Below are 57671 nucleotides of genomic sequence, written 5' to 3'. Positions count from 1 at the left end.
ATACTTAAGTTTCAATTCATTCGGTGTACCTTCAAGCCCTTTTGTGTAAGCTGGAGAAACTGTAGGATCTGCAAGTTCCCAAATCTTTCCAATTGGATCCTTAAACGCACCATCTCCATAAACCATAACTTCCACATGCTTTGAAGTTGCTTCAAGCATACGTTTTTGAATATCTTCAACTAAATCTGTGCACTCTCTTGGGAAAAGTTTTACAGAATCTTCAGTAGATTTATTTGAGCCAAGGAGACCATAGCGTTCATTATAACCACTACCATCAACACTTTCATTTAAAATATCGTCGAGACCACAAACAATTTTCGCTCCATTATCGCGTAAAATTCGTTTCGTACGTGGATTGGTATGAATATCACACGCTAAAACTTTATCTGTATAATCTAAGATTGTGCGTGGGTTGTTTGAGAAAATAATTTCAACTTCCGCACCTGCTTCTTCAATAATGCTTGCGTAATAAGCAACGTAATCAATTCCAGTGAAAGGGTGTTTGTTCTCACCAAACAAACCACGATATTGCTCAAGATTTAGAACATCACTATATGGGTTAATACCTGATGCATCAAGCTGATCAAGACTCACAAGTTCATTACCTACTTCATCTGAAGGGTAACTTAACATGAGCACTACCTTATCAACACCTTTAGCGATTCCACGTAAGCAAATTGAAAAACGGTTCCGTGAAAGGATTGGGAAAATCACACCCACAGTTCCACCTTCCATTTTCTTATTTACATCTTTTGCAATGGCATCAACAGAAACATAATTTCCTTGAGCACGAGCAACAATGGACTCCGTTAATGCGATAATATCACGATCACGTACATCAAAATTTTCACTCTTTCCAGCTTCCAAAATGCTTTCTGTAACGATTTGAGCTAAATCATCACCTTCACGAATGATCGGACAACGAACACCTCTTGAAACAGTACCAATTTTTCTTTCCATATATAACATCCTTTTTCTTTATAAAACACTGAAAGCCTCGTATAGAGGCAATCCATTAATGATTCTAACACATTTAAGCATAAATTTAAATAAAAAATATAAAACAGTATCACTTTAGGATACGTTTATGCTATGATATCACTAAAACAATTTTAGAGGTTAACCAATGAAGTCAATTCGTTATTATATTTATTATATGAAAGTCAAAAATAAGAAAGCAAAAGATCGAGGGATGCAATTTGAGCTCGATGCCTTTAAACAATTATCACAAATTCCAAAGTCGTATACGTATCATGGCACATATATTCCGATCCATCGAAATAATGGCATTACAGAAATTGATCTCATTGTCGTAAATTGTCACGGTATCTTTTGTTTTGAGGTTAAATACACAAAGCACCCGTTCATAGGATCACAAGATGCTCAGTTTTGGTATAAAAAAGGTACTCATCAACGTATACGTAATCCTTTTATCCAAAATCGCTATCACGTCGAAGCACTGGCCACCTATTTAGGTATGGATGCTGCCTTGATTAAAAATTGTGTTCTTGTTAATCAAATCGATCAGCCTTTACCCGATCTATTCACCCTTAAATCTGCGATGACTCAAACACGTTCGACCTCAAATCGTCTGTCTCAATCCGAGATCCGAAGCATTAATCGATTATTACTCAAACGACAGCGGTGGATGCTCTTTAAAAAATGGAAACATCGTCGTTATCGTAAAAAAATGTCCAAAAAAAATAGAACGCTCAATTAAGCCGTTCTATTTTTTTAAGGCACCACTCAAATCAAAATGATATTGCGTTGTATTAATGGTTAGGGTACCTACAGCCATTCGACCACTTTTTTTAAGATAATACCATTGATTCTTATAGTGTTTCCAACCGGTTTTCATGGATCCTGATGATTCTAAATAATACCAATCTCTACGAACCTTTTTCCATCCTGTTGCCATGGCCCCTGACGATTCGAAATAATACCATTTTTGATTGATTTGCTTCCAGCCTGTCACCATGGATCCCGATGGTTCCAAATAGTACCATTTCTGATTAATTCGCTTCCAACCCGTAGCCATCATTCCGGATGGTTCAAGATAATACCATTTATTCTTATCTTTTTTCCAACCAGTCGCCATAGCGCCTGATTTTTCAAAAAAATACCACTTATTTTCAATTTTACGCCAACCACGAATCATGGTAGCATTCTCATCAAAATAATACCATTTTCCCTGAATCTTTGACCACTGTTGACTCAAAGCACCGTGTGGTGTTAGATAATACCACTTATTCGAAATCTTTTTCCAACCTGTAATCATGCCTTTATGAGGATCAATCACAAATCTTTTATTCATAAGCGTAATCATCCCGGTTTTTGGATTACCCTTCTCATCAAAATAGTATTTAGAACCCGAAATTGTTTTCCATTGTCCTTTTACTAACTTAAGATTCTCGTCGCGATAGGACGATCGACCTTCTAAGCCTTGCCAACCCGAGTAGAGTAACGGTTCCTTTAGTTTAACCTTGGTCTTTATTTTCTTCTTATCTCCCTGATTTATAGCAGGATTTTTCTTTTGACCCTTTAATTCGAGCGTTTCAATTTCCTTAAGAATCTGAGCCAACTCAATAGAGTCACTGCGTTCTTGTGCATTTTGAAGTTTTTGCCTTAAAATCGCTTTATCTTTTTCCGAGATTTTATGACTTTGAGTTATTTTGAAACTAACATGTTCCACGCTTGTGATAAATAAACGATGCTCCTCATTTAATTGACTTGCTTGTTTACGAACCTTATCAAGTTGATGCTCATCTTTACTCGACTCAATTTCCCCCACCAGCTTTTCAAAATCTTCAACGGTCAGAAATTGAAATGTTTCGTGCAACGTTTGTTTTAACTCATTTTTTTTATTTTGAAGATTAACACGCTTTTCCTCGTCTGTGATCATCTTTTTAATTGCTTCAATTTTGCGACGTTTCGTTTCTCCTTCAAGTGCTTTTATTTGATTGAGGTAATCGTTGCGTCTTGAATTTGTAAGCATCGCCTTACCTTCAAGATATCTTTGAAATTCGATGTCATCCGGATTACTTGATTCATCCAACACAGGATTTTTTTGCTCATCCTTATCTTCTTGATCCAGGCGTTTCCATGGCTTGCCACCTTTTTTTATATGTTCTAATTCAATCTTCTCAAAAAAGGGTATCACTTGTCCCTCAAAGTCTTTTGAATTCATCCAAATGCTCGCGAGCTGCTCCGCATAGTAACTGCGACTATTTTGATCGAGACGATCAAAGGACTGAATCGCTTTAAGATACGACGCTATGAGATTGCCATCTCGCTCTATTTTTTCTTCTAAAGCTTGAATTTCCGCTCTTAACTGATTGAGCTGCATGTCATCGATGGTTTCTTTTGAGCGATCAATAAAGTGTCTTATTTGATAACCGGATAAAAATCTATTTTGGCTCAATTCACGTTCAAAACGTTCAAGATTGCGTAATCGTTTTTTCTGTGCAACACTTTTTTCAACGATTGATTTAATTTGATTTATTTTTTCTTGTCGTTGATGAATTGGTGTTCGTTCAATCATACGAATATACTTTTCGATATGATCAACATGACGTCCAATATCTACTTGATCATCATCCATATCTTCAAGTGAAACCAAATAAGCTTTTAAAGCAACCAAATCACGGGCACGCGGCACGCTTTCATCAGCGTAAATCGACGCATCAAATCCTATAACACTTGCAGTACACAATACAGTACATGCCAATGATAACAGTCTTATTTTCATGTACAAAATCTCCTTAAACTGTAGAATGCCCTTAGGATAATTGAGAACGTTTCAAATGTAAAGACTAAAAATTAAATACGCCAAAGGGTAGTTAAAGTGAATTTAAAATGAGATAAAGAAATCAAAAGCAAGATAGTCACAACACGTAAAATTTATACGACATCTAAAAATCATCAATGAAGGCTTTACGGTCCCCTATCCGCAATCCATAACGATTTCGAAGATCATGTCATAAGAGCATGATAAATCATGTAGGAACGCAAGCCGATTTGGTATAATAAAAAGGTAAGAAGGAGGCATAATATGAAACTAAATATTGACTGTGTAAGAGATATTCTACTCCATCTCGATCACCCCGAACCAACCATCACCTTTGAAGCACTGTCACTGGGTGATTTGCAAAATGTTTATCAACAGCATGAGTGTCTTGATCATCTCCGTAAAATGCATCATGCACATATTGTAACCTTGTCACAATCGGATTCGGAGAATCCTTCAATTCAATTAACTCCAAACGGACGGAATCTTATCGATGCTGTTAAAGATGATCGCCTTTATCAGGAATTCAAAAAAGAAATCAATGAAAAGTATCCAATCTATACAGTCGAAATTTTTGCTTATGGACTGTTTGCATACCGTTCTACACGATATGGACTCTAAGAATGCACTGTCGTTGCATTCTTTTTTTTGTCTTTAAAGGAATGATTCATTTGAATTAGGACGAAAGAAATTACTGCCGGAACTACCCAAGCCAAACCCTGTCCATTTAGCGGGACTCCTTTCAAAAGCGATCCATTCGTAAACACATACACATCAATGATTGAAACCATCGACATTAAGGTCGTGACACCAATTGTTGCTTTATATACTGAATGCTTGAGTTCCGCAAACAATTCTAGAAAGCTCAATACAATAAGAACCATGGCAATTGGATAGATTGCTTCCAATAAAGGAACTGATATCTTTAAAATCTTACTTAACCCTAAATTTGAGGTAATAAAACTCCATATTGAAATCGCAATAACCCAATTTTTATATGAATACCTTGTTTTCGATGAAAAATACTGGCTGCACGACGTAATTAACCCCACCGAAGTTGTAAGACATGCTAAGGTAAAAATGATTGCTAATAAAAGAACCCCAACTGGTCCAAAAATATGCGTGATGATATGCGCAAGGGTTTGTGCGCCGTGTTCTGAATAACCGTATGCATGACCACTAAGCGCACCTAAATAGGCAAGAGATCCGTAAACAATCATCAACAAGACCCCTGCAAATAAACCGGATCGAACGGTATTTTTTACGACATCTGATTCTTCCGTTATTCCAAGACTTTGAATGATTTGCGCAATGACAAGTCCAAAGTTTAAAGCAGCAATGGTGTCCATCGTAAGATAACCATCAAGAAAGCCTTGAACAAAAGGTGTGGTTTGATAATTTCCAATTGGTGTCGTAAAACCATCAAACGGTTTTATAAAACTTCCTACAAACACAATAATCATAAGCACAAGTAAAAGGGGTGTTAGGACTTTCCCCATTCGATCTACCAATTTCGTCGGATTTTTAGAAATAAAATACGCAATCGTAAAAAAAACAAATGTAAATAAAAATAAACCAATTTGCTGATATCTTGCCAAAGAACCCAAGAAGGGTGCTACCGCCATTTCAAAAGGCAGACTTCCCGCTCTTGGAATTCCTAAAAGCGGTCCAATAGAAAGATAAATTAAAAACGTAAAAACCAATGCAAATTTAGGATGAACTTTTGATGCAAGAGGAAAGAGGCCTCGATGCTTTGATATGGCAATCACCGCAAAGATGGGAAAACAAACCGCAGTAATATAAAATCCTGCTAAAGACAACATTGTGTGGGATCCGGAAGATTCTCCGAGAAACGGTGGAAAGATTAAGTTTCCCGCACCAAAAAACAATGAAAACAGTGTTAATGAAACAAATAATGTATTTTTTCGAGATAATTTCTGCATATACTTCTCCTTAATTCATAAAATAATCGACAAAAAAACCTCATCCACAAGGGACGAGGTTATCGCGTTACCACCCAAATTCCATACAAAGTATGGCTCTCAACGTACATAATAATACGCGTTTCGGGTAACGGGGAACAGCCGGTATCACTTACTTATTTCAGCAATACATCTAAGTGATGATTTTCAGATACTCTTGAATCATTGACTCTCAGCTAATGTCAACTCTCTGTGCACGCAACAAGTATCGTACTCCTTCACTATCGTAGATTTATTTTCATAATAATAATCAATCTACGGTGGCTTGTCAATACATAATCTCTCAAAAATATTTATTGATGTTTACGACGAGAATCCAAGAACATCAAGAATCCCATTACAATCATCACAAATACAAACCCTGGAAGATCAGACGCACGACCTGTTGAAGGTAAATGACTTTCATCGTTTACACCATTGTCATCTGAATTTGATGTTTCATCGCCTGCACTTTCATTTGTGCCAGGCTTTTCATTCGGCGTTTCTCCAGGTTTTTCTTCCGGTTTTTCAGGTGTGATACCACCATTACCATTTTGATCTTCTTTTATCAATTCTATGGTTTGAGTACGTGTTTGACCATTTTGGGGATTTAGATCAAATGACAGTGTTTTTATATTTGATGCTGAGCGCATCAACATGTTTTGATCATTTAATGAAATTTCAACGTCAATCGTATCAACAGATTGCGATGGATCACTAACACTTACAGTTAGCTTTCCATTTTCATAACGGAAAAGATAAGAACCAGGTTGAAGGTTTAATGAACGAATTGGTAAGTCTTCAATATCAAGATTTAGGTGATCTTCCTTAAAGACATTCACCGCAATAATCTGTTGTTGTTCATCATATGCTGCGTGCATTGACGCATCATTTCTTAAAATATGAATTGGATTTGCTTGACTCAATGATGCTGTTTCAGCTTGGTTGTACTGCGGTAAGATCATGACAGCGTAGGATGCATTATCTGCATGAGCTGAATGATTTTGTCGAATGGATACGAAATCATTTTCATACTCTTTATCATTACCAAACAAGGTATTAATTGATTGGTAGGTTCCTTTACGCGTTTCATATTCAAATGTAATAGGTGCCTCTTCTAAGAATACATAGCCAACAGCATCATGATAATGACTGGATTCATAATGAGCCCACATATTTGGTGTGACGGTCATTTCATGTTGTGAATCGGTCAAGACTTTACCATTAATTGAGAATTGATCTCCAAGACGTGTATCGATGATGCGATTTTCAAAAATCGTTTCAATCGTGTCTGGTGAAGTTCCATGAATGTTACTTCCCATTAAAATTACTTTATCGTCTAAGAAAAGATAGGATTTCTGTGCAGTAAGATCTTGTTGATTGAAGTTAGATTTATCGAGCTTCATTACTGCAGCACCATTAGCACCTTGTTCAACCCCACCAACAAAACTTTGGGGTGATAGCAATCGTTCTCCACTGCTTAAGGCGAGTTCACGCGTATCCAATGTTACACCTGGTAAACGATATGGATTCACAGTTGGCCAATAACTGACTCCGAACTGGCGATCATCATGGGTATAGAGGTAATACATACCATCTCCGGTATACCACCCTTGCCCATTTTCACCACTGAAGGACTCAAAATTAGCAATACGATTGGAGTACATACTCAATCCGAGTGTATAACGATCATGATGTACGGCAACACGATCCATCGCAGAGAAAATTGACACTTTCTTTTCAAGTTCAACAGGATCACGATCTGCACTTAATGCTTTTGTGATCTGTTCTGCATGTTTCATATCACGCACATGATCGAGTGGATTAATGGCTTTTTCGATTTTCGGATACCAAAGCGCTGTGACACTTTCCACCTTATCTCTAAATAAGTCAGGGGCAATCTCACTGACAAACAGAAGGTTACCGAGCATGCTGAAGCCACCACCATATGCACTGGAGGACTTCATAAGTTCAGGAGCACGCGACATTCCGCGTCCTTGAACCATTGCCATAAGTTGTCCTTCATGGAGCATACTGATAAATCCACGTTCTAATACAGGGAATAACGTTTGGTATGTTGATTCATCCAAATGCCATGGACTTGGTTGTAATAGCGTTAAAAGGCTTGATACCCCTTCTAAATAAACGGAACCGTATCCGCCTGTATAGGGAATTGTTTTATGTTGAACCATTGATCCATCTTCATAGATACCATCTTCCGATGTCGCAAGTTCAAATAAAGGAACTAAATCGTTTTGAAGGCGCTCTAGCTTGGAAACATCTTCACTTAATAAAGCGGTTCCTAACAAACTCATTGCTAAATCCGTACGGTTTGCTCCAGTCGCAATATCGCCTTTTTTACTCATCTGGTCAACTGCATTCGGTACATAACTTGCCACAACCGCTTCTAACGCCTCAAGGCGTTGATGAGGAAGATAGTCTGCAAGTAAGATTAAACTATCGGTAATTGCTTTGGCACTACCAATTTGATAATCCCACCAATTTCCTTCAAAGACCGATTGATTTCCGTTATAATTAAAGACTTTATAAAGGTGTTCCATACCCGAAACAATTTCTTCATAAACATCTCGTTGTTGATAAAGAGCCGATTCTGGCATTTGATATGCAAGTACGACTGCTTTAAGATTACGGAATTGTTTTGTCATATTCGAAGATTTTGTAGCACTGGTGTTCTCCCAAAGATCTTCACGATAATCATTTGTTTTTTTCATACTACGATAGAGTGATTCGCCTTCACGAATAACTTTATCTTTAAATGAATCTTTAAGAGGACTTGAGATACTGCTATCACCAGTATAGCGCGCTTGCCACTGATGAATCATCGATTGCATCGCTTCATTTTTTTCAGTCGCTATAACTTCTACATGAATCGTTTTTAAAAGTCTTGTTCCTGAGAAAATTTGAATCTCGGTTACCCCTTGTTTTTGTGGTAACAGTAATCCTTCTTCCGTTACATTCACGATTTTTTGATCTTTAGAAATAAATGTCAAATCACGATAGTTAGCATGACGGGGTGTTAATTCAAACTCAATGAAATACCGTTGATTTTCATCAATTTTAAGATTGTCTGATGCAACTGAAAGAGACTGAATCGGTAATGAGGTCGAATTCAAAACCGTCACGGTTACTTCATCATAAACACTTGGATCAAATGCAGATCGAACTTGAACTTTTGCGATTCCCGGTTTTAAACCAACAATCGATCCTTGATCAACAGATACAACGGATGGATCACTGGATGACCACTCTAAAGTTTTTTGATTGATTGTCTTAGGCTCTGTGGAAACCGGTAAGAATATTTTTTGATTTAATGCCATTTCAAGAGCATTCGTATCCAATTGAATGGATGTCGCTCCAATTGGCTTTTCATAAAGCATTAAGTCATCAAGGAGGTAAGATCCTTTCGTATTATGCATCCGGAACACCGGTAAAATCTGTGTCGTTTTATCATCAGTTGTGAATTCCACTTTAAAACGAACCCATTGATCGGAAGCATTAATGGTATCCGCATGGACTACACCTGATAATTTGTTGGCAGCATAACCATCAACTTGTAAATTAATACGAGCTTGAGCTGCATTCAACGTTTCAAGGTTTTCAGATTTAAACCATCCCTCATACACATACGTTGTCTCAGGTTTCACATCATAACGTTTTTGAGGTTTAAAGAAACTTAAAGCACTTTGATCATTACGCTCAAGATTTATCTTCACAGCATACGATCCATCTTTAACATCCGATTTAACCATTTCCGCACTGTAGTACGATGCATCGAGGTTTGAAGATTTATAGCGTTCAAAAACCCATGATTCAGGTTTTAAATCTTGATCCCAGAAACCAACATCCTGATGCCAATTGATTTGACTTGTGTTGCCTTTATTTGGAGCCTTAACGAGTTTTTCAAAACTACCATTTTCTAAAATATTTACGGCAAATAAGTTTGTATCTTTCGGTGCACGTACACTTACATGAATCGTTTTACTCAAACCACTTTTAGAGTCGAATACTGTAATCACACTGTTTCCCTCTGAAACTGCAGTCACAATCCCTTGAGCATCAATGGTTGCGATACCGAGATCACTGGATGACCACTCCAAACGATCTACAGGATAATCACTGGGTTCCACAATCGGTTTAATGCTGGCTTGATCTTGAGGTGCTAAAGTCATTGCATCTTGCACCACATCAAGACTTGTAAGCTTAATATCCGAAGCAATTTCTTTTTCTTGCAATGAAATATTTTTAATTGAATACGATCCTTTTATAAATGAAAATTTAAATACGGGTAAAAAGTCTGTTGCGGATTCAATTTTAAATTCATGCTCGAAGTTAGTCCACGTGGACGCTTCAGGAAGTTCAAATTCTATTGAAGGTTTGATGATCGTATTTTGATTGTATTGATCAATGGTTAAATTGACGGAAGTGGGTTTTCCGTTTGCAACGATACTAAAATCAGTTTTATACGATCCTTTCACAATATAGGTTGTATTCGGTTTTGCCTTGATTTTTTTCTCGGGTTTGAAAAAAGACATTGGGGTTTGGTATTGACTGTTTGAAGAAACAGTCACCACACCTTGATTTAAATCTGCCTTATATTGAGAACGATCAAGGGATGAACCACTATAACGTTCAAACATCCACCCAAGTGGCTTTAGATCATTGGTCCAAAAGCCAATGTCTTTATTGTTTGTTTTATTACTTTCATCCATGGGCACAACATTTTCGGTCAATGAAAAATCAGAATTGACAAAATACTCATCTGCTGAAGCGGGTTGCCCAACATCCAACGCTTCGATACGTTGTTGAGTTGGGAACAACGTAATCGTAAGAAGCAGCGTGAGTAAAAACATAACGGTTTTTCTCATAAATGTAACCTCTTTCTTTTCAAGGTGATTATAAGGTAAACCGGTTAGGTTGTCAATTACTTTTAACATTAATCATTAAAAAACAGATTCTTATCGAATCTGTTCGTTTATTTTATTTTTAGGTATGTTCGAAATCCACGTGCTGCATAATAGGAATCTGCACCATTATGATAAATGAAGACTGTCCCATAACGATAATCTCCAAATATTGCGCCTCCACGATCACGAATGTTTTTTGGGGTCTTAAGCCATGATGATGTTTTCTTATCGACCACATCATAGGTTTGTAGAAATTGGTACAAGTTCTCATCCAACAATGCAACCCCTGCTTCATGCGCAATTTGAACTGCACTACCGCTTGGTTTGTTCTTTTTACGTTGTTCTAATGCTAAAGCATCATAACACAAGCTACGACGCCCAGAAGGACTCTCTGAGGCACTATCCATATAGAGCCATGAATGCTCTTCTACAACGAATAAATCTGGTTCTCCCTTCGTTTCTTCCATCCACATTAATGAATCCACAAATTGCGAATTGGATGAGATCACATCCAAAACATCATCCCAAACAATTGTTGGATGACGGTGTTCATTCATTTCAAAACGTTCTTGTAACGTTACAAACAATTCTTGTTGGTTCATGCCATACTCCCTCTATCCTTGTTTCATATCTTGATAATACATTAAAACCGATTTACGCGTAATAATTCCCATAAACTTATTACGGTCATCCACAACAGGAACAAAGTTTTGATCTAAGATCCGTTCTAAAACATAACTCAGATCGACATCAATGGTCACGGGTGGATTCCAAGAATGACGCATAATATCTTTTAAATACACTTCTTCAACATCTTTCATATCGGTAATTTTTTCATGAATTAAATACCAAAGAAAATCCCCTTCATTAATGGTTCCGTAAAATTGACCATCTTCTGTAATGACTGGCATTGCGGTATAACCATGAAATTTCATCTTTTCCAATGCTTGCCGCACACTAGCGGTATTGGTAATATAGCCAATCAACCCTTTGGGTTTTAATAAAAATGCAATACTTGTATAAGGTGCTTCATTTAAATGTTTTGAATTAATATTATTTAATGTTGTCATAGTCCCATCCTTTTACATGCTTATTTTACCATGACTTCCAAAGACGTCTGTCAAATCACATAACATTACACATTCCGCTTCAAGACTGCATCCATCCAAAGGGGTGCATACGCTGACGTACACCCCTTAGAAACTTTCATCTCTTTATAGACACCACATGCTTCACCAATCGCATACGCGCGATCCACAAATTCAGGATAGCCAAAGCCGATTTCACACAACGCACGATTCATCATCCATTGCGTTAAAGGTTGTGCCTGCTCTAATTGCATTTCAATTTCATCAAGAACATGTATGAGCTCATCCTTGGATTTTTGCTTACGTTTAATGGCATCCACGACAAAGGTCCAATACGCCCGACCAAGTCGATCTTCCGACTCACTCCTTAAGCGTTCAATCCATCCATCTTTATCCTTTGAAAAAATAAGACAGCGAAAAATTAAATCTTCTTGAAGCGTCATGACGCGCACCTCATTTAAGAATTGAAACACCGTCGGTTCATCCAGTTTGTTGGGATCAAAAAGAAGCACAGCGAGCAATTGATAATCAATAATCCCTGACTTCCATAGGCATCGTGCCAACTCGTGTTCAAGCCCGATTTCTTTTGCCAGTTTACGGATAACGCCTAAAGGAATTCCCACCGTATTATCATCAGCGCCTTGTTTGATTAAAGTTTTACGACGACTCTCATTTTGAAAACGCTCCAAATCCAATACCACCGATTCATATGTCCATGATTTCATGCCATCACCTCTCTTCTCATTATAACGATGTATTCAACATTTGACGCGTCAAACGACCTTCACACCTTTCACTTGATTTATCTTTACAAAGACGTATGCTTATTAAAAAAGGAGTTTTTATGTCAAAAAATATGAAACGCATTCTAGTTGGTATCCTTTGTGTATGCTTGGGTTACCTTTACGTTCATGCACAAGCACCTTCCCTTACTAACTATACAGTGAAACATCAACCAGGGATGACACCCCATGAAACCATGAATGCATGGCTCACAGGCTATTTACAAGCGCATCAGTCACGATGGAATCAAAACGATCCGTTGATTGATTTTACGATTGAATCGTTGGAACCTGTTGAACCCATCGGCGAAGAAGAAGGTTGGTTGATTTTTGACGTCACGTTTACCGTTGAAGCAGGAAGACGTCCGGACAAACTCTTTCAAACACTACCCCTTCAAAATAATAACCACTACACATACCACCTAATTCTATATATGAATGTTGAACACAATGTACTTAAATACCAAAATGATATGACAGAAAAAACGTATCGAAAACAACACTTCCCTACGACACCCAGTTATGAATCCGATACGCAAGCATCGTTTTACGATGATCAAAATATGTTTCTCCGTATCCGTGAAAACGAAAACAAGCCTTGGATCGAAACACCCATCGCGTCTGCAGACTTCACAACATCCTCTCAAGGTCATTTCAAAAATGACAAACGAATATTCAGTTTTAAAAACCATCATGAAGTTTTATATCAAAAAGACGGGAATGTTATTGTGGGTGGAACGGTGGATGGTGGAACAACGTGGTCCTCAACAACAATCTTTGATGAGCCGCCTTTATCCATCATTACGGCAGGCTATCTTGATTTTGTGGGCGAGACCGGGATACTCGCATTATCCAGTCATGTTGCATTAAACGCAGAAATTGTAAGTTATCATTATACCTTGGACAATGGACAAACATGGACTTCACAACCCATACCAAACTATACCCATAAGATTACGGATGCATCCCTAAGTGACTCTAAAACACTATGGGTAACCCAACCCAATTCACCACACCTTTATCGAAGTCTTGATTATGGTGAAACATTTACTGAGGTTGCCTTACCCGCTCAAACGCTCAACGATACATCAATTCGCTGGAATGATATCTTCATTCAAGCAACAGCACCACAACGCGTGGATCATCAACTCAAAGTCCGCATCACCCAAAATAACGGAGACTACCGTCAGAATGCCGATGCAATCTTTATCAGTAACGATAACGGTAATACCTGGAACTTTAGTGAATACATCATTCCTCAAAAAGTATTTTTCAAATAAAAAAGACACCCGGTATTCAAATACCGAGTGTCTTTTTAAAACATTATCCAAAGAATGTGAGGAGTAATCCTGCAGCAACTGCAGAACCAATTACACCTGCAACATTCGGACCCATTGCATGCATGAGTAAGAAGTTTGAAGGATCTGCTTTTTGCCCTTCAACTTGAACAACACGTGCTGCCATTGGAACCGCAGAAACCCCTGCAGCCCCAATCATTGGGTTAATCTTATCTTTTATAAAGAGATTCATTATTTTAGCAACAATAACCCCTGAAGCGGTTCCTACTGCAAAGGCTACAAGTCCTAAAGCAATGATCCCTAAAGTTTGTGTATTAAGGAAGGTTTCAGCATTCGCTGTCGCACCAACTGTCATTCCTAAGAAAATTGTGATGGTATACATCAATGGATTCTTAGCCGTTTCAACAAGATTTGGAACAACACCGACTTCTTTTATTAAGTTTCCAAACATCAACATCCCTACAAGAGGTGCTGCACTTGGAACAATTAAAGACACTAAGATCGTTACAACAATCGGGAAGAGAATTTTTTCTTTTTTAGACACTTCACGAAGTTGAACCATTTTAATTTCGCGCTCTTCTTTTGATGTTAGCGCACGAATAATAGGCGGTTGTATGACGGGTACAAGCGCCATATAGGAGTAAGCAGCAACAGCAATTGGACCTAATAGATGCGGTGCCAATTGGCTTGTTAAGTAGAGCGCTGTAGGTCCATCAGCGCCCCCAATAATTCCAATACTGGATGCTTCCATCACATTAAATCCAAGTGCAATCGCACCTAAAAACGCAAAGAAAATACCAAACTGTGCCGCAGCACCCAGGATTAAACTTTTAGGGTTTGATAGGAGTGGACCAAAATCAGTAGCCGCTCCAACCCCCATAAAAATCAGTGGTGGAAATAGACCAAGGTGAACCCCTTGATAAAGAAGGTTTAAGACACCACCTTCTTCCATAACCCCTGATAACGGTAAGTTTGCAAGCAACATACCAAATGCAATAGGAATCAATAAATAAGGCTCATAGCCTTTTTTAATCGCAAGAAATAACAGTGTGCACGCGATTAGAATCATAATAAATTGTCCCAAAGTCATGGCCGCAAAACCCGTTTGATTAAGAAAATCAAATAGTATGTTTAACATATCTTAACCTCGGTAGGTCAACAAGTCTTGACCATTATCGACGACTTGTTTCTCAGAAACAAGCACTTGATCAATCACACCATCCTGATCGGCTACAATTTCATTTTCAAGTTTCATAGCTTCAATAACCATAACAGGTTGTCCTTTTGAAACGGATTGTCCTGGTTTCACAAGAACACTCAGTACTGAACCTTGAATGGGTGCTTTCAATGCAGAACCAGAACCGCTTGATGCGATGGGTGTTGGGGCTGTTGGCTCAAAATCTCCAACTTTTTCAATTTCAACCTCATAAACTTTTCCATCTACAGATACTTTATATTTTTCCATTCATATCTCCCTTCTACTTAACTCTCTTAATTGATTTAATACGAATATTTTGAGCTTCATTTCCTTGAGCTAAACAACTTACGACCAGTTTCGCAACCAGACGGTGTTCTTCATCGTTCTCGTCGACGCCATGTTGTATTGGCGCTTCCGGTTTATCAAATTTTGATAAAACTGCCGTAAAGCCTTGAAGTACAAGCGCTAAGAGTAAAAGAATTACAAATACGACAAGCATCGAAAATAAACTCACGGTTAATCCATCTAAAAATGTAAAGGTTGGAATCATATTGTTTCCCCTCCATCAAACATCTTAAACTCGATAACATCAGGACGTGCTATCGGTTCTTCACCTTCTAAAATAGCATTTTGCGGGAAAAGAATATAGGATAATACTTCCTCTTCCAATGCTTCCCGTCCTAATTTCGCTTCAAGTTCGACTTTATTTGCTTCAAAGACACTTGGCATGGATTCCACAGGTTGCTTTTCAACACGTTTTTCATCCTTCAAAATAAGATTGATTACATCTTCATTAACTGGTCCTGGGAATGTGCCATAAAGTCCCATTGCATAGTCTTTAATCTCCTTAGGTACCATTTTATAACGTGTTCCTGTTAATACATTTAATACCGCTTGTGTCCCTACCATTTGTGAAAGTGGTGTTACTAACGGTGGGTAGCCCAAATCTTCACGAACCTTTGGAATTTCTTTAAGAACCTCTTCGTAACGATCGGATGCTCCTTGATCTTTTAACTGACTCATCAAATTACTGAGCATTCCGCCCGGTACTTGATAGGTTAAAATATTGGGATTAATCATTAATGCTTTCGCAGGATATTGACCACTTGCAATGTATTTAGTTGCAAGTTCATTTGCTTCTTCGTATGCGCCTTGTAAGGCTGTGTGTGTAATTGTTGTTTCACGATTTGTAACATGTGCTGTTTCAAGCAATGTTTCCAATGCGATATGGGATGTCCCATTTGAAAACGGTGAGATACAACCATCCACAATATCGACACCTGCCTTCATCGCTTGTTCAAAAACAAGACTTGATAGACCGGTGGTTGCATGTGAATGAAGGTTAATTGGAACATTAAGTTCATCTTTTAAACGTTTTACAAGTTCAAAGGTAACGTCCGGTAATAAAATCCCTGCCATATCTTTGATACAAATAGAATCAGCTCCAGCATCTACCAATTGTTTTGCATACGTAACATAATAATCAATATTATGAACGGGACTTACCGTATAAGAAATTGCACCTTGACAGTGCCCACCATGTTTTTTTATAAAGTAAATTGCATTCTTAACATTTTCGATATCATTCAAAGCATCAAATACACGAATGATATCAATACCATTTTCAAGACTTAAACGAATAAAGCGTTCTAAAGTATCGTTATCATAATGGTGATATCCTACAATGTTTTGACCTCGTAACAACATTGAAAACGGTGTATTGGGTGCAACACGTTTCATATCTCTTAAATTTTGCCATGGACTGCGTTTAAAGAAACGAAGCGCACCATCAAATGTGGCCCCACCCCAAACTTCAAGTGCATTCAAACCAACTTTGTCCATCTCGGCTAAAATTTTAAGGATGTCTTCATGTTCCATACGGGTTGCAAGTAACGATTGATTTCCATCACGTACCGTTACATCATTAATTTTAATTGTTTGCATAGATCTCCTTTCTGAACTATTGCATTACGGAATGAAAGAGAGACTTTATAGCCTCTCTCTTTCCATCATTCATTACATAAAGATTGAGAATAATATGGATCCAATGATGAGCACGATCGCCCCACCCAGACGGGAGGATAATTGTGCGTAAGCCATAAGACCCATACGGTCTCCAGCTCCAAGAACAGCAAGGTCACCAGAACCTCCACGGTTTGCCATACATAAACCAGCTGTAATCGCTGCATCAATTGGGTAGAATCCTACAAACCAACCAACGATTGCGGAACCAAGTGTTGCACCTACAACAATTGCAAGAGCAAGAATGACATTACTGAATGATAATGCAGCTGCAAGTTCTCCAAGGTCTAAATCAACACCAACTCCAACCATGATAATTAATACAAGGTATTTTGAGAAGAATGATTGAAGACGTTTTGCACCTTCACGAATATTTTGAGGAACAACACCTGTTGCAGCTAAGATAACCACAAAGATAATCATGTAAGCAAGGTTATGAATCTTAACCCCAAAGATACTTGGTAAGATTAGTTTACTCATTAAGAATCCAAAACCAAAGCAAGCAAGACCTAATACAAGTCCAGCAGCAACATCTTGAAGTGTTGGATCATATTTTTCATCTTCTTTAACAAGTTCTTCAGATTCATTACGTAAGATTGTATTCTTGTTTCCGGTTAAATTAGGACGTAATTCACCAAGACGGTCAAGTAATGATGCCATCATGATTGCAAAGATATTTGCGACTGTAAGAATAATGATTGCGAATTGGTAGTAGTTTTCACTTGGAAGACCCGTAACATCCGCATACATTTGTGATAGTGGAACTGCTCCACCACCATTACCACCACCCATTACAGGTAGAACGTAGTTTAAGATAATATCTTGTGGTGCTTTACCAAATAGAAGTCCCACAACAGCTGCAAGTAAGAATGCGCCTAACAGCCCTCCAAGGATTGCAGGAATGTACCCTACAAAACTCTTAAGTAAAACTTTACGATCAAGTGATAAAACACTACCAGTAATTAATACAATAATAAATAAGTTTAAGAAGTTTACTTTTTCTGTAAAGTTTCCAATTGATTCGACATATACTTCTGGAAGAATGTTGAAGTATACCATTGCGGATGTTCCCAAGAACGCAAGAACAATTCCTCCCCCAACATATTTATTCCAAATTGGGATACGTTTTCCAATTTCATAAAGTGGAATACCGATTGTAAACATAACTAATAGTGTTGCTGGCATATCGGTTCCGAAGGTTTCTGTAAAAATTCCAAGTGCACCGATTGCAAGGATTGCTAGCATAATTGGCCATTGAATCCCGTAAAACTTAAGTTGTTTTTTCTCTGACATAATGTCCCCCTAGATGTTTTTTACTTGACGAATCACGTCAATAAGTGTTCCATCGCGATATTCTACTAATGCTACGACTTTATCCTCAAACTCAATGTCTGCAGGTTCCCCTACAATGTCGTAAGCCATATCACGCAACGCTTCAATTGTAACTAATGGTAAATCTGTTTTCTTTAGTGCTTCAAGAATATCAGGTCTTGCTGGATTAACCGCAACCCCATAATCGGTAACAAGAATATCAACACTTTCTCCTGGTGTTGTTACGGATGTTACAGATGTACGTACAGTCGCCAAACGACCACGAACTAATGGTGAAACAATAATACAGCACTTCGCACCTGCTGATGTATCAACATGGCCACCTGGTGCTCCTTGAATGGTTCCATCGGAACCAACAACAACGTTAACATTGAAATCAACGTCAATTTCAAGTGCTCCTAGAATTACATAATCTAATTTATTAACATATGCACCTTTATTTAAAGGGTTTGCATATTCTGAAGTTGAAATTTCAAAATGATTTGGTGTTTCATGCACTGATTCAACACTTGCGATATCAAAATCTTGTGTATCTGCAATTGCATGAATATAACCTTCTTTAAGCATATCAACCATTGGTTTAACGATACCACCTAAAGCAAAACTCATTTTAATATCTTGTTCTTGCATCGGTTGTTTTAAGAATTGTGTTACCGCTAAACTTGCACCACCAGCTCCAGTTTGGAAGGAGAAGCCGTCTTTAAACCATGGCGTGTTTACAACACATTTGGTTGCATATTCTGCAATCATTAATTCACGTGGATCTTGTGTCATACGAATTGCATTTCCTGCAATTTTTGATGAGTCTCCAACTTTATCAACCTCAACAACATAATCTACATCAATTCCTTTAATTGAATATGGATTATTTGGGTAAGGTACAAGCGTATCTGTAATCACGACAACTTTATCAGCATAACGTGCATCCACATCAGAGTAGCTAAGAACACCACAATCTGCTTTTCCACCTTTACCCGAAGCGTTTCCGTATACATCACTTGTTGGTGCCCCAATAAAGGCAACATCAATTTTAACTTGTCCGGTTTCAATAGCGCGAACGCGACCACCATGTGAACGAATTAATGCTGGATTTTTAAGTTTTCCGGCAGAAATTGCATCCCCAATTTCATCACGAACACCTGAAGATGAAATGGTTGTAATCGTACCATCTTCAATTAATGGAACAATTGAAGCATGTGCTTTCCCTAAAGAAGAAGCGCAAAGATAGAGATCCTTAATTCCCATATCTTTAATTACTTCAAAGACCATTGCCGCAATGTAATCACCATTTCTAAAGTGGTGATGGAATGAAATACACATACCATCTTTAAGCCCTACTTTTTCAATGGCTTCACGAATGGAAGCTAAAACTTTTGAATCATGTGGGTTTACTTGAGCTTTAATGGTTGGTGCAGCTTTTGTATACTCATAATTATCACGATAATATTGACCTTGGAAGGCTTCAACACCATCTACTAGAAATTCATCAGGAATTATACGATTTACTTTGTTTTTCATATTAAATCCCCCTTATATACGCCTGCTGCTTGTGCGAGTTCAAGGGTACGTTTCGCCCCTTCAACATGGGCAACGTCAACCATTTGTCCATCAACAATAAGAACTCCAATACCTTTGGCAGCACTTTCCTTAACACCTTCTACAATATGTAGAGCATGTTCAATTTCTTTTTGTGTTGGTGTAAAGACTTTATGGATTGTTGCAATTTGTCTTGGTGAGATAATTGACTTCCCATCAAATCCCATGTCTTTAACCAATCGTGTTTCTTTCTCAAGACTCTCAAAATCACTTAAATCTGTATGAACCGTGTCAAATGCCATGATTCCCGCTGCACGTGCCGCAATCACAAGCATTGATCGAGCCATGAAAAGCTCTTCCCCAGTTTTTGTACGTGTAGCGCGCATTGTACGGGTAAAGTCTCCAGCACTTAATGCAACCCCCATCATACGTGGACTCGCTGTACAAATTTCATAAGCGTTGATCACTCCAAGTGGTGATTCAATGGCTGCCATTAACATTGTTGATCCCACTTCACGACCAAATTCTTTTTCTGCTTCCGCCATTAAGCGTTCCACATCATAGATTTCTTCTTTCGTTTCGGTCATCGGTAAACGAATCCCTTCACATCCTCCAGCAATTGCTGCACGAATATCTTCATGATAATACGGCGTTGTTGCGGGATTAATACGAACCCAACGTTCCACGCCATGATAATCTACTGATTTTAATGTATGGTAAAGTTGAACACGTGCTGAATCTTTTTCACTTTCCGATACCGCATCTTCTAAGTCTAAAATGACACAATCTGGCTTGTAAACATAAACATCCTTCACAAGTGAAGCACGTTGTGCATTTAAGAACATCATCGTACGTCTAATTCTATTTTTCATAATTTAGACCCCCAAGGTAGGTTCTCTACTGTATCGCTTGCACGAAGAACAGCAGTTTGTACGCGTGCTTTGATTGTACAATCTAAAGCACCTTGATCTTGAACGACAATTTTCGCATCCTTGACTTCCAATGTGTCTAAGACTTCATGAACCGTTTCAAGAATCTGAGCGCCATATTGTTTAATGACACTACTGTTTAATTCTACAGAGACTCCATCTGTAGAAGGTTCCACCATAACTTGTACATCACTTGATTCCAATGTACCAGCTATTGCGCTGTGTTTTATTTCCATCTCTTCTCCTTCCTCCTATATCACAAACATCACACTTGTAACATAGGTTCCTGTACTTAATTAATACCATATGGCAAACGCTTACATCAAGGGTTCAGGTCCTTAAAGAACATTCAAAAAACACTTATGAAACAATTCTTTGGTATGCTATTATTGAATTGTGAAGAAAAGGAGATTATTATGATTAAAAAACTCTATATTAAATCCAATCCACGGGTAAAGGAAGAATGGTTAAACCTTTTAATGCAAGAGGGCATCCGAGAAGAGTCTACATTAGAAGAGACATACGGATATTATAATGATGCGGATGAATTGATTGCGACCGCATCACGTTATCAAAATGTCATTAAATGTGTTGCTGTTGACGCCACCCATCAAGGGGGTTCCTTGTTTAATGAAATTATTTCTCATGTCATGAACCAAAATGTTCAGGAAGGTTATTTTAAACATTATGTTTACACAAAACCTGGGTGTAAGAAAGGGTTTGAGTATTTGGGATTCCATGAAATTGAATCGGTAGATCATACCTTAGTTTTTATGGAAAAAGCCATCACCGGATTTGATGCTTTTATTAAAAATCTTGAATCAATAAACCAAAACAAACCCAACACGGCTGCGATCGTGATGAATGCAAACCCATTCACTCTGGGCCATCAATTTCTCGTAGAAAAAGCTGCTTCAGAAAGTTCCTTTGTTTATGTATTTGTTTTAAGTGAAGAAATGAGTGCTTTTAAAGCAGCCCAACGCATTGAACTTGTACGTCAAGGAACATCTCACCTTGATAATGTAAAAGTGCTGCCTACTGAGAATTATATGGTTTCCAGTGCAACCTTCCCCTCTTATTTCTTGAAGGAAGATGATGATGTAACCTTTGTGCAAGCACGCCTTGATGCACGTGTATTTGCCCATCACATTGCTCCAGCCCTAAACATTACAAAGCGCTATGTTGGCTCCGAGCCCTTCTCAAATGCCACAAACCTCTATAATGAAGCGTTGCAAGCAGAGTTTAAGGGAAAACTTGATTTAGAGATCATCGATCGCATCGGAAATGATGAGAGTATTATTTCCGCAACCAAAGTACGATCACTGCTTGCAGAAGGAAACCTTGAAGCGGTTCAAAAATTTGTACCTAAAACAACTTACGCCTTCTTTGAAAGCGACGAAGGAAAACAGGTAATCGCCTCCTTAAAAGGAGCACTGTGAATGAATGAGGTTTCGTTAGAAGCAATGCTGACAGCGCGCGAAAAACGCGCTCAAACCATCCAAGCGTTGAAACAACAATTCCCAAATCAAACCATAATTAGTTTTAAACTCAATATTCCTGGTCCCATAAAATCAACGCCCGATTACCAATGGGCATTCAAACAAGGTCTCATTGAACTCGACCAGATTGCAACGTGTTATGAGTGCCAACTTAATAATCATACCGGACCTGAAGCGTATTATATGAGTCATCTTGGACCCGATTCAGTCAAGAGAAGCATGGTTATGATTGAGGATACACATCCTCTTGGTCGTCTTTTTGATCTTGATGTTGATGGTAAAAGTCGTAAAGATCTTGGACTTCAACCGCGAAAATGTCTTATTTGCGATGATGACGCGCATGCTTGCAGTCGCAGTCGCAAACATACGTTAGAAACGGTAGTCGAAACGATAAACTTGCGCATTAAACATGCAATGAAGAACCAATAAACACTGAAAAAACACCCTATTGTAAACTCTTGGTCTTTTAAAGTTTACAATAGGGTGTTTTTATGTTAATCTTCAATCGCAAAGGAGGATTCTATGAAAACCAAAACAGTCCTTGATTTACTCATTGAAAACCAACATTCATTTATAAGCGGTGAACAGATTGGTGACATGCTGCATATGACGCGTGCTAACGTATGGAAAGAAGTAGATAAGTTACGAAAAAAAGGCTATACCATTCATTCAGTTCGTAATAAAGGGTATCAATATGTTCATAATGCCAACAATTTATCCAGCGCTGCAATCCGTACACATTTAAATCACAGTTTTATTGGAGACATTCACTGTTACGACAGTACCCCTTCCACAAATGCACTTGCAAAAGAAATGATTCCCGAAGGTTTTAAAGAACCGTTTCTAATTGCAACCGACCATCAAAGCGAAGGACGGGGACGTCGGGGACGCTCTTTTTATTCTCCATCCAAAAACGGTATCTACATGAGTCTGGCTTTTGTACCGACATTGACCCTTGAAGATACTCAACTAATCACGATAATTGCAGCACTTGCGGTTAAAGAAGCATTAAGTACGCTTTACCATCTTCACGTTGATATTAAATGGCTTAACGATATCTACGTGCATGGAAAAAAACTTGCAGGAATACTCACCGAGGGTGAAATCATCCTCGAAAGCAATCAATACCGTTATTTAATTCTTGGCATTGGTCTGAATGTATTCCATGACCCAAACCTTCCTGCGGACCTTAATGAGATTTATACATCACTCGATCAATACGTCAACACAGACATTGATCGCAATAAACTCATTGCAACCATCACGGACTGTTTTTTTAGCCTCTACGCTGATTTCCCTCAAAATCGTCAAACCATCATCGACGACTATCGTGCATCATGTTTTATCATCAATCATTATATTTATATCAATCAAGACCTCTCTGAGCGTTTTTGGGTCAAGGATATTGATGAAAAAGGCCAACTTATTGTTTGTGACGAATCCCAAAATATCCGCACCTTAAACTCAGGAGAAGTAAGTATTCAAGGAGAAACATATTATGAACGTTAAAGATCTTGCACTCTCATCCCTATTTTCTGTATTTATTATCATTGGATCGATGATTAAAGTTCCAATTCCATATGTACCCTTTACATTGCAAGTCCTTGCGATTTGCCTAAGCGCCTTGTTATTAACACGTAAACAAGCCGTCATGGCGGTTTTAATTTATATTATGATGGGGCTCATTGGATTACCCGTATTTGCAGGGGGAATGTCTGGCCCAAATATCGTGATGTCACCAACATTTGGGTTTATTCTAGGATTTATTCCAATGGTCTATGTGATTAACACCCTCTACCATAAATTGCCTAAGAATCGTCGTTTTATCGCCTTCGTATCTGGAGAAATCATTCTTTATACTTTGGCTCTTCCAATTCTTTATTTTAATCTTAAAACGTATCACGGTATTACACTACCCATATCAAAATTATTTATTTCATATTGTTTAATGTTTGTTCCTACCGATGTTTTATCCATGACACTCAGTGTATTCATTACATCCCGTATGCCTGAACACATAAAAAACAAAAAGGATGCCTAATCAGCATCCTTTAATCTTTGGTCTCGATACATTTGAATAAAAATACTTAGTGCAAGCAAATCAGCCGTTCCACCCGGGCTTAAATTCCGTTCGATAAATGCATGATTCATCTGTATTAGGTGCGCATCCAAATCGTTATAATCGCAATGTGCCAAGAATTTACCATACTCCAACCCTTCAATCCCCCCACGCTTTACCATATTCGTATCATTATTGGATCGCATTAAGGCCAGGAGGGCTTTCTTTCGAGCAACCTCTTGATCATCTTCAGAATCTAAAATTGGTAGTGCAACTTCAAACACATGCGGAATGCCCATCTCTACCTCGCCACGAATGCCGGTAAAGCCATAATCTCGAAACATCCGTTCTCCATGCGTCCTAAATGATGTAAGCGAGGATAATTCAGCTTCCACAAGACCTGCCGTCATGGCTTGAATTCCTTCACGAAGTGTCTTTAAATCAGGTGTTTTGAGATAAGCAATGGCAGCAATGACCACGCCATAGAGGAAATTAGCGCCTTTGTGCGTATTGACATTTGAGGTTGCATCAAACATTGCTCTCTCATTTTCAATACCAACCTTTCGAATCACATTGAACAGTTCTGGTAGCGAACCTTGATGCTGCAATCCTGCATCAAAATACGCTTCAAAGCCAGGAACGAGTGCAAAACAACTCTCTATAAACATATTATAATCCATATCGTCATGTGATCCTGAATCTAGAGGATCCACCAACCCTGGTTTCGGATACAAACTGACTTCTAAAATTAATGACTTTAACGCAAGTAAGACAATTTTATTTTTTTTCATATTGTAATTGACGGTCCATTTCTAAGAGAATAAAATCTCGAGATTCTAAGAGATGTTCCGTAATCACCATTTGAACTTGTTCAACATCATTGTTTTTTAAACATCTAAAAATAAGGCGGTGCTCATGCAGCGCTTTAGCACGGCGACTATCTGCTTTTAATGAAATATCTCGGAAACGAATGATATAATCTCGAAGACGATTTTGAATCGTCTCCAATCGAGGCATTTCCGCAAATCGGTAAATCATCGTGTTAAACTCTTTCGACATCTCAATAACCTTTTCCACGTCACCAACCGCTTGTGCAGCTTCTGTTTCAGTCAGCAATGCTTCCATAACCGCTTCACGTTCTGGTGTCATAAGACGCATCGCATTTGTGGTTGCTAAGATATCTAAAGCAGTACGTATCTGGTAAATCTCGTAAACATCCTCATGGGTAAAGGTTGTAACCACAATACCGTAATTTGGCACATATTGAACAATTTCTTCATTTTGAATGCGGTGCAGCGCTTCCCGAATTGGTGTACGACTTACATTCAACGCTTGTGCGTAATGCTTCTCATTAATCCGTTCCCCCATTGGAATCACTCCATGAATGATTGCAGATCGCAATCCTTCATAAATGATCTGATTTAAGGGAAGATTCTGATTTAAATCAATCATACCAATGACATCACTCATATAATCTCTCATCATTACCTCCTTCTATTCAAATCGCTATTTAAGTCCATTATATGAAGAAAGAACTCAAATGTATACATTATAAACACTTAAAAAACACTATGAAAACCGTGTGCAATTCGTGTGTCTTATGACCGAAGATTCCATTCATTTTTATTATACCCTAAGATTTTAGACCAAAAAGTGAAAAATTCGTATATATTCATGATATCTTTAGGATTTAGATGTATATTGATCTCTAACAAACAAAAAAAACACCTAAGATTCAGGTGTTTTTTTGTTTATCTAAGTAATAATATATAAAATTTTTAGTTAACACGGTTTGCAGTTGTGCCTGTTTCGAGAATTTCAAGCACAGATGTTAAAGCAAATTCCATAATATTACGCACAGAAACATCTGTATAGTGAGCAATATGTGGTGTGAATAAGATTTTTTCGTGATTCAAGACTTCTAAGAATAGTTCATCTTCGATTGTTTGATTTGAGAAATCTTTCGGAATAAATGGACTTTCATTTTCGTAAGTGTCCAATGCAGCACCTGCAAGGTGTCCTTGGTCAAGCGCTTCAATAAGTGCTTTGGTATCTACAACTGATCCGCGAGCAGCATTAATGAAGTATGCATTTGGTTTAAATTTACGGAACATTTCCGCATTAAATTGATGATGGTTGTCTTTTGTTGCAGGAACATGAAGGCTCACAACATCTGACATTGAAACAAGTTCTTCTACTGAATCAACATAAGTAACAAATTGTTTTGCTTCATCATTTTGATATACATCAAAAGCAACAACACGTGCACCAAAAGCGCTGAATAATTCTGCTGATTTACGGCCAATATGACCTGTACCAACAACCCCTACCGTCATTTCTTTTAGAAGACCAGCACGGATTTGTGGTTGCCAACGGAAATCGTGTTGACGTGTTTTTTCCTCAATCACGCGAAGTTTACGAATTAAGCTTAATGCTGAAGTCACACTAAATTCCGCAATGGACTCTGGTGAATAACTCGGAACGTTTGTAATGATTAAGCCATTCTCTGTCGCTAAATCAAGATCATAGTAATCAAAACCTGCACTACGTTGTGCAATTTGTTTAATTCCGTATCCTTTAAGAATTGAATACATTTCTGGCTCTAATGCAGTATTTTGGCTTGTTGAGAGACCATCAAACCCTTCAACCATATGGATGTTATCCATTGATAATTGACCTTCTGCCATGGTTACTTCAACGTTGTTACGTTTAGCCCAATCAAGTGTGAGTTCGCGTTCTTCTTCACGAACATTAAAGACGATAAATTTATACATTATGTTTACTCCTTCTCTTAACTATTTGCTTGAATTAAATGTAAAGATTTCATTTTTGTAAAGATCCATTTTTGTAAAGATCGTATGGGTAACCATAGCAATCCCTAATGGAACAACAAGATATTGCACAAGTAAGATAACAATACGTACAACAGGTGTTGCTGTCATAAAGCTATAAGCATTAATTGGACCCGCAAGTCCTGTAATACCAAAGCCAGCGGATGCTGTTGTACCTTGAATTTGGAAAATATAAGCAACAACACCGGTTACTGCCGCATTAATAGCAATTGGTAAAGACATAATCGGATTTTTTAAATAGTTAGGCATAAGCATCTTTGGACCTGCAAAGAAGAGTGCAAATGTTGTCCCTTTGTTATTTACTTTTGATGAACCATAAGCAAGTGTAAATACTGTTGCTGCGATTCCTACGTTTGCTGCACCGGAACCAAGACCAGCTAGTGAAATTGCATATGCAATTGCAACTGTTGAGAGTGGTGTCACAATAATTAACGCGAAACATACTGCAATTAAGATCATCATTAAGAGTGGTTGTAACGTTGTAAAGTTTGCAATTAATGATCCTAATAAACCTGTGATCTTACCCACGTAAGGTAATGTTAATAAACCGATAAATCCAGGAATCACCCCACCAAGAATTGGTGTAATAACGATTGCAAGATTTGGAATACGGTTGTTATACCAACGAATGATCATGATTGCAACTGCAACTGTAATCATCGTATTGATTAAATCACCCGTACCTTTTAATACCCATGCACCTTCAACAAGACGTGCAGCACCACTACCAATAAATGCAGCTCCAATAACTGAAGCCATTTGTAGACCATTTAGTTTAAATTCAAGAGATGAGAACATCCCTACTAAAACAGGAACTGTAAATTGGATTGCAAATACAATCCCCGCAAGTGTTGCAAATACTGCAAAGTGGCTTCCGAGAGCCTTAAAGATTTCTCCAAAAATTGCATTTGGAATCAATCCAACAACGATCCCCATCGCTGCTCCTTGTAAAATCTTATTCATAAAATCTTTGGAATTCATTTTCTCCATAATTTCCCCTTCTAAGTTGTGAATCAACTAACAACTAGTGTAAAGTGATATTATCATGCAGTAAAATGACTGTCAATCGGCTCTCTACACATTCTTAATTTTATATATTCTAATCAAAATTCGTCATTTTTAAACAAAAGGACCAAAAAGCCACTCTTTAGTTAATCAAACGATTACTTTTTCGATTCTGCGGTTATATTTCCCCGTTTTTCTTTGCTTTGAACCGACGTCGTTTGTGAATTAATTCGTTTAATGTACAACTTTTATCGTTAAATCGTTAACTTTAGATTTGCAGAGGATATAAAAAAAACTCATCGTAAGACGACGAGTTCTAAATATATTCATGAATGCATTCTAAGAATTGCGTTCCATAAAGTTCCAATTTTTTCTTCCCAACACCTTTTACAGATAGAAATTGTTCTGGATTTCGCGGCATTAAACTGCACATATCAATTAACGAAACATCTGAAAAAATAACAAACGGTGGTACGCCGCGTTGATCTGCCAATTTTTTACGAATTGATTTAAGTGCTTGAAGCAATTCGGTATCCACTTCATGAATTGTTGACCGCGCCTCAATGTGTTGATTATCTTTCGGTAGACGAATGCTTAAGACGTTTCGTTCCATTAAAAACAACTTTCCTTTGGCCGTAATTTTTAGGATGTTATATTGATCCGTAAGTCGTTGGACATAACCGACATCAATTAATCCTTGAATGATCATTTCAAGCTGTGCTTTTGAATGCGCCCGCATAATTCCATAAGTGCTGAGTTTGTCCAATTCTAAATCCATGATCCGTTTTATTTTTGATCCTCTTAAGACATCAATGACTAAGCCTGAGCCATAACGTTCATCCATCCGTAGAATACACGACATAATTTTCTGCGCCTCAATGGTCACATCAACTTGCTTATAATGGTTTAAGCAGTTAAAGCATTGGTTACATTCCATGGGTGCTGGTTCATCAAAATAGGTCATGAGTTTATAGCGAAGACATTGGGTTGTTTTACTGTAGTCGACCATTTGTGACAAGCGTTCATTGGCACGTTTTTTGATTACTGTAAGATATTCGAGATCTTCGTGACTTTCATCGAGTTGTTCGATAAAAAATTGATTTGTACGAATATCTTTACCATTATAAAGCAAAATACATGTGGCAGGTTGCCCATCCCGTCCTGCACGGCCGGCTTCCTGGTAATAGCCTTCCAATTCTTTCGGCATATTATGATGAATCACAAAACGAACATTAGACTTATCAATACCCATACCAAAAGCATTAGTTGCGACCATCACTTGAATATTTTCTTGAATAAACGCATCTTGGTTTTGAATACGGATTGCACTGTCCATCCCTCCATGATATCCGAGTGCCGAAATATCATGACTTGTTAAAAGTTGCGTAACAGTTTCAACTTCATTGCGCGTTTGACAGTAAACAATCCCAGAATCCGTGGTTTTTTTACATATATCGAGAATAAACTTCTTTTTATCCGCATCGCTTAATTCTCGTGTTTGAAAGAATAAATTTGGGCGATCAAAAGACTGAATGGTTTCAAGGGGTTTTGAGAGTTTGAGGTTAATCTTGATTTCTTCACGTACGCGTTCGGTTGCAGTTGCGGTAAAAGCCGTGACAACAGGCCGTGGATGGATCATTTCGATAAATTTTGGAATATCGAGATATTGCGGTCTAAAATCATTGCCCCATTGTGAAACACAGTGTGCCTCATCAATCGAAACTTGAGAAATTGTAATCTTTTGAGCTAATGCACGAAATCGTTGTGTTAATAATTGTTCCGGTGCGACGTAAATGAGTTTGTAATGATGTGCCCATGCACGTTCATAAACCAATTGTTTTTGATGGTCATTTAAAGAACTGTTAATGTAGGCAGATGGAATCCCCATCAGATTTAGAGCATTCACTTGATCTTTCATCAGTGAAATTAATGGTGATACAACAATGGTAATTCCTTCCAACATTACTGCCGGCACTTGATAACACAAAGACTTGCCGCCACCAGTAGGCATTAATGCTAATACATCTTGACCACTTAAAATAGCCTCAATAATGGCTTCTTGGCCACTTCGGAAAGCATCAAACCCAAAATAATCTTTTAAAACATGGTATGTGTTCATGATGCCTCCTCTTTACCTTAAACTGAAAGCAGTACCTCACGATGTTCTTTTTCAAATGCATCTAAGATTACACGTGCCTCATCTGTCGTTTTGGTATCCATTAATGCAGTTCTTAAATCATTTGCCCCCTTAAATTCTCGAATATAGATCTTAAAGAAGCGGTGTAAGGGTTTTGATAAACCAGGTTCTTGTGCTGAATACAGATCGTATTGATCAAGATGATAACGGAAAAGATCAAGAAGTTCTTTCGCACTATGATCTTGTGGTTCTTTTTCAAAAGCAAATGGATTATGAAAAATACCCCGTCCAATCATCACGCCATCGACACCGTACTGATCTGCAAGGTCTTTACCCATTTGATAATCCATAATATCACCATTAATTGTAATTAAGGTGTCCGGAGCAATCGCATCACGTAGTTTTAAAATTTCAGGAATCAGCTCCCAGTGAGCATCAACCTTGCTCATTTCCGTCTTTGTTCGAAGATGAATCGACAAATTCGCAATATCTTGACGTAAGACATGTGCAATCCATGTTTTATACTCTTGAACATCGCGATGTCCTAATCGTGTTTTCACACTTACTGGAAGACCGCCTGCCTTTGCGGCTTGGATAATTTCAGAGGCTACATCCGGTCGTAAAATCAAACCCGAACCTCGACCATGTTTAAAAACATTGGGTGCAGGACAGCCCATATTGATGTCGATCCCTTGAAATCCCATTTCTGCCAATCCAAAACTCATATCACGAAAATAATCAGGGTTATCACCCCAAATATGTGCAACAATTGGCTGTTCATCCTCAGTGAAAAGCAAACGACCGCGTAGACTTTCACGGCCTTTCGCATGGAAATAACTCTCACTATTCGTAAATTCCGTGAAATAAACATCGGGTTGTGCTGCTTTTGCTACAACATGACGAAATACCACATCCGTAACATCTTCCATCGGTGCTAGTATAAAAAAAGGTTTTGGTAATGTCTTCCAAAAATTATGTGTCATGATTTTTCCTCGCTTCATATCTTACTCATTTTTTTAGAGCCTTTGTGACTTATTGTCCCATTTTTTTATCATTTTTTCAACACATATAAATCGTCGCTTCCCATAAAAAAAGACCTAAGCGTCGCTTAGGTCTTAAAATAATTCAATTGATTTATTTTCGTTTGCGTTTTAGAACCATTAATACCGTTCCTGCAACCATGAGTCCCAAACTGATTCCCCGTAATGGTAACGCAGATACTCCAGTACTAGGGAGTAATGGTTTATGTGGTTTACCCGGTTCTGGCGGATTTATCGGTGTAATAGGAATGGTTGGTTCATCAGGTATTTTAACGGGAACTTTCACGGACGTTTCAATTTCCTCAAACGGATTTGAAACCGTTGCAGTATTCACAAATTCCTCGACACCTTCAAGATTGGACATTGCAGTAACCTCAAAGGTTAACGTTAATTCATCAAAACCACCAAGATTTACAATTATACCCTCGACTAAGTCCGAAACGCATAAGGAGGTATCCCCTACAAGCGTTGAGGTGACCGGTTCATCATTTAGATTTTTAAACGAATAATTCAAGACAACTTGATCTAGATGATCCTTTTCTTGAATGATATTTATGATATCTTTTAAATTATCACGAATAATTGTTTTATATGACATGACATTCGACTGATTTCGAACGTGAATTGTATACGTCAAGCCCTCATTCTCTTCCACAAAATCATCCCCGTTATTTTCCGTAACAAGCTTTTCAAGATCAAGTTTTGGAAGATCTACAGGAACCTCAATTTCAGTAGTAGGAACATCATTTACAGTCGCAATATTTGGAATCATCGGGAACCCGGATTCATTCACATTAGGTATGGTGCTGACATCTAGTGTTGGTTTTAATGTCACGGTAAACACCAATTCCACAAGTTCTTGATCATCAAGATTCGCAAGAACAATTCCTTGAATTAAATCCGCAAGTGTATAGGTATTGCCTTGTGTCGATACGACACTTACCGCTTCAGGTTTTTCTTCAATGACATCAAGAAGCGCAGTCATCGGATCAATAACATAAACATTCTTAGCAGCCATCGGACCTTTATTTAAAATTCCTATTGTATACGTTACCGTATCGCCAGGTTCAGCAAGATGTTTGTCATCTTCAATTTCTGCTTTTTTATAAATGCTTAATCCTGTATTCCCCGCAAAGATAATGGCCGTCGCATCAACTGTTTCATAGATATTTTTAGCAGTCACTTTATTCACAAGTGATCCTGAAGCTAATGCGCTGAGATCATCCAATGCTGTTACACTAAAGGTTAGTGTTATGGATTCTTGTGAGCCAAGATGGGCTTTAAATCCATCTACGAGGTTTTGGAGCGTTAAGTCTGTTCCGTCATCAAGCGTTGAAACAATGGATTTTCCTTCTAAATGATTAAATACATAACTTACCGCAACATTAGAAAGCGCAGTTTTTTCTTTAATCGAATCCAGTACATCTGTAAAAGGATCTTGAATGGTTACACCATGGGCATAACCGAGTCCTATATTGGTAACTTCAATCGTATACGTGAAGGTTTCATTTTGAGTCACCCAACCGTTTTCATCTGCATCCAGTACACTTTTTTCTATTTTAAGTTTTGGTAATTCAACTGGAATTTCCACTTCAGGAGATGGATCAAAATCTGCATAGGCAACATTATAAAGTACAGGATTTCCCGCATCATTATGATGGGTGATCGTTGAAAGATCTAAGGTCGCTTTTAAAGATACCGTAAAATTGAGTTCCGCGGTTTTACCGGGATCAAGGCGTACAAGATAAATCCCGCTCATCAGTTCCGCTAAAGAATGGGACGATGTTACGCCATCGTGGATCATCGTGACAACCACATCTTCCGGACGTTCCGCAATGAAGGGTGCTACCCCATCAAAATCGTCCATGATTTCAACATTATAAGCGGGTGCATTTCCGTCATTTTTTACTACAATCTCATAAGTAAAGGCTTCACCTTGACTTACAGCACCGCTTAGATCATCATCTGTAACTTTTTTATGGATGATTAAGACACTGGATCCAATTGGAATGGATGTGGATGAATCTTTAAGTTCTTCCTCATGTTTTGCGAAGGCTTTGTTTCTGAGCAGTTCGCCTTCCAATTCATCGATCGTTGTTACTTTAAAGCGAAGGGTAACCCGATCCCCCGCACTGAGTTTAACCTCAACGCCTTTATTTTTATCTGTTAATGTTTCAAGGGTTAATGGTTCTGTCGTAATGAGACTTGATGTCGCTGTATTCCCATCGGCTCGATCAAAAGCAGCTTCAACTGTTACACTTCCTAAGCTCTCTTTTTCTTTAATACTATTTAGAATTTCTTGGAGTTCATCATAAATAACGACAGAATCAAGCACAGTTTGTTTCGTATTCTCAACTTCAATTTCATACTCAATTGCTTCACCAGGACTTACAATCCCATTCACTTCATGACCACGATCAATCGGTAATCCTAAGTCTTTTACTCGCTTCACAATTTCAAATCCCGACTCACCCGTGAGAATAAATGCACTGTCGTCATTTTCATATTCCGTGGTAACGATTTGCCCTTGTTCATTTAACTCATCAACATCCCAATAAACATGAGCGGTATTGTCAAGATGATGGGGTGCTGGAATGGAATTGATGTTCGCATTTGCGGTAAAGGTTAAGGTAATCTCAACCTCATCTTGGATTGCGCCCGAACTATTTAGAGGCAGCATGCCTGTAAATTCTAGACCGCCTCCCATTAACGATGCAATCGTATGACCTGGAACCGCCACATTGTTTCGCTTAACCTCAATGGTACCATCACCAACTGTTACGTAGTTTTGAACTTCAGTTAGAAGATCCTTTATTTTCATATCACTCATAACACTGCCTTCATTATGAGCTTTAATGGTATAGGTAAACACTTCTCCCGGTGTCAAAATTAAATCACCGGTATCATCAACGACCTCTTTAGTGATTTGAAAGTATGGATTGAGACCTGGAATTTCACGATCAATTTCTACCGGTGAAAGCAATTTTTCGTACGTCCACTCATGAATGTATGCGATATCCCCAAAGGATTTTCCTTGTCCACTGTTTGCGCCAAAGAAAGGTCCATTTCCTTCAAGTTGACCATCAACACTACGATAAATACAGTCATTACCATAGCGCCATTTAAAACTACCATTAGACTCTGTCCCTGCAGTCGCGTCCATTTGACCTTCAAATGGACCACAACCACTAACGATACGATCTTTTACAGGACGATGATCCCAATAAACTACATCTGCATTCGTTATCGGACGCATTAAACCATTAATACGTTCAATTGTAATACCCGAACGCAAGTCTTCAATATCATACCCTACAAAATGGATCTCACCACTTCGATCTATATCTGAGAAAATATGGACCGTTTGAGTAATTGGAACAGGAACACCCAGTCCATTCAAACCATCCCAACTCAGTGTAACAGGTTGACCACTTCGGTAAATCGTACTTAAAGTCACATCGACATCATCATCGTAGGATCCATTATTGTTGGTATCTACCTTTACTTCCACAAGTCCTTCATAGTTATTAATATCAACACGCACATCAACAGCTTGTGTATCATGAGATGTACGACTGTAGGTCATACTTACAAATTCAGGAAGCTTGATTTCTTGAGTTAGCCATGTCGATTCACCATCTGCATAGGTTGCGGTTTCGGGCATATCGTCATCCGGAACACTTGCAAAGAGTTTATAATTTGTTACTCGACTTGAACAATCCGAATCATCGGCTGCTAAGATATAATTGGGAATCCCAAATGCCTCATCCTTAAAAGCAATACCACCTTTTTTTAAGGCACTTTCATAGATTGGAGCACAAGCACTATCGGACTCCTCAACCAAACCTGCAGCATCACTTGTAATGAGAGAATCTTGACCGTTAAATCCATACAGCGATTGTTTGTAAATATAGCCGTCAATCATCATATGATAAAACACAAAATCTTCAAAAATATTTGCATTTTGAGTCAATTCAATCTGTTCAGACCATGTTCGCCCTAAAGCACGCGTTCCATCTGCTTTTAGAATATGGAAACGATAGCGTGCTGTTATGTTTTTTGTCTTCGGTATAGTAAAACGATAAATCCCCGAAGCGGGAGCTTTCAGCCAGTGATTTTCATTGGTTGCATCAAATTTATTGACCTCAGGATTTCCAGCTAAGGCATCCTCAGTCACTTCACGAGCATCACCAACATCAAACATCGTTTGATTTGACCCTGCATTTGCCGGTGTATTATTAATCGCTACAAATTTCAACGATTTTGAAACGCCCGGTCCCTCAAGGGTATAGTCCAAGTTATGTTTATTATTAATCCCTGACTTACGAATAAAGGTCCATTCGATTGCAAGGCTTTCACCCGCATTTAAATAGACATCAAATTTTGTATTGAATGCATTTGAAAAAGTATCAAAAACACTCACATCGCCTGGATTCATGCGCGTAATCGAATCCGAAGGCGTATCTTTTTGGACTGCATCTTCTTTAGACTTTGTTTCGCGTTCCGGTTTAACTTCCGGTGAATGCGCATCCTCATCATTTTCATGAGAAACTCCATCGTCGATGTGTTCCGTTTCAATCACATCATCGTCCAAAAGTTCATCATTTGAATCTTCATCACTTGGTGTTTCAGTTGGAACGACGACCTCTTCTTGAATTTCATTTATAAGTTGATCATCTTCCTTAATACCTTCTGTCACTGCGTTCACACCTATGCTGGATAATACCATCATTCCAACAAGTGTGAATAACATCAAACGACGTTTTCCATTTTTAATTTTATTCATGACATCCTCCTACCCCATAATCGGTTTTAGACACAAATTTTTATAGAATTCGTTGAAAGCGGATCTTCACAAAGATGTCCGATAAAATACATGAAATACTTATACAAAGTATAGCATACCGCCATTGTTTAAGAAGCGCTTACACCTCTTTTCATCTCCTTTTCATCTACCGCTACGAAAGTATAAAAAAAACACTTCTAAACGAAGTGTTTCCTTATTATTTATAGCATCGCACCATTTTGGTTAAATCGATACCATTTCCCTTGGATTTTGTGTCGTCCGGTTATCATGGCTCCTGAATCATTGAGATAGTACCATTTTTGATTTATTTTCTTCCATCCGATTGCCATCGCACCCGAATTTTCGAGGTAATACCATTTGTTGTTTACCTTCTTCCATCCAGTTGCCATCGCTCCAGCGTTTTCAAGGTAGTACCATTTGTTGTTTACCTTCTTCCATCCGGTTGCCATCGCGCCCGAATTTTCGAGGTAATACCATTTGTTGTTTATTTTTTTCCAACCAGTTGCCATCGCACCAGATTCCTCAAGATAATACCACTTGTTCGAAACTTTTTTCCAACCCGAAGCCATTTCACCTGAGTTCTCAAGATAATACCACTGATTCTTAACCTTTTTCCATCCCGTGGCTACGGAACCATCGTGTTCTGTTAAGTACCACTTTTTATGAACTTTATGCCACCCTGATGTCGTTCCTTTTTCAGCCGTTGCATAATAACGTTTTTGATTTACATTAAAAAACCCAGTTAAAGGCAGTCCATCTTTACTAAAGTAGTAGTTGTTTTGACCGATTTTTTTCCATGTATTTTTAACACGATTCCCGTGTTCATCAAAGTATGCTGATTTTCCCGCTGTTTTTTCCCAGCGATTCTTAAGGATAACCTCTTTTGGTTTTTCTGGCGCAATCGGCTTGATTGGCTGTTTCTTATATTCTTGGATGGCATCTTCAATCCGTTGAAGTCGTTTATCTGCTACAAACGATAATCCTGATAAATCGCCTTGAGGCCATGTTTTAAATATATCTTCCGCAAGATAAGTTTGAACGGATGACAGATTTGGATAGCGTTGAGCTAAACTTAACGCTTTTCGTGCGGAATACTCCAATGAGACAAAATCCATGTGGTGCATTACCTTTTGAGAAACATACGCTTCAACATCTTCCACGCGATTTTTATTTTCCAATTCCGCTAACATCGCTGCTTTTGGAATCCGCATCGCTTGATATTGTTTCCAAAATGGTTTATATCCTTGGTAAAATGCTATATCCGGTAATGCCTTAAATTCATGATCGATTGATGCTTCCATGCTGTACAAACGATTTATTTGACTTCTTGCTTTTACTTTAGCGTTTTCAAGAAGTGTCTCGGGTGCTTTTAAACGTGCTTTTTCGTTTGCCTCTTGTGCTCGCTTAAAGACACTTTGCATCATATATTCATTTTTATCATTGTACGCAGACTCCATCTCATTATCATAATGATTCTTTTCACTTTGAGTTAGAAACTTCATCTTAAAAAGATCGTCTCGAAGTTTTAAATAAATATCTGCCATCAAGGAATTCTTTTTATCCAAGGCAAGAAGTTCTTCGCGATACGTAGCCAGTGCTTCAAGGGGGGCACTTTGTATAAGCTCGATATAATTTTCTTTCACCCCAGATGGAATATAAAAGAATCGTCCGCGAATCTCTTCGGTTAGTGCTTCAATTGCCTTAAGTCGCGTTTCTCGAATTTTACGTTCTTCAAACGGTTTCTTGAGCGCCACAATTTTTGCTGCTTGTTGATCTACCGGTAGTTTTTTTACCTGATTAATATAATGATTGACCCGTTCTTCAGTCATGCCTTCAAATGAGTATAAATATGCTTTAAACATTATCAATGCTCGGTCAGGTGTCAACTCTGAATAATATTTTAAGTCCTGTTCGGCTTGTGTTAGTTCTTGCGCATTAATCAGTGTTGTTTTATGCATCAAAACCGTAAAACCAATACAAGCACATAAGACACATTTTAAAAAACGTGTTTTGTGTTTTGTTCTGTATGTCATAACGTTTATCCCCTCTGTTCTTTTTTGAAACATTCTGTTGCATTTTGATATGTTTCTGAAATTAAAATAAAATATTTCGAACGTCATGTAAAGATTTTTTTTCGTTTAGCGGCTATTTAAGGTCTCTATTAAGATTTCTTAAGATTTAGGCGCCTAAAAACCTTAAAAAATAGACCTTTAACGCAATCCATTGTGAAATTAATGATACCGGTATCATTTTTATCGATAACCTCTTGACAACACAGTTGTTCTCATGTATTTTGGTAATGTAAATGAATGTTCACATGTTACTATTTAATTAGGCAGGGTGATTACAAAACGTCGTTTTTGTAATTGTCCTGTCTTTTTCTATGGAAGGAGGTTAAGGTAACGTGAACCGAAACTATAAGGAGGAAACAATGAAATACTTGAAGAAGCAATTCGTAATCTTAGCATTAAGTTTTGGATTAGCACTCGCTGGTTTTGGAAATAAGGTCTATGCGGACGAACCCGCCAACGTCCCTTTAAGCATTCTTTCGATTGATGCCGGTCGAAAATACTTTTCTGAAGATCAATTAATGGACATCATCAATCACGCGCATCAAAATGGTTATACTGGAGTACAGATACTTCTTGGAAATGATGGTCTACGCTTTGTTTTGGATGATATGTCCATGAATGTACAGGGGAAAACATTTGAAAGCGATGCAGTTAAGAACGCAATCACAGCCGGAAACAAAAGCTATTATGATGATCCTCACGGTGATGTTTTAACTGAAGTGGAAATGACGCGCATTTTAAAACACGCTAAATCAATTGGAATCGATATAATTCCTGTTATCAATAGCCCAGGACATATGGATGCTATTCTTGTAGCTATGGAAGAACTTGGATTAACAGACGTTCGTTACCAAAACAACGGTAAGACTTCGAAGCGAACTGTAAATATTGAGAACAAAGAAGCGATTGCCTTTGTTCAGGCCTTAACTAAAAAGTATGTCGATTTCTTCGGCGATTCAGGTGCATCATCCATCTTCAACTTTGGTGCTGATGAATATGCAAACGACGTCTTCACATCACCAGGATGGGGTGAACTTCAGAAAAAAGGCCTCTATGATGACTTTATAGAGTATGCTAATACTTTAGCTAAGATTATCAAAGATGCCGGGATGAAACCCATGAGTTTTAATGACGGAATCTACTACAACAGCAACGACCAATATGGAACCTTTGATCAAGACATCATTATTTCTTATTGGACCTCAGGATGGTGGGGATTTAATGTCGCAAAACCGCAATACTTTGCATCAAAGGGTCACCCAATTCTTAATACAAATGATGGTTGGTACTGGGTTTTAGGTCGCATCGATAAAGATGGTTATAACCTCAATGACGCGCTTAAACGAACACAAGCGAACGATTTCAATGTATTAGCTGGCGGCAGTACGATTCCATCAATTGGAAGCATGCAAGCCATTTGGGCTGATGATCCTTCACAAGATCATGGTATGAATCATATTATGGAACTCATGGATGCTTTTGCGACACGACACGCAGATCACATGGTGAAACCTGCAGACTATTCAGAGCTTGATCATACACTCGGTGCAATTCCTCAAGATCTTGATCTTTATACTGATGAATCTGTTGCGAAACTTCAAGAACTTGTGGATTCTATTGTTCGCTCCTACCGCATTCCCGAACAAACTAAAGTAGATGAAACAAACAAACACCTTGAAGCAGCTATCAAAAATCTTCAATTAAAAAAGGCCGATTACTCGCGACTTAATGCATTAAAAGATCGTGTCGCAAAATTAAACGCAGATGACTACGAAAACTTTGAAGTGATTACAGATGCATTAGCTTCCATTGAAGAACATCGTAACATCACACAACAACATGATGTCGATGCGTGGGTTACAGCTTTAGAGAATGCTATGAGTTCCTTAAAATTCCGTAACAGTGAACCCAGCATGCCATCACCTAAAGATGATGACACCAAAATCATTGACACGATAACAGATAAGAAGCCCACACCTTCAACCACAACTCAAACAACAGTTCAAACAACAGCAGAAACACTACCTCAAACAGGCGTGCAAAGCAATGTTTCAGCCAAAGTTATGGGAAGTCTAGTATTGGTCGCTGGTGCTTGGTTCTTAAAACGAAAATCTTAACCATTGAATTTATATAAGCAAAAGACACACAAGAATCGTGTGTCTTTTTTACTTTATGTTTTTTCTAAGGTTTATACGTCAAAATGTCGTTTTTGATTTTTTCCATAAACATTTGTTTCTACTTTTATGGCTATATCTACACCGTAGTTACTCGACGTGGTGGTATATGGTAAATCCTCAGATGTTTTTTTAATCCTTCACGGGATCACTTAGAATCGTAATATGTCGAATAACATCCCAACTGACAATGTTGTTTCCAACATAAAGATACATGTAATCTGAGTAACCCGTAAAGGAACCCGTAATCGTATCGATGAGACGATTGTTTCCATCCCGTATGTTGACTTGAATGCTGATGCGACAGGACTTGGTAAAAGCATGTTGGAGCACTGAGTCCATTTCTTCTCGAGTCATTTGTGGAAGTTCAATGACTTCCTTTGTCGCATGAGTTTGTCCTTCATTAATTGTTTTTGTAAGTTCTGATAAAGCAAAGGCAGTTCCCCATTTCAAACCAAAAGGACGATCATGATAGTCGTTATAATTTGTAAATGTTTTTTTTGTTCTTCTCCGTGTCATCATCACAACCTCGACTTTCAATCCCTTCCATGCCCCCTGCATGCCCTCCTACTAAGGAACTTCGAGCAATGGCACGCCCACCTTGTGTCAAACTGCTCGCGTAAACAAGTTTTGTAAAGCCAAACTTCGTGCGTACATCATCAACCACTTGATCCAATTTGCGATCGCGATCCACAATTTCAATCGGCTCAAAAAGATTAAGTTGATCTTGGGTTGGACTTTCCAGTTGAGTGCAATTAATACCGAGATTTCGTACAACTTGAATATCGTAATACTGATCAAAAATTTTGAGTAACGCTTCCGCAATCCGTGCACTGTTATTGGTTGCCTCAATTTTCACTTGCTTACTAAATCCCGTTTTTCCAGTATCGTCAATATAGCTCAGTGAATAGCCAATCCATAACCCAATGCATTTGGTGTATTTATTTTCCTTACGAAGCCGTGTTGCGACTTGGTCGGCCATTTCACGAATGACCACGATAATTTCCTGTTTGTTAGTATAATCGCGATTTAAAACCTGGGAGTTTCCAATTGATTTTGATTTTGGCGTATACACTTCACCTAAAAACGTACGGTCGATACCCCATGCATGGGCATAAAGTTGCAAACCAATTACGCCCATCTCTTTTTTTAGATGATTGTAGTTGGCGTGTGCGAGTTGCTCAATGGTCTCAATCCCCATACGTTTAAGACGCAAAGCAGTACGATTTCCAATCCCCCAAAAATCGGTAATGCTTTCAATCTTCCAAAGTTTTGTTGCGACATCTTCATAGCGCCATTCCGCTTTCATATCGCGGGTGTGCTTCGCTTCATTATCAAGTGCAAGTTTCGCAAGCAATGGATTATCACCAATACCAACCGTCGTATAAATTCCCGTATCATTGTAAACATGCGTTTGAATCATCTTCGCCAGTTCGTAGGCACTCTTACAATTAAAGTATGTTAGTGAATCCGTAACATCTAAAAATGTCTCATCGACCGAATATGTTGAAACATTTTGATCATCAACATAACATCGGAAAATTTCATTAATCTGTCGGTGAATGGCCATGTAAAGATTCATTCTGGGGGGTGCAATCACGAGGTCTTCAGGATATGGAAACGGTAAATCACGTGCACGACTTACATTGCTGATTCCAAATGCTTTCTTAGCCATCGGACTTGAAGCAAGTATCAGTCCACTGCCACGTTCACGAACGCTCTCACTGGGATAACTCATCACCACTAATTTCGTTTTTAATGGATTTAAACCCCGGGCAACGGCCTCACACGATGCGTAAAAACTTTTACAATCAATGCATAATATATCGCGTGATGGCTCTTTCTCATAATCAAAGACCAGATTCATGCAAACCACCTCCTGTCTAAAATTATAACGAAAATAGACGACACTTAATGACGTCTATTTTAAGTTTCTAAATAAATAACATGATCTGCGAGCGCGATTAAATCTTGATCATGCGTTACAACAACAACCGTTTTCCCACGCGCCTGTAAATCTTTTAGAAGATCAAAAATAAGATATTTATTCGCTGCGTCTAAACTACCCGTAGGTTCATCCGCAAGAATCAGATCACAAGGTTTAAGGAGTAATCGGGCAATCGCAATTCGTTGTTGTTCTCCCCCCGAACATTGATAAACATGTTGATCTAAAATATTGGGTAGTCCTACCTGATTCAAGGCATCAAGCATCGTATCTTGAGAAGTCTTTAACCCTTCCATCGCAATTTTTAAATTATAGGCTACGGTCTTTTCTGGAACCAATGCGAAGTTTTGAAATAAATAGCCAATATGATTGCGTAACATGGTGGTTGCCCTCCGTGAAAAGGGTTTAAGATTTCGCTGGGTTAAAATTGTGACATCCCCGCTATCCGGAACATCCAAAAGCCCCATGATATTTAAAAGCGTACTTTTTCCAGATCCCGAAGGACCGGCAATAATCGTAAAACTGTTTTGAGGAATCGTAAGCGAATAATCTTTAAGAATTACACGATTTCCAAATGTTTTGGTAATGTTTTCAAGTTGAATCATCCTAAATCTCCTTTCAAGAAATTCAACACATGTTCATTTTCAAATTTTCGAATTTGGTAAATCATCCAGATAAAATCCGTTAAGAGTACAAGAAATGATAGAAATGTTAGACTTTGAATCGAAATCTTTGGACTCCCTTCTGAAGCCATCCTCGTTGAATACATAATCACAATCACATAGCCAACCACAACAGACATCATATTCCACACAATCACGCCGCCATAACGTTCCATGTGATGTTTCCCCTGGAGATACTGTACTGAAACTTCCATACCTTTTTGGTCGATAAACATCTCAAAAATCAAGCTTGAAAACAAGACCATGAGCGATAAGGTTGCACCGAACATCACATAAAATTTAAATTGATTTTCTTTATACATTGTCATCGTTGTTTCAAAGACGTCTTCTAATCTTGTGATTTCAGGCATATCGCTCCACTTTGAAATCTCTTGAACAACGTGATTAAAAGAAGCTTCCTTCGATTGTGAAGCAAAGACTGAATTCGTACTAATCCACTCCACAAATTGTGCGTCTGGCGTCACTACTATTAAGATGGGGACGTTCCTACGAATGCTATTGCGGATATTTTGGTATGTTGTTGAGGCGACGTTTGGTGTTTGACGGACTGGGATGGTATCCACTTCAAAATGTGGTATTGGCATATCCTCACTGCCTTCAGGTACAAGCATCGTGTTCCTTTCAAGTCTCCTTAAATCAAGAACATGACCCTCTCTTGTGAGAATTGACTCACCGTTAAGTGCATTCCGATTTGTAATAATGTATCCCCGGTCTCCATGACGATCTATCATTGAATCACTATTGATATACGATAAACCATAATGTTCTACCAATTCAAAGACCTTCATATTAAACGCATCCGATTCACTCGATGTCGTGTCATAACCATAGTTAATTGAACTGATCATTAATCCTGATTGCAATGCTGGGGTCTTCGAAACAACATGTTTATATTGTCGAATGTTTTGATAGGAATCATAGATTCCTACCAAGGGAATCGCTAAGATTACTACCGCAACGATTTTAAACCATGGAATAACAATCTGGATAATCCTAGATTTTGTACGTCTCTTTAGAAACATGCTTTTTACAGTAAAAGTTTGAAATAAGAAAAACAGGATTATTGTAACCATGACAAACCCAAAATAGATTGCTGTAAGTATGCCTAAATTACGAAGATATCGTAGTGAGATCGTGTGAATGAAACCAATGTTTATCACACTCATCACGATGAATGTGCTTATGAAAACAGCGAGATATCCTAAAACGGGTCTTAGAAAGATTTTCTTAAAGATAAGAATCGGTCGGTTGCCATGGAGGTGTCGAATGGTGATTTCACGATTTTCTTCCAAATTAATCATGACAAGAATGGTAAATAACGTCCCAATCGTTAAAATTAAGAGTGAATTGGGAAATTCAAACGGATTGGTGAAAGCGTTCAGCTGCATGAGTTGATCAAGTACTTCAACTTCTCTAGAATCATCTGAAATCACCATACCACAGTAGGCGTGATCACTTACATCCGCACAGGGAATCAGTGGTTGCAGAAAATCGTTATAAAATGCATCTTTAAACGTTCCCATCTTTTCCGGTTGCACAAATACTTGAAGACCAACAATGAGATGCTCCGACTGATTGTCTCTATTTTCCAAAAAGTGAAGCGGATAGTAGTTGATTTCTGGATTGTAGGAATCACTTTTTGGCGCGTTTTCATTACGATTAAACGGTAATACGTACGCAGTCGCATCTTTTTGAAGCGGATTGTTTGAAATAAAGCGCTGTTCTTCTTGAGATTTAAAATTGAAATCATCGATACGGTCACTCAGTTTTAAGTGGTTCAAAACTTGACTTTGATCCGTATATACATAGAAATTATTGGTATAACGATCTTGAATATTAATCACACCATCATAATTATATTTTTGAAAAAACGCAATCAGTTCGCCAAGAAACGATGATTGGCTTCCTTGATACCGTTCCATACTCAAACTCATAGTTACTGTCTTCATTGACCCATTAAGCTGTTCTTGTTTAAAAAGCAAATTTTGACTTGCTTTATAGCCTCGATCAAATTGTGTAAACGTAATATTAAACAAAAGCAATGCCGTTAAAATCGTAAAAATGTAACCAAGTTTACGCATCAAATCCCCCCTTATTTTACGAAAAAACACAGAATTTTTACTGTGTTTTTCAATTAAAACATTTATTTCAGGCTTACCGTGGATGAATCATGGATTCGGGTTTTAAAGCCTCATCCACCTCAGCCTCACTCATCAAGCCTTGTTCAAGGACTAAAGTCTTAAGTGATTTATTTTCTTTAAGGGCTTGTTTGGTAATTTCAGAAACTTTCTCATAACCCAAATATTTCACCAATGCTGTTGCCATCGCAAGTGAGTGTTCCACGTAATCTTGAATGCGATGTTCATTAACTTTAATATCCTGAATTGCATGAATGCGTAACGTTGCACATGCATGACGTAAGATCTCCAAGGATTCAAACAAGTTATCGAATAAAACGGGTTCAAACACATTCAACTCCATTTGTCCGGCTTCGGCGGCAAGAGTAACCGTCGCATCATTACCAATCACTTGAAAACAAACTTGATTCACAACCTCAGGTATCACTGGATTAACTTTACCCGGCATAATTGAACTTCCTGGTTGTTTTTCAGGAAGAAATATTTCATTAAACCCTACCTTGGGTCCTGATGCCATCATCCGGATGTCATTACAAATTCGCGATAAGCCTACCGCAAAGGTTTTTAATGAACTATGAACATTCGCAAAGCCATCGACGTGCTTGGTTGCATCGACGAGGTCTTCTGCACTTACAAAAGATTTTCCTGTAATTCGACTTAAGTGCGAAACAGCTTGTTCGCGATACCCTTCAACTGAATTAATGCCCGTCCCTACTGCGGTTGCCCCTAAATTAATAACTTGCATTTCACTCAGAGACTGTTTTAACCGTTGGATATCACGGCGTATTACAGACTCATAACTATGAAAGACTTGCCCCATTGAAATCAAAACGGCATCTTGAAGATGGGTCCGTCCGACTTTGATGATCTTACTAAATTCCAGGGCTTTCGCATGAAATGTATCTGCGAGAAAGGTCATCTCTTCAACCAACAACATTCCAAGATTTAAAACCGTTAGTTTTCCAGCTGTTGGAATGATGTCGTTTGTAGACTGTGCCCGATTCACATGATCATTGGGATGGATGTAGTCATAAACACCAATCGGCCGGTTTAATATTTGGGCTGCCCGATTAGCGATAATTTCATTTACATTCATATTCATGGACGTCCCCGCACCTCCTTGAATCGCATCTGTGATAAATGCATCTTTATACTTACCACTTATAATCTCATCACATGCAAAAACAATTGCATCACAGCGAGGTCCATCCAACTCACCCACTGATTTATTGGCAAGGGCACACGCCTTTTTAACCTGAGCCAATGCTAGGTACATCATATCATTGACACGTCTTCCTGTTATCTGAAAATTTTGAAGTGCACGGACTGTTTGTGCACCATACAAAGCATCCTTAGGAACCTTAACGCTCCCTAAAGAATCATATTCAATACGAACATTTTGGTTTTTCATACCGTTCTCCATTTTGTCTTTAAGTTCATTTAAATATTACTGGGCTTCGTCAGGTTTAATCATTTTTTGATAATCAAAAAATGCATCAAATTCATCGGGACGCATTGCCCCAAGTTCTACTACGACCGTTTTTATGCTTTTACCCTCTTGATGAGCTTGATTCACAATTTTCGCGGTCTGATCGTAACCAAACTTACGATTTAAAAATGTGGCAGTCATTAAAGATTGATGCAGATTATCGGACATTTGGTGTGTATCAACATCAAGCCCTTTTAAACATCGAAGGTTAAAAGAATTCAAAGCATCCGAAAGTAAGCAAATTGACCGACTGGTGTTATGGATAATTAATGGCATAAAGGTATTTAATTGGAAATTCCCCAATGCCGCACCAATGGTAATGGCAGTTTGATTTCCCATAACTTGTGCACACACCATCATTAAGGCTTCACACTGTGTTGGATTCACCTTTCCAGGCATGATCGAGCTCCCCGCTTCATTTTCAGGCAATACGATTTCTCCCAAACCACAACGCGGTCCACTGGCTAAAAAACGGATATCATTTGCCATCTTCATACTGTTTGAAGCAATAGCGGCTAGGGCGCCTTGTAAGAAAACAAAACTGTCTTTAGAACTGATGGCATGGAATTTATTGGGAGTCGGTCTAAACGATTCGTGATACATTTGATTCAAAGCATCACATACCGCTTGGTCAAACCCTTCGTAAGCATTTAAACCCGTACCGACCGCTGTGGCACCAATTGCAAGAGATCGCAAAGACTCTAAGCACATATGTAATTGTTCAAGGCCTTCATGATACATATGCCGCCATGCCCCAAGCTCTTGACCAAACGTAATCGGTGTTGCATCTTGAAGATGTGTTCGACCGGTTTTCATTATAGATCCATATTCTGCGATTAATTGATCAAATGTTTCAATCATGTGTTCCATACTTGGAATGAGCCGAGTTTTAATCAACAAAACCGTACTTAAATGCATGGCAGTTGGGAACATATCATTAGAACTTTGAGCATAATTAACATGGTCATTGGGGTGAACGCCTTCCCCTTTAAAGTGCGTGTTTGCAATGTGTGCAATCACTTCATTCACATTCATATTTGTTTGGGTACCACTTCCGGTTTGCCAAATTGAAAGCGGAAATGCATCGTCTAAATCATTTTCTAAGATAAAATCGCATGCTTCAGCTATTGCACGAACCGTGTGTTCCGCTATTTTATGATGAGCATGGTGAACTTGGGCCGAAACTTTTTTTAAAACAATCAATGATTCAATCAAGGATTTAGGCATGGTTTCCTGACCAATTGGAAAATTTTCAATGCTCCGTTGGGTATTAACACCCCAAAGTGCATCGTTTGAAATCTCAATACGTCCAAACTTATCTTCAAATGTTGACATTTAGTCCTCCTTTGCAACACCCGTTTCAATGGCTTTTTGAGCTACTGCGTTTGATACTGCATCCACAACACGTGGATCAAGTACACTTGGAATAATATATGTTTCACTCAGTTCTTCTTCGGTAATTAAACTTGCGATAGCTTGTGCAGCGGCAAGTTTCATGGATGCATTAATTTCCGTTGCATAAACGGAAAGAGCACCTTTAAAAATTCCTGGAAAGGCGAGGACATTATTAATTTGATTGGGATAATCGGAGCGTCCCGTCCCAACCACACGTGCGCCGCCTTTAATTGCTTTGTCGTAAGGAACTTCTGGATTTGGATTTGCAAGTGCAAAAACAATAGCATCTTTATGCATTGACGCAATATCTTGTTCCGTCAATAAATTCGCAATGGAAACACCAATAAAAATATCTGCATCCACAAGTAAGTCTTGTAATGTTTGGGCTTCCAAGTCATCGCTTAGATACTGACATAAATCCGCTACAACCGCATCATCTTCATATGACTGTGTTGTTGAGATGATGCCTTGGCTGTTTGTCGCATAAAGATTTCGTGCACCGTATGCATAAAGCATCTTGATAATCGCACTCCCTGCAGCACCCGTTCCTGAGATCACAATCTTGGTGTCAGGTAACGCTTTTCCCACAAGACGACAGGCATTGATTAGTCCTGCTAGAACAACAATTGCGGTCCCGTGTTGATCATCATGAAATACAGGTATTGATAATGAACGCTGTAATGTTTCTTCAATAAGGACACATTCAGGGGCCTTAATGTCTTCTAAATTAATCGCACCAAATGATGGTGCAACCATCTCACAAAATGCAATGATGTCTTCAGGTGTTTGCGCATCAATCACTAAAGGAATCGCATTGAGACCTGAAAAGGCTTTGAAGAGCATTGCCTTTCCTTCCATAACCGGCAGGCCCGCTTCCGCACCAATATCACCTAACCCTAAGACAGCAGAACCGTTACTGATCACCGCGACCGTATTGCCCTTCCATGTATAGTCATAGACCTTATTGAGATCTTCTTTTATTTGAAGACAAGGCTCTGCAACGCCTGGAGAATACAAAAGTCTCAGGTCCTCTTGTGATGTTACCGGTTGTTTAATATCGACTTCAATTTTCCCTTGAAGTTTTCGATGTAATTCTAGTGATGCATCTTTTAATTGACTCATACAATACTCCTTCTATTTTATCTCTATTTTATCATTTTCATCTATTAAATAGGTTAAGGCTGTGTGTAAATCCAAAAGAAAGCAATTATGAACAACATGTTTATACAAAAAAGCCCGAAGCAAAGGCTTACGAGCTTTTTCAATCTAAAACTTTAAGATCTATTCACGATTTTTAATTGCCATCAATGCCATGCCTAAGAAAACAAAGATTGATCCGATATGATTATCTGAAATTCCAGTTTGCGGCAAAGTCTTCGTTTTGGATTGGTGTTGATAATGATTGGTGATATCAAATCCGTCGACTGTTGATTGATAATTTTGAATTGGTAGTTCATCAACTGTATAACGAATACGTTTTCCTTCTTTGTATTTTGGTAACATATCAAAGGAATACTTCCATCCATCATTTGCATAAACATCTTTCGATTGGACATGAACCCCATCAGCATAAAGTCGAATCGAAATAGAGTTTGGTCTCATGGTTTCTCGATTTTGATCGTTCCACAGTTTCTGGCCTTGGATTGAAATAGTTTCGAGAACATGAGTATTAGTAAGAATTGATTTTGTTCCATTTTCAAGCACTGAACTGCTTTGATATCCTGGAACTTCCGACACCTCTTGAACATGATAATCAACTATTACTCCGTTTGAATCAAATCTTGGCAAATCACTCCAAGTAAACATCCATTGCATACTTCCATCAAGGTTAACTGGATTACCATAAGGAACTTGGTTCGCATATAATTGCACCTGAATCGATAGCGGACGTAGACCATCCCGATTATTGTCATCATCCCATACCTTTAAAACCTGATGTGATATAGTATTCGATTGATAACGATTATGAAGGTCAAAGCCATCTACGGTTAAATCGAATCCTGCCACTTCATCTTCGTCAATTGAATAGAGAATTTCTTTTCCATCCAAAAATTTCGGGAGATTTGGGAATTGATATGCCCATCCTTGATCTTTGGTCACAGTTTTCGATTCAATTTTAGTTCCATTTGCATAGAGATTAACCGTTATTTCACTTGGAACCACACTTTGATTGAATGGTTGAGTATTTGGTGACACCGCTTCGCTTTTTGTGTCAAAATGCCAGTATTTCTTACCTTTAATTTCAATCTGTTCTGGACTATGACGGTTCGTAATGGTCAAGCCCTCAACAACAGAATCATAACCCGGCACCGCGTCCTCATGGACTGTATACACAATTTCATTGCCAGCATCATCCAACTTTGGAATATTTAAAAATGTATACTTCCAATTTGTTTCGGCTGAAACAAATTGTTTATAAGTCGTGTCTGCACCGTTTGCACGTAAACGAACCGCAATTTGATCGGGTCGAATTCCATCACGATTATAATCATCGTCCCATATTTTTTCACCCGATATTGAAATTGTATCGATAAAACGCTTATTAATAATCTCAGTATAATATTCTTTCGTCCCATCAAAATCATTTTCTGTGATGCGCAGTTCTTTATCTAGTCGCATATACCCTTTTGGAGCTTCAAGTTCTTTTATTGTATAGTGATCTTTTAAAAGACCCGTGAGTACTCCAATCCCAGTTTCATCAGTTGTGATTGTACCTACTGACTGCCCAACTGAATCACGGATGACATCAAACTTCGCACCGGCTAAGGGTGTACCCGATTCATTTTTCTTAAGAATTCGAATCGTGTAATGATATCCATTTGCGTATCCTCCCGATGTTTGAAATGTAAGCTCCGTATCTCGTTCCCTAATTATCTCCTTATTGGCTTTCATAACGGCATAGTTTTCAAACGATTCACCATTTAAGGCATCATGGTTCGAAAGTACTTTGTAATCAATTCGATAACCGACTTTATCTATATCACCGAAATCTACAGAAAATTGGGTTGCATCTTCATTTATCAATATTTGAAATTTATCCGTTACATCGCGACTTTCGTCCAAGACAAATGAGCCTGCATCATTTACACGCCAAATACCTTGTGTAATTTTAAAGCTTGAAACATCATATCTTAATCCCGGTGATTTCAATGAATCTTCAACATGAACATCATTATACGTTGCGGCTGAGCCATTGATTCTTAAGACATAACGGAGTTCAGTTCCGTTATCATTATTAAACCAAGCATATTTAGTAAATTTTTCAGAAGGATTATCACCAACTTTTTCGTATTCCAAATCACCAACAAAGTAAGATTGACCGTCAATATCAATCCATATAGGAACCGATTGCTTTTCAGTAATGGTTTGTGTATCAATGCGAACATTTACAAAAAGACCTCCACTGACATCTGAATGATGTTCGGGATAATCGGTATAGGTCATTAATATTGTTTTAGTTTGAGCATCCACTTTTGCGACAGCAATAACATCGCCCTTTTTATTTTCAATATTAAATTCTTGATCTTTTAGAAGTCGTAATGATTTTGGTAATTGAATAAGGGTGGTATCCCCTTTTTTCACTGTATTGTTAGGAAGTTCAAACTCAAAATTTAGTTGGACATCAGTCCATTGATTAATGTTTGAAAGTGGCTTCCCTTTACTATCTGTAATTGTCATTTTGGTAATATAACGATTATCCGCATATACATTTCGAACTGAAGCGGTCCCCAAAATGTTTAGAATCAAACCAGTCATGAGTATAAATACCATAAAATAATGTTTTTTCTTAAACATCACATACCCTCCTCTACATTTATGATTATATACATTCACAAATAAATCTTATATTACCTAATTTATGATCTCAACACGAACTCTACCATTCATAGTTGAACGGCAGCAATTCGTCAAAAGTCATTGGTATGACTCACTTTCAACTACAATAATTTGTTATTTTAAATGAGTTATTCACATGTGCGATGGCGTACAAATCGACAAACGAGAAGTAACATACCAAAGACAATTAAGTAGTGTGAAACAGTATCACGTTCGCTAACGCCCGTCAACGGCAAGGTATTTGGTTCTACCTTACTATTTGTTATCGTTTTGGATTTATTCGTAGATTTTGTTTCAGGTGGCATCACTGAGTGGGATTTATCCTCGTGTTGTTCTGGTCGATTTTGAGTATCTAAATCATGTTTTGGGGTGTTCTTCTCCTCTTGCGAAATCTTTGACGAGATTACAATTGTTACTGGATGAGAAACCATATGTCCCGATTTAAAAACGACATTAAGATTGCGCTTGATCGTACCTTCAACATCATAGTCGACAGGTACATCCAACGTCATTGTTTGAATCTCTGGATGATCCTTTAAAAGTGACTCAAACAAATACGGATTTCCTAAAGATGTCATAAATTCTTGAGGTAAATTTACTTTGGGCATTGGCTGCAGCGGAATAAGCGGGTTCGTTTTCACAATACGACCAATTTTCAAGCGACCCGTCATCATTTTTTCTCCATCACTCAAATCTTTTTTTAAGAAACGAATCTCATGAACTAAATCAAGATCTTTAAGTGTAAATTGATGGTTTTCATTATCATATGTGATTTTATCCGAGAAAATATCAGGCTTAATTACGTCTCCATCAATCCACTTAAATGGATTCTTAAATGAGTACACACCTTCATGTTCTAAAAGGTCAACTTCCGCAACTTGGTCAAATGCTTTCAAGTCTGTAACTGAACTTGGGATATGACTCAAATCAGAGATTCTATTTTTGGAAAGATCAAGTTCTTTCAGTTGCGGTAACGTTTTCAATGAATCTACATTTTTCAATTCATTATTTTTGAAATTCGCAAAGACAAGTTGGTTTAGTTGGGCTACATCTGGCAATGATTCAAGCCCCAACGATTCAAGCGTCAAATATTGGAGTTGGGGATGATTAAGACTCAACGTCCTTGGATTAATCCGTTCATCCCGAACGATAAGACGCTCAAGTTCATGGTAACCTCTCAGAAAGTTCGCATCTTCCATTCCGGTATTTACCATCGATAAATCACGGATTGTGTTGGGCAAACGCTCTGGATTAACGACATTAATATTTTGAAATCCAAGTTGAGTAAGATGAATATTTTTCAGAACATCCGCATCAAATTGTGTATCATTTTTCTTGAACTGAGTAATCAAGAGACTCTTTAATTCATTTAAGTGCTTGAGTGGGGTATAGTCCCGCACTCCTGAATTCATAATCATCAGTTTCTTTAAGTTTGGAATGTATTCAAATTCATCTAGACTTTTGGTATTGCGAACTGGAAATCGATTTAAATCCTCTATTCCCTTTAAAGACTCTAAATCAAAGGCATTTTCTTTTGATTTCAATGCCCGTTGGACGGCATTTCGAATCCCTTCATCCTCGAGGGTAATGGATGCAGCATATACAGGTATTTGAAACCAAAACATAAATGCACACAGTAAAACAACAATTTTTTTCTTCACGGTATCCTATCTCCTTTATTCTAAATGCAAAGCTTTCGCATTTAGAATATTCGATTTTTAGCGATTCGTCAACCTCTTTTATATAAATTTGAAGGATATACTCTAAAATAAAAAAATCGTCCTGTACTGAAAACATAAAAAAACAGACATGATAATTTTCATGCCTGTTTAAGAAAAACATACGTTTTAGTGTTCGCTACGCTTTGCTTTTATCACTTCTAAAACAAGTAACAAAGCACCGAAGCCAATGACCGCTTCACCATAGTATGATTTTGAAATTCCTGTATTAGGAAGTGGATCGGGTGTTTCAGGTTTCTCAGGAATTACCGGTGCATTATCATCAATAACGTGAACTGTTATCTCTGCATAAGTATTCTTTTCATCACTACGTGTCTTAGATTTTAGGCTATACATAATCGTGTATTCGCCTACTTGTTGTGTGTCGACGGAACCTTTGACGTCAATAGTATCCAGTGAGAACGCGATAGCATTCCCGTCTTTGTCTGTTGCGGACACGAAGTTATCTTTAGCATCCCACGTATCACCAACATGAATCGTCGAGTCTTTTGCGTTAATACGCGTTAAGTCTTCTTTGACCACAACCGTCGCAATTGAGGAAGTGGATCCATATCGATAGGTAATTAAATACGTACCTGGCTTAGTCGTATCAACAACCCCTTCAACAGTAATATCCTCAAAGGCAATCTCATTTCCCTGAGAGTCACTTGCTTTGACGAAATTATCTTCCGATTTCCACGTATCACCAACATAGATCGTACTGTCTTCAACATCAATTTTTACCGTTACTTTTGAAAAGGGTGTGATTACATTTCCTTTAAACTCAAGTTCACCACCGTTATAAACACGGTGATAAGACCATTCAGTAATCATTTCACCCGTGTCTACCGTAAAATTAGCCCAGTTCATCGTGGATGTCGTGTCATCAAATGTTCCCGTTGCATGACTTCCAAGCGGATCGACCCACACGAGTGGTTGACCCTCATAATCGATAAGTTCAATTTTTTGAGCATATGAATCACCTTGAAGTTCGACGGCATCTTCATAAATTCCCTGCTCATTAACGTAAATCATAACACCCGGACGAAGTGCTAAAATATCATTTAAAGATGAAATATCAGAAATATGATTTTGATCGAGGCTGATACTATTGGCATAACCAACATTAGGACCATCTGGCGCAATCGCAATGCTTAAGATGACGCCAATATCATCATTGTTTAATCCCGAATTATCAAGGTTTATCGTTGAAATCTTCTTGCCTTCTAAAGCAGCAATTGAACTTAGCGGATTGTTTCCAATTGATAAGTAACCGATGGCATCAAAATGAGCAAGTGCACTAATGTCTTCGATTTCATTGACACTTAACGTAATCATATCCATTTCAGTTTGTGGCATTTGATTTAAAAATGAAATATCGCTAATTTTATTTTGTGCTGCACCAAACGTTCTTAAATGAGCTAGGCTTGAAACAAACGAGATATCCGTTAAACCATTTTTTGTTAATAGTAGGGTTTCAAGATTATCCAATTGACCAATCCAACTAAAATCAGCACCGGCATAATGAGCTTCCGCAAACGTAATTGATAAGGATTCTAAGCTTGCCTTCGCATCAACAATAACTTCTAAATCCGTAACATGATCCCCTTTAATCTCAAGCGTTTTCAATACGGGATTGGTTCCAAGATTTGGACCAATTTCAATCGCATTCGCATTATTACGCAAAACGATATTTGATAATACCGGTAAATTTTTAATGGGTTCAAGGGATGTAACATTTGTATTTTGAATGGTAATGGTTTGAACATTAACAAGTTGATCAATTCCCGTTAAATCCGCTACAGACGCTTGATTAATGTCTAATATCGAAACGTTTAATAAGTCATTAGGGGTTAAGTCTTCAACCGCAACATTAACATTTGCAGCAATGATTTCACGGAGCGCAGCATCCGGTAATAAATCTTCTACCGTTCCTGCTTTTAAAATAGGCGTGACAGTGTTTTCTGAAGCTTCCAAAGCCATTAAAGGGGTAATCCCTGAGACAAGTAAACTTAATGCTGATGCAATCATAACCTTCTTTTTAATCATATATTATTCTCCTCTATACTTTAATTAGAAATATCATCAATACAAATAGAAAGCCTGGCTTCGAAAAAACACATTTTGAAAAACACAACCCCTTTCACATGATCAATGACCCCCTCTCATTTGTTTTTCAATTAAAAGTTGACTGATTGAAGTTAACGCGGAAACACGACCGCCCGTAACAGTTGAAACTATCACGGTATCTTTCAGACGGTCCACCCCAACGGTAAATGAGTCTGTAATGATAAGGGCGGCGGATGTTGGTTCAAAAACAAACTCAATCAACGATGGATTGTAGATATGACTTAATTCCGCCTGAATTTGGTCTCGTAAAATAAAATCATAAGCAAAATCCAAATAAATCGATACTTTTGGCAAATGAGTGGGTTTAAAAGGCATGGTGAGGGCCAAAAAATTCAGAAATGATTGGGGGAGCTCATACGAACTCAAGAGCGCTTCAACATTAATATCATGGACATTTGACTCAAATAGCGTTTGAAGCTGTTCATGCAACATCGATTCTCCGACCACGATATTTTCACACAGCGTGTAAATCACAAGCAACTCAGTCACATCCAGCGTCTCATTGGTCCAACCATAATAGGATGCAATTTGATGTTTGATGCGTTCCATAGTATGAACATGATCGATATCAGTTTGCATGTACAAATTAAGAATACGATCATGAACTTCTGAACTGTATAATGTTTGATTTAATTGGAACGTATCATGCAGAACTTGATCGATTGGAATATTAATGAAAGAGGCTTTATCTGTATTTATAAAAAGTGAGTATTGCCCCAACACCGATGTCGCATTTTGGTAATGACACTGAATCATCATTAGATCGGCCAAAGTAAATTGACGTGGCGTAAATAACTTAATAAAGCGGTAACTGTGATACAAGCAATTTAAAGGATGACCCGCAAGCACAATTGAATTTTCTTTCAAATCAAAACGCAAATCGTAGTTGGAAAACACATCATTAATTTCTTGAATGCGACGATAGGCCGTACTGCGCGAAATATGTAATGCGTCTTCGATCTTATTTAGGTGACAGTGTCCATCCGACCTAAAATCCTCTAAGATTTGCGAAATCATGGCCACACACTTACTTTGACTCGCATAAAACGCAAACATTTTATAAGCAATATTTCTTAAATAGTACTTTTCTTCTTGTTGAAGAGCACCGAGACTCTCATATTGAGTTCCCGTTACTTCGTAAACATCTTGCAAAACATCTTGAACAAGACGACTTTCATGGCGTTGTGAATAGAAGGTTTCTTGGGAACCCGATTTCAATGAAACGATCAATAATTCAAGTTTAAATTTTTCAGATTTATTCATCAATTCAATCATAGAATCCCCTCCTGTTTTTAGCCTATGGATTAAAAATTTAATGTAGTATATTAAGATGATAATACCATGTGATTGAACCTCACACTATGAAAATACATTTCACAGTACATCGGTAGTATTTCTGTAGCGTTATTTTATTATAGATATTCAACATGTGCGGTTCAATCTTTGTCTTGAAACGCCAAAAATTGTGACACAAAGACCTGAAAATGGAAAAAAACTCACAGAGACGTGGAGTTGTCAAACAAAAGTAGACATTAATAAAAAACTAGAAACCCTTATCCATTTTATATTGGATAGGGGTTTTGTAATTTAAACAGTAAGCAGGTCTTTCAAAATTGAAATAATGTACATATTCTTCGATAAAATTTTCAAAGTTATCTACGGACCAGTATTGATAATCACACGCCATTTCTGCTTTAATCCATCCATTTAATGATTCGATAATTGGATTATCTGTAGGTGTTCCAGCTCGCGACATAGATCTAATTATGTTATAATTTTCATGCGCTTTAGCGAAAGCTTTAGAGTGGTAGACAGCTCCTTGATCTGTGTGAA

The 57671-nt window shown here is 38.1% G+C and carries 43 protein-coding genes and 1 other annotated feature (1 of these 44 running past the window's edge); of the genes, 8 read left to right on the top strand and 35 right to left on the bottom strand.

What is annotated here, in order from left to right:
• A protein-coding gene (locus tag EPJ90_RS00215; RefSeq protein ID WP_125164572.1) for a coenzyme F420-0:L-glutamate ligase crosses the window boundary here: on the bottom strand, window positions 1-960 show its 5' portion. It extends 231 nt beyond the left edge of the window; the window shows 960 of its 1191 coding nt (coding positions 1-960); the start codon lies at window positions 958-960; the stop codon falls past the left edge of the window.
• 196 nt (window positions 961-1156) lie between these two features.
• Here EPJ90_RS00215 and EPJ90_RS00210 point away from each other — a divergent pair, with 196 nt between their 5' ends.
• Window positions 1157-1720: a nuclease-related domain-containing protein gene (locus EPJ90_RS00210; RefSeq protein WP_244660358.1), complete on the top strand. Its 564-nt coding sequence runs from the start codon at window positions 1157-1159 to the stop codon at window positions 1718-1720.
• 6 nt (window positions 1721-1726) lie between these two features.
• Here EPJ90_RS00210 and EPJ90_RS00205 read toward each other — a convergent pair whose 3' ends face one another.
• Window positions 1727-3748, bottom strand: a complete 2022-nt coding sequence (locus EPJ90_RS00205; protein WP_200542389.1) for a choline-binding protein — start codon at window positions 3746-3748, stop codon at window positions 1727-1729.
• Between the two features lie 303 nt (window positions 3749-4051).
• Between EPJ90_RS00205 and EPJ90_RS00200 the strand changes: the two genes are divergently transcribed.
• Window positions 4052-4408: a DUF2513 domain-containing protein gene (locus tag EPJ90_RS00200; protein ID WP_161636522.1), complete on the top strand. Its 357-nt coding sequence runs from the start codon at window positions 4052-4054 to the stop codon at window positions 4406-4408.
• Here the strand turns inward: EPJ90_RS00200 and brnQ are convergent.
• The 5 genes from brnQ to EPJ90_RS00175 form a co-directional block, all read right to left on the bottom strand.
• A complete protein-coding gene (brnQ, locus tag EPJ90_RS00195; RefSeq protein WP_161636523.1) occupies window positions 4405-5730 on the bottom strand; it encodes a branched-chain amino acid transport system II carrier protein in 1326 nt (441 codons plus the stop codon). The genes EPJ90_RS00200 and brnQ overlap by 4 nt on opposite strands.
• A 46-nt stretch (window positions 5731-5776) precedes the next feature.
• Window positions 5777-6006: a binding site (T-box leader), on the bottom strand.
• Window positions 6007-6062: 56 nt separating this feature from the next.
• A complete protein-coding gene (locus tag EPJ90_RS00190; protein ID WP_237558258.1) occupies window positions 6063-10634 on the bottom strand; it encodes a polysaccharide lyase family 8 super-sandwich domain-containing protein in 4572 nt (1523 codons plus the stop codon).
• A 107-nt stretch (window positions 10635-10741) separates the two neighbouring features.
• Window positions 10742-11275 carry a DUF4256 domain-containing protein gene (locus EPJ90_RS00185; RefSeq protein WP_200542388.1) on the bottom strand — a complete coding sequence of 178 codons (534 nt, stop codon included), beginning with the start codon at window positions 11273-11275 and terminating at the stop codon, window positions 10742-10744.
• Between the two features lie 12 nt (window positions 11276-11287).
• Window positions 11288-11743 (bottom strand): CBS domain-containing protein, encoded by a 456-nt coding sequence (locus EPJ90_RS00180; protein ID WP_200542387.1) that lies wholly within the window; start codon window positions 11741-11743, stop codon window positions 11288-11290.
• 65 nt (window positions 11744-11808) lie between these two features.
• Entirely contained in the window at window positions 11809-12486 is a 678-nt protein-coding gene (locus EPJ90_RS00175; protein ID WP_200542386.1) for a DNA alkylation repair protein, read from the bottom strand.
• 119 nt (window positions 12487-12605) lie between these two features.
• On the opposite strand from EPJ90_RS00175, the gene EPJ90_RS00170 reads away from it, so the two are divergent.
• Window positions 12606-13823: a WD40/YVTN/BNR-like repeat-containing protein gene (locus tag EPJ90_RS00170; RefSeq protein ID WP_200542385.1), complete on the top strand. Its 1218-nt coding sequence runs from the start codon at window positions 12606-12608 to the stop codon at window positions 13821-13823.
• A gap of 43 nt (window positions 13824-13866) precedes the next feature.
• On the opposite strand, the gene EPJ90_RS00165 is transcribed toward EPJ90_RS00170, so the two are convergent.
• The 8 genes from EPJ90_RS00165 to citD form a co-directional block, all read right to left on the bottom strand.
• Entirely contained in the window at window positions 13867-14979 is a 1113-nt protein-coding gene (locus EPJ90_RS00165; protein WP_161636529.1) for a sodium ion-translocating decarboxylase subunit beta, read from the bottom strand.
• A gap of 3 nt (window positions 14980-14982) precedes the next feature.
• Window positions 14983-15306, bottom strand: a complete 324-nt coding sequence (locus tag EPJ90_RS00160; protein ID WP_200542384.1) for a biotin/lipoyl-containing protein — start codon at window positions 15304-15306, stop codon at window positions 14983-14985.
• 13 nt (window positions 15307-15319) lie between these two features.
• Window positions 15320-15589, bottom strand: a complete 270-nt coding sequence (locus tag EPJ90_RS00155; RefSeq protein ID WP_125164581.1) for an OadG family transporter subunit — start codon at window positions 15587-15589, stop codon at window positions 15320-15322.
• On the bottom strand, window positions 15586-16983 hold the full coding sequence (locus EPJ90_RS00150) for a pyruvate carboxylase subunit B (RefSeq protein ID WP_200542383.1): 1398 nt from the start codon (window positions 16981-16983) through the stop codon (window positions 15586-15588). The genes EPJ90_RS00155 and EPJ90_RS00150 overlap by 4 nt, the downstream gene beginning before the upstream one ends.
• A gap of 72 nt (window positions 16984-17055) precedes the next feature.
• A complete protein-coding gene (locus EPJ90_RS00145) occupies window positions 17056-18354 on the bottom strand; it encodes a 2-hydroxycarboxylate transporter family protein (RefSeq protein ID WP_161636530.1) in 1299 nt (432 codons plus the stop codon).
• Between the two features lie 9 nt (window positions 18355-18363).
• Entirely contained in the window at window positions 18364-19911 is a 1548-nt protein-coding gene (citF, locus tag EPJ90_RS00140; RefSeq protein WP_161636531.1) for a citrate lyase subunit alpha, read from the bottom strand.
• Entirely contained in the window at window positions 19908-20801 is an 894-nt protein-coding gene (locus EPJ90_RS00135) for an aldolase/citrate lyase family protein (RefSeq protein WP_161636532.1), read from the bottom strand. The genes citF and EPJ90_RS00135 overlap by 4 nt, the downstream gene beginning before the upstream one ends.
• The gene (gene citD, locus EPJ90_RS00130; RefSeq protein WP_125164586.1) at window positions 20798-21094 is read right to left on the bottom strand and encodes a citrate lyase acyl carrier protein; all 297 of its coding nucleotides are present in this window, start codon (window positions 21092-21094) and stop codon (window positions 20798-20800) included. Before citD ends, EPJ90_RS00135 begins: the two co-directional genes overlap by 4 nt.
• 180 nt (window positions 21095-21274) lie before the next feature.
• Here citD and citC point away from each other — a divergent pair, with 180 nt between their 5' ends.
• The 4 genes from citC to EPJ90_RS00110 all read left to right on the top strand — a co-directional run bounded on the left by citC (window position 21275) and on the right by EPJ90_RS00110 (window position 24398).
• On the top strand, window positions 21275-22297 hold the full coding sequence (gene citC, locus EPJ90_RS00125; RefSeq protein WP_161636533.1) for a [citrate (pro-3S)-lyase] ligase: 1023 nt from the start codon (window positions 21275-21277) through the stop codon (window positions 22295-22297).
• Window positions 22298-22786, top strand: coding sequence for a citrate lyase holo-[acyl-carrier protein] synthase (gene citX, locus EPJ90_RS00120; protein WP_200542382.1), 489 nt, complete (start codon window positions 22298-22300; stop codon window positions 22784-22786).
• A gap of 93 nt (window positions 22787-22879) precedes the next feature.
• The gene (locus EPJ90_RS00115; RefSeq protein WP_200542381.1) at window positions 22880-23866 is read left to right on the top strand and encodes a biotin--[acetyl-CoA-carboxylase] ligase; all 987 of its coding nucleotides are present in this window, start codon (window positions 22880-22882) and stop codon (window positions 23864-23866) included.
• Complete coding sequence (locus EPJ90_RS00110) at window positions 23856-24398, top strand: biotin transporter BioY (RefSeq protein ID WP_161636536.1); 543 nt, start codon at window positions 23856-23858, stop codon at window positions 24396-24398. The genes EPJ90_RS00115 and EPJ90_RS00110 overlap by 11 nt, the downstream gene beginning before the upstream one ends.
• On the opposite strand, the gene citG is transcribed toward EPJ90_RS00110, so the two are convergent.
• From citG to EPJ90_RS08625, 8 genes are all read right to left on the bottom strand, one after another.
• Window positions 24395-25207 carry a triphosphoribosyl-dephospho-CoA synthase CitG gene (gene citG, locus EPJ90_RS00105; RefSeq protein ID WP_125164591.1) on the bottom strand — a complete coding sequence of 271 codons (813 nt, stop codon included), beginning with the start codon at window positions 25205-25207 and terminating at the stop codon, window positions 24395-24397. The two genes, EPJ90_RS00110 and citG, sit on opposite strands and share 4 nt — an antisense overlap.
• The gene (locus EPJ90_RS00100) at window positions 25194-25898 is read right to left on the bottom strand and encodes a GntR family transcriptional regulator (protein ID WP_161636538.1); all 705 of its coding nucleotides are present in this window, start codon (window positions 25896-25898) and stop codon (window positions 25194-25196) included. Before EPJ90_RS00100 ends, citG begins: the two co-directional genes overlap by 14 nt.
• 296 nt (window positions 25899-26194) lie before the next feature.
• Complete coding sequence (locus EPJ90_RS00095; protein ID WP_161636539.1) at window positions 26195-27190, bottom strand: D-2-hydroxyacid dehydrogenase; 996 nt, start codon at window positions 27188-27190, stop codon at window positions 26195-26197.
• Window positions 27191-27211: 21 nt separating this feature from the next.
• Window positions 27212-28258 carry a PTS transporter subunit IIC gene (locus tag EPJ90_RS00090; protein WP_161636540.1) on the bottom strand — a complete coding sequence of 349 codons (1047 nt, stop codon included), beginning with the start codon at window positions 28256-28258 and terminating at the stop codon, window positions 27212-27214.
• 331 nt (window positions 28259-28589) lie between these two features.
• The gene (recQ, locus tag EPJ90_RS00085; RefSeq protein WP_161636541.1) at window positions 28590-30392 is read right to left on the bottom strand and encodes a DNA helicase RecQ; all 1803 of its coding nucleotides are present in this window, start codon (window positions 30390-30392) and stop codon (window positions 28590-28592) included.
• 17 nt (window positions 30393-30409) lie between these two features.
• Window positions 30410-31393 (bottom strand): tRNA dihydrouridine synthase, encoded by a 984-nt coding sequence (locus EPJ90_RS00080; RefSeq protein WP_161636719.1) that lies wholly within the window; start codon window positions 31391-31393, stop codon window positions 30410-30412.
• A 151-nt stretch (window positions 31394-31544) separates the two neighbouring features.
• On the bottom strand, window positions 31545-36236 hold the full coding sequence (locus EPJ90_RS00075; protein WP_161636542.1) for a DUF11 domain-containing protein: 4692 nt from the start codon (window positions 36234-36236) through the stop codon (window positions 31545-31547).
• 221 nt (window positions 36237-36457) lie between these two features.
• On the bottom strand, window positions 36458-38290 hold the full coding sequence (locus tag EPJ90_RS08625; protein WP_161636543.1) for an N-acetylmuramoyl-L-alanine amidase family protein: 1833 nt from the start codon (window positions 38288-38290) through the stop codon (window positions 36458-36460).
• Window positions 38291-38688: 398 nt separating this feature from the next.
• On the opposite strand from EPJ90_RS08625, the gene EPJ90_RS00065 reads away from it, so the two are divergent.
• Window positions 38689-40446: a family 20 glycosylhydrolase gene (locus EPJ90_RS00065; protein WP_200542380.1), complete on the top strand. Its 1758-nt coding sequence runs from the start codon at window positions 38689-38691 to the stop codon at window positions 40444-40446.
• Between the two features lie 189 nt (window positions 40447-40635).
• Here EPJ90_RS00065 and EPJ90_RS00060 read toward each other — a convergent pair whose 3' ends face one another.
• The 12 genes from EPJ90_RS00060 to EPJ90_RS00005 all read right to left on the bottom strand — a co-directional run bounded on the left by EPJ90_RS00060 (window position 40636) and on the right by EPJ90_RS00005 (window position 57594).
• Window positions 40636-41025, bottom strand: a complete 390-nt coding sequence (locus EPJ90_RS00060; protein ID WP_237558260.1) for a hypothetical protein — start codon at window positions 41023-41025, stop codon at window positions 40636-40638.
• Window positions 40982-42370: a Y-family DNA polymerase gene (locus EPJ90_RS00055; protein ID WP_200542379.1), complete on the bottom strand. Its 1389-nt coding sequence runs from the start codon at window positions 42368-42370 to the stop codon at window positions 40982-40984. The genes EPJ90_RS00060 and EPJ90_RS00055 overlap by 44 nt, the downstream gene beginning before the upstream one ends.
• Before the next feature lie 59 nt (window positions 42371-42429).
• Window positions 42430-43053 carry an ATP-binding cassette domain-containing protein gene (locus EPJ90_RS00050; protein ID WP_161636546.1) on the bottom strand — a complete coding sequence of 208 codons (624 nt, stop codon included), beginning with the start codon at window positions 43051-43053 and terminating at the stop codon, window positions 42430-42432.
• On the bottom strand, window positions 43050-45212 hold the full coding sequence (locus tag EPJ90_RS00045; RefSeq protein WP_200542378.1) for a hypothetical protein: 2163 nt from the start codon (window positions 45210-45212) through the stop codon (window positions 43050-43052). Before EPJ90_RS00045 ends, EPJ90_RS00050 begins: the two co-directional genes overlap by 4 nt.
• 73 nt (window positions 45213-45285) lie before the next feature.
• Window positions 45286-46680, bottom strand: coding sequence for an aspartate ammonia-lyase (locus EPJ90_RS00040; protein WP_244660357.1), 1395 nt, complete (start codon window positions 46678-46680; stop codon window positions 45286-45288).
• Window positions 46681-46716: 36 nt separating this feature from the next.
• Window positions 46717-48093 (bottom strand): class II fumarate hydratase, encoded by a 1377-nt coding sequence (locus EPJ90_RS00035; protein ID WP_200542376.1) that lies wholly within the window; start codon window positions 48091-48093, stop codon window positions 46717-46719.
• Entirely contained in the window at window positions 48094-49275 is a 1182-nt protein-coding gene (locus tag EPJ90_RS00030; protein WP_200542375.1) for an NAD(P)-dependent malic enzyme, read from the bottom strand.
• 159 nt (window positions 49276-49434) lie between these two features.
• Window positions 49435-51948, bottom strand: a complete 2514-nt coding sequence (locus EPJ90_RS00025) for a Cna B-type domain-containing protein (RefSeq protein ID WP_200542374.1) — start codon at window positions 51946-51948, stop codon at window positions 49435-49437.
• Between the two features lie 170 nt (window positions 51949-52118).
• Window positions 52119-53651 (bottom strand): leucine-rich repeat domain-containing protein, encoded by a 1533-nt coding sequence (locus EPJ90_RS00020; protein ID WP_200542373.1) that lies wholly within the window; start codon window positions 53649-53651, stop codon window positions 52119-52121.
• A 186-nt stretch (window positions 53652-53837) separates the two neighbouring features.
• Window positions 53838-55757: a bacterial Ig-like domain-containing protein gene (locus EPJ90_RS08515; protein WP_200542372.1), complete on the bottom strand. Its 1920-nt coding sequence runs from the start codon at window positions 55755-55757 to the stop codon at window positions 53838-53840.
• A 102-nt stretch (window positions 55758-55859) separates the two neighbouring features.
• Complete coding sequence (locus tag EPJ90_RS00010; RefSeq protein WP_200542371.1) at window positions 55860-57113, bottom strand: helix-turn-helix domain-containing protein; 1254 nt, start codon at window positions 57111-57113, stop codon at window positions 55860-55862.
• Between the two features lie 268 nt (window positions 57114-57381).
• Window positions 57382-57594 (bottom strand): integrase core domain-containing protein, encoded by a 213-nt coding sequence (locus EPJ90_RS00005; RefSeq protein ID WP_228410277.1) that lies wholly within the window; start codon window positions 57592-57594, stop codon window positions 57382-57384.
• Window positions 57595-57671: the final 77 nt, after the last annotated feature.

Origin of the sequence: Erysipelothrix sp. strain 2 (EsS2-7-Brazil) (genome assembly GCF_016617655.1) — a bacterium.
Taxonomy (GTDB): Bacteria; Bacillota_I; Bacilli_A; order Erysipelotrichales; family Erysipelotrichaceae; genus Erysipelothrix; species Erysipelothrix piscisicarius.
The sequence above is the reverse complement of the archived record's forward strand: the minus strand, read 5'-3'. Positions and strand labels throughout refer to the sequence as shown.

Bases quoted from the DNA above. Each gene is read 5' to 3' on its own strand.
- brnQ (WP_161636523.1), bottom strand. From the start codon at position 5,730: ATGCAGAAATTATCTCGAAAAAATACATTATTTGTTTCATTAACACTG.
- EPJ90_RS00170 (WP_200542385.1), top strand. From the start codon at position 12,606: ATGTCAAAAAATATGAAACGCATTCTAGTTGGTATCCTTTGTGTATGC.
- EPJ90_RS00045 (WP_200542378.1), bottom strand. From the start codon at position 45,212: ATGCGTAAACTTGGTTACATTTTTACGATTTTAACGGCATTGCTTTTG.
- EPJ90_RS00175 (WP_200542386.1), bottom strand. From the start codon at position 12,486: ATGAAATCATGGACATATGAATCGGTGGTATTGGATTTGGAGCGTTTT.
- EPJ90_RS00185 (WP_200542388.1), bottom strand. From the start codon at position 11,275: ATGAACCAACAAGAATTGTTTGTAACGTTACAAGAACGTTTTGAAATG.
- EPJ90_RS00035 (WP_200542376.1), bottom strand. From the start codon at position 48,093: ATGTCAACATTTGAAGATAAGTTTGGACGTATTGAGATTTCAAACGAT.
- EPJ90_RS00075 (WP_161636542.1), bottom strand. From the start codon at position 36,236: ATGAATAAAATTAAAAATGGAAAACGTCGTTTGATGTTATTCACACTT.
- EPJ90_RS00180 (WP_200542387.1), bottom strand. From the start codon at position 11,743: ATGACAACATTAAATAATATTAATTCAAAACATTTAAATGAAGCACCT.
- citF (WP_161636531.1), bottom strand. From the start codon at position 19,911: ATGAAAAACAAAGTAAATCGTATAATTCCTGATGAATTTCTAGTAGAT.
- EPJ90_RS00030 (WP_200542375.1), bottom strand. From the start codon at position 49,275: ATGAGTCAATTAAAAGATGCATCACTAGAATTACATCGAAAACTTCAA.
- EPJ90_RS00160 (WP_200542384.1), bottom strand. From the start codon at position 15,306: ATGGAAAAATATAAAGTATCTGTAGATGGAAAAGTTTATGAGGTTGAA.
- EPJ90_RS00090 (WP_161636540.1), bottom strand. From the start codon at position 28,258: ATGGAGAAAATGAATTCCAAAGATTTTATGAATAAGATTTTACAAGGA.
- EPJ90_RS00135 (WP_161636532.1), bottom strand. From the start codon at position 20,801: ATGAAAAATAGAATTAGACGTACGATGATGTTCTTAAATGCACAACGT.
- citC (WP_161636533.1), top strand. From the start codon at position 21,275: ATGATTAAAAAACTCTATATTAAATCCAATCCACGGGTAAAGGAAGAA.
- EPJ90_RS00095 (WP_161636539.1), bottom strand. From the start codon at position 27,190: ATGTATAAATTTATCGTCTTTAATGTTCGTGAAGAAGAACGCGAACTC.
- EPJ90_RS00200 (WP_161636522.1), top strand. From the start codon at position 4,052: ATGAAACTAAATATTGACTGTGTAAGAGATATTCTACTCCATCTCGAT.
- citG (WP_125164591.1), bottom strand. From the start codon at position 25,207: ATGAAAAAAAATAAAATTGTCTTACTTGCGTTAAAGTCATTAATTTTA.
- EPJ90_RS00150 (WP_200542383.1), bottom strand. From the start codon at position 16,983: ATGCAAACAATTAAAATTAATGATGTAACGGTACGTGATGGAAATCAA.
- EPJ90_RS00055 (WP_200542379.1), bottom strand. From the start codon at position 42,370: ATGAATCTGGTCTTTGATTATGAGAAAGAGCCATCACGCGATATATTA.
- EPJ90_RS00100 (WP_161636538.1), bottom strand. From the start codon at position 25,898: ATGAGAGATTATATGAGTGATGTCATTGGTATGATTGATTTAAATCAG.
- EPJ90_RS00110 (WP_161636536.1), top strand. From the start codon at position 23,856: ATGAACGTTAAAGATCTTGCACTCTCATCCCTATTTTCTGTATTTATT.
- EPJ90_RS00050 (WP_161636546.1), bottom strand. From the start codon at position 43,053: ATGATTCAACTTGAAAACATTACCAAAACATTTGGAAATCGTGTAATT.
- recQ (WP_161636541.1), bottom strand. From the start codon at position 30,392: ATGAACACATACCATGTTTTAAAAGATTATTTTGGGTTTGATGCTTTC.
- EPJ90_RS00005 (WP_228410277.1), bottom strand. From the start codon at position 57,594: ATGTCGCGAGCTGGAACACCTACAGATAATCCAATTATCGAATCATTA.
- EPJ90_RS08515 (WP_200542372.1), bottom strand. From the start codon at position 55,757: ATGATTAAAAAGAAGGTTATGATTGCATCAGCATTAAGTTTACTTGTC.
- EPJ90_RS00040 (WP_244660357.1), bottom strand. From the start codon at position 46,680: ATGAAAAACCAAAATGTTCGTATTGAATATGATTCTTTAGGGAGCGTT.
- EPJ90_RS00080 (WP_161636719.1), bottom strand. From the start codon at position 31,393: ATGACACATAATTTTTGGAAGACATTACCAAAACCTTTTTTTATACTA.
- EPJ90_RS00165 (WP_161636529.1), bottom strand. From the start codon at position 14,979: ATGTTAAACATACTATTTGATTTTCTTAATCAAACGGGTTTTGCGGCC.
- EPJ90_RS00210 (WP_244660358.1), top strand. From the start codon at position 1,157: ATGAAAGTCAAAAATAAGAAAGCAAAAGATCGAGGGATGCAATTTGAG.
- EPJ90_RS00190 (WP_237558258.1), bottom strand. From the start codon at position 10,634: ATGAGAAAAACCGTTATGTTTTTACTCACGCTGCTTCTTACGATTACG.
- EPJ90_RS00115 (WP_200542381.1), top strand. From the start codon at position 22,880: ATGAAAACCAAAACAGTCCTTGATTTACTCATTGAAAACCAACATTCA.
- EPJ90_RS00065 (WP_200542380.1), top strand. From the start codon at position 38,689: ATGAAATACTTGAAGAAGCAATTCGTAATCTTAGCATTAAGTTTTGGA.
- EPJ90_RS00145 (WP_161636530.1), bottom strand. From the start codon at position 18,354: ATGTCAGAGAAAAAACAACTTAAGTTTTACGGGATTCAATGGCCAATT.
- EPJ90_RS08625 (WP_161636543.1), bottom strand. From the start codon at position 38,290: ATGACATACAGAACAAAACACAAAACACGTTTTTTAAAATGTGTCTTA.
- EPJ90_RS00155 (WP_125164581.1), bottom strand. From the start codon at position 15,589: ATGATTCCAACCTTTACATTTTTAGATGGATTAACCGTGAGTTTATTT.
- citX (WP_200542382.1), top strand. From the start codon at position 22,298: ATGAATGAGGTTTCGTTAGAAGCAATGCTGACAGCGCGCGAAAAACGC.
- EPJ90_RS00060 (WP_237558260.1), bottom strand. From the start codon at position 41,025: ATGATGACACGGAGAAGAACAAAAAAAACATTTACAAATTATAACGAC.
- citD (WP_125164586.1), bottom strand. From the start codon at position 21,094: ATGGAAATAAAACACAGCGCAATAGCTGGTACATTGGAATCAAGTGAT.
- EPJ90_RS00010 (WP_200542371.1), bottom strand. From the start codon at position 57,113: ATGATTGAATTGATGAATAAATCTGAAAAATTTAAACTTGAATTATTG.
- EPJ90_RS00025 (WP_200542374.1), bottom strand. From the start codon at position 51,948: ATGTTTAAGAAAAAACATTATTTTATGGTATTTATACTCATGACTGGT.
- EPJ90_RS00205 (WP_200542389.1), bottom strand. From the start codon at position 3,748: ATGAAAATAAGACTGTTATCATTGGCATGTACTGTATTGTGTACTGCA.